Raw genomic sequence first — 56,887 nt, 5'->3', positions numbered from 1 at the left:
AAAAAACAGGGAGTCCTAGACATCCTCGATAGTGCTGGGCTAGGTTTGCCTAAGTACTACGACTGGCGCTCTCGTTCAGGCTGTACGTTCTGCTTCTTCCAACGCAAGATTGAATGGGTTCGCCTGCGTGAAGAGCACCCTGAAGCCTTTGAGGAAGCAAAGGCTTACGAGAAAAGAGCAGAAACCAGTGCCAATGGTGAAACCTTCTTCTGGATGGGCCCTAATGAACCATTAGAAACACTCGAAGATCCTGAGCGTATCAAGCAAATCAAAGAAAACCACGAGAAAGTAAAGGCTCGGTTCGAAAAGAAAAAGCAACGTGAAAGAAAGCGCCGCTTAGGTATGCATGCTATGGTCGATGAAAGTATGCTCATCGACACGCTAGACATGGACGCGATGTATGACCTTGAAGAGGGCGGTGGTGCCTGTATCACTTGCTACAAATAAGTGAAAGCTGCAACAAAAAAGCGCTTTGTAAAACACAAAGCGCCTTCGACATTATGGTAGTAGGTTAAGCTTAGACTCGTAAGCTTAACAAACGCGCCTTCAAGGAGCTTTCCAATGCGTCAAAACGTTCAGACAAGGCAGCTTCAATATCCTCAATAGCCGAACCAGTAGAGATACGTTTAAACGAACCACCAATCAGAAGCGAATCCATCACAATATTGTTTTGTGGAATATCAGCAAAATAACGCGAGGGGTCCATTGAGCTAATCACATTATTCGCCGCACCAGAAATCAGTACTCGGTTTAACGGGCTATTTAAAATGTGATTAGGATCTTGACGGATATCCTCGGTTTTTTGCCCCAGTCCTTTTACTGAGCCCAGCGGGATAATATGGTGGTCATTCAAACCATCTGACGCATTCGCTGGCCACAACACAACGTCACCCTGCTCGTTCTTTCTGAATGCATTGAGTGGTTTAGTTTCTGTTGCATGTAAGTCATAACTAGGCGACACACTCAAAACGTATTGCAAAATCAAATTATGAATACCTTCTTTCGGATACTCATTTAAACGCTGCATCAATAGTTCTTTAGACGCAAACTTGTCATCTTGGAAAATCTGCGCTTCTCGATCCAAGATTACCTGTCCCTCTCCGTTAGCAACCCAGTTGTACAGCTGATTAATATCATCAATCACCACTGCACTTTGATCGTAAAGGTAACGACCAGAGAACGCACTCGTCCAATACCAGAACTCGACTTTTTTATGCACCGCAGCATCATTCCAAAAGCGATCTTCCGCGAAGATGAAAGCGATAGGCTGAATCATTAGCTTGTAGTGCAACTTGTTGGAGTTATAAACACCGCAGCGAATCAATAGGAACGAATATGCGCGCTGTACGGCCAAAGTCGCGGTTTCAATATACTTGCGGATAATTTCAGTATCTAGACTCAGCAACGTTTTTGAACTGGTATCTTTTTTCTTCACTTCAAAATCGTTGCCCGCTTCAAGCTCAATTTCACGACGAGCTAATGCAGTGCAGATAGCGAGAATCGCCTTAGAAAGGTAACCAGAAGGTAAGCCATCAGACAAACTGTCAAGCTCATTGAGATACAGACCACCTGATGCACCACTCGCGTGCTGAAGCGAAGAACAAAGGGTAACCGGTTTAATAAACATGGAACGAATGATAGAGCTGAGTGAGTATGTCGACGTATCCCCAGCAACGCTCTTTGCAACTTTAGCTGATACCAAATCAAAGTCATCAAGCTTCATACCACCATCGTTCAAATGACAGAAAATAGGAATAGCTCGGCGAATATCGTTGGTCACCAGACTATTGAGTTTATAGTCATCAAAAATATCACGAATTAAGTAGTTAGAAACGTTATTCTTCCACTCACTTTTGCAAGTGATGAAGATTTTTTCGATTTCTTCTGAGTAGACAATGCCATTTTCTTCACACTCTTCGATGGAATCAATACCATCAAAAAGCTGTGCCGTATCGTAATGTTCTTTAATGAATGCAAAATCGTCTTCGTATTTGTCACGAATTGCTTGCATGTTGATTTCAGCAATCCCCTCTAAAATGCGGTTCACTACGATCGACTTAGTACCGATCATAAACAGAGGAATCATGCCATATTCAACACAGTCGTTGACAAATTGAGTGATGACCTGTGGTTTAGTCTTACCCGTCTCGATGGCTTTGATTTGGTTGTATGGAGAAAACCACTTAGACACGCCTTTACTGTTGCGCTCATTGAACGTTTCACAGTTAAAAATATCGACGATATCATTAGGCTCGAAGTGATCAAGACCGTCTTTATCAAACACTACCTTAGTGGCATTGAAAACATCCGTAACGTTTTCATTCGCCTTACCAACAACCGGCACGCGAATAAACCAACGCACTTTCATAGGATTAGCTTTTCTCGAAATGAATTCAGACAGTTCGGCTTGGTCGGAGAACTGAGAGAAGTCAAACACATCATTAAATGCATTATACAGTGTAGTTGTTCTCTGCTGGCCATCGAGCAAATACTCGCAAGGGTCTGCACTAGCTAAAGTGTGTTGAACCGTTTCCCCAATTTTACGCAAAGCAAAATCGTTTGACTGCCCTTCTAAAATCAAGGAACTACCAACCGGGAACTTAAGCAGAATAGATGCAAGTAAGCTTTGTTGTTTTGCTGTTCCCCATTTGTAATCCCGCTGGAAGTCAGGCAATAACAAAGTTTGATCGTTAATTTTCTTAAACGTGTCACTGAGAGAGCGTTCCATAACCAACCTTAAAATTTATTTTTAGTCAATATTTTATGCGGTTATTTTCTATCATATAAACCATTCACTTTCCATTGTTAATACAAAAAACTAGCCAATACAAACACTTCTAACATTAATCTAATTACTCGCTCACACAAAATTAAGGATAAATATCAAAAATGAACTGAGAGTAGTAGAAACTCGAAGCTCTTTAAGGTGCTGCATTACCAATGCATTCTCCTTTTTCACAAGCAAGTGAACTATCCGGAAATTCTGGATAGTTCATCACAAGGCATTATTTCGATGGCTTTTGGATTCAAGTTCCAGTGCTAGTATCAAACCCACCAACCGAAAAACAACCCAAAAGCGCTCTTGCTCACAGCCAACCACGTGCTGCATCATGGGCTTTCACATGTGAAAGTTCATCAGCCCTCAAGCGCTTCAAACTGATCAAATCCCACAATAATCTAGAAATTTACCGTCACAATCCCATCAAAAGAAATAATCGACGCTCAGGTCCCACAATGATTGGAGTACAACTCCCTACATCCCCGCCAAAACAATAAAGCAACGAAAATAATCCGTAGCAACATCCCACAAAGATAGATATCTGGAAAGCACAAGGATAGGTCCCAGGAGAGGAATCGCTGCCATGCTTGCCAATCAGCGGTGGGACACGAGGAAAATTACGCACCCCAAAAGGGCAATTACAGATGCGTAAGTAACAGTACGTTTGCGCTACCTTGAGCAAAACAAACAAGGAGCCACTATGACTGTATTAAATGAACATTCCGCCGCCTATCAATGGCATCAACGAGCCCAGCAGCGACACCCCGAAAATGAACCAGAATGCTTTGAACTCGCGCTTTCCCAATCACTAAAAGCCCTTGCCGATATCGAGAACTTTGCAATGCAGGAGCCCTATTTGCTTGAGTTTTTAGCCAGTTGCTACGCGAACCAATTTTGGCGAATCCATCGAGCCCATAAGGACACCTCACCTGGCCGCTACGGCTGCCGTGTTCGGGTTCGCAATCATCGCTTTGAAGCGGCTTGGTACTACAACTGGTATATCAGTACCAATCAAATGACACAGCGACACAACAAAGAACAGCGTGTTCGCTCAAAGCATTTATCCAAAGGTAAAGGCTTTCGTTACCCACCGGGGCGCTTTTCAAAAGCCAACGCTGAATGGGAATCCGATCTTATTGAGTACACAGAGGATGCCTTCGCACTGATCCGCGAAGTGCGGCATGAAATCCTCACAATCAAACAAAAAGCGCAAATCTGTACAAAACGACTTCACAAACTTAGTGAACACTTTCAAAAAATGGAGAAGCAAAATGGCTAAGAAAACCATACCAAACGTCGGTATTACCGACTATTGCGGAGAGCTAGATCTATCAGATTTTGATATTGCACTGCCAGAACAATCTCCGTTGCCAGAATTAATCAAAGATTTACCTCTGTTTGTCGCCGATGAATCGAAGATACTAATGTTTGCGGCCAAAGACCTTGAAGCACGATTGGAAAATCTGTGCAAAGCTCTGACAGTTGAGTACAAAGTGAAATATCCAATGCGCTACAGATTCAAAGTCAAAAAATCAAAAGGCTTACCAGAGATCACATGGTATCGCCTCATTCTTCATCGCTTTCCAGACGAAGAGCTTGAAGAAAAAGAAGTATCCGAAGGGGTATTGAGACGTTTTTCAAACGCAATGTCCTGGGAGATCCCGCTGTATCTTCATTTGCTAGACCAGATCAACCGACTGGAACAGCGTGTGAAGCCAATAAGAGAGCTGTCTAGCCAGGTGAAAAAAACGATGCGAGCGATAAAAAAACTGCACATTTAGCTCTATCCAATCAGGAAGCTTCATGCCGTAAAATGAAGCTTCTAGCCACAGTTTGCATTTTCAAAATCGATGATACGCTGGTAGTAAAGTGAGGAGAAAATGCAGTGATGAGATTGAAAGTTCAGGTTGAAAAAATCAATGCTGAAAGCATCGAGGTCGCTTGGTTCACAGGGTTGAACAATCACGGTATCGTTACGGTTCAAATTGCTCAAAGTGAGTTCCGGTGCGCTGTAGCAGAGTTAACGGCGGCTAGGTTCTTAATTCTCGACAAACAGGTACTCGGGCGCTTACCAAACAGCGGTAAAGGTCTCGCACTCAGCCTAACCAAAGAAACCATTTTAGCGGCCAAGAATGAAGCTCTCAAAGCAGCCGCACTGTTTCTGTCCAACCGTCTATCCGGTATCAAACTTTATTCTGACGAGATTGTTGATATCACTCATCCAGAAACAAAAGACATTATTACGCCTTATGCTTCACCCTATCCTACGTTTGAGGTTGCAAAACTTGGCACCATCGCCATCAGTAACCATGCAATGCAACGCTACCAACAAAGACACAGGCAAGGTGATATTCGCAATCCGTGGCATAGCTTACAGAAGCAACTCTCCCATCCAAATCTAGAAAGACTAGCTTTGTCATCAAGAACACGTTTTCAAAAGCTACTCCGTTACGGAAGCGAGCAACATGAGATTTGGGCCAACCCTACAGGCAATATTTACTTTCAAATTGCATCCTTAGCAGAACACAAGTTGGTTGTGACGGTTTTTTCTCAGGTAACGCATGCTTTCGATGAAATTCATGCTTAGGAAAGCTAAGCTAAATAGAGATAGAAGATACTTGCAGGAGGTAAATATGGAACTTTGGATTTGGCTGGGTGGTTTATTACTGACAATAGCCGCAGTCGGTGGGATATTTTGGTATTCAGGACGACAGCGATAGCTTTATTACTGGTCGATGTTATCGAGCTCCTGCCTGATCTGCTCAATAAGCGCCTGCTTTTTAGTTTCACTGAGCTTTTCAATCAAACATGCCAGTTCTGCTGAGCTGTCGGAATCTGAAAAGAAAAACGCAACAGGCACACCAAGCTCCTGAGCAAGCTTTTGTAGCGTACCGATATCGGGCATATGACGCCCTTTTTCATAATGATTCATACGGCCACTCGCTGAACTTGGGTCCATACCCAAACGGATACCAAGCTCCCTCTGGCTGATACCAACGCGATTTCTTGCCTGTTTAAGGCGCTGTGGAAATGGATTTGTTTTAGACAAGTGAGAATCATCATCAACCTTTGATGCTTAGATTTTCTAAGTTTTAATTATACCTGTATACTTAGGAAAACTAAGTACAAAATGGAGACTAAGATGAAAACACTAAAAAAGTTCGCACTCTTTTGCGTTTTTTGTCTTGGTGCGTTAGTGACTGCATATCAAAGCTGGGGAGTGGTGTTGATGGCCTTCCCAAGCGTTATTTGGCTACATAAGCCACTGGATGTTATCCACAAAAATAAGTACATCGCGTTGTTATTTTGGTTTGTACTCTTCTATATAAACTGGCTATTCGCCACTGCCGCCGCCCTCACCTATTTCTTCATTCATGTCTGGCATTTGCACCAACAGAACATTCCGCTCAATGACTCGTCTTGCGTTAAGCGAGCGCCTCGACGCATCAACCCAAGCACTGGTTTGTTGATGAAGAACAGGCACTTTGACATGACAGGTGAAGCTTATGGCTGGAAGATTGATTGATATGAGTAGGTGATGATCACTTTCGCTCCTACTGGGAAGGATCGTAATAACAAAATGATCCACGATCCATAGCAAAGACCCCGATCTACAACTGGTGAGTTTAAAGATCAAAAGATATCTCCTGCTTATCCACAATGTGTCAACTTGGTGATCACCCGATAAATACCTGCAAAATCAACTTGTTTTGAAAAGGAAATTTCTCATGAAACCGAAGGCTAGGTTCACTCCATTATCGTTACTCATTTTGCTCACTGGATGCGCCTCTACATCAACGCCTATCCAATATGACAACAGCCACAGCCGTGCTCATAACATTGCTCATGCTGGTGGGCTCTACCAAACAGAAGACAAAGTCATTCCAATGAGAGACTTTGAGGCATTTAAGCTCGCGAAAGCTGCCGCAGGAAATACATTGTTGCTCACCTCTTCAGTAGGCGCGGGACTTGAGTTAAGTGAAGGACTAAGCCTTGGTTTGCTAACGTCATTGCTGGAACAGCCTGATACCACTTCACGAAACAGCATTATTGCTTGGATGCCTATACAAGAAGCGACATCCGCTCGAGACGCACAGCAAAAGTTGCTCTACCACTTCAACGCAGCCATCGAAACCGTGCTTCAAGAACAATTTATTCACTATGAGCGTACGAATGGCAATTCAGAACAAAAGATAGAGTTTTACTTCCATAGTGCAGACTACCAATGTCCAAAATACCAAGCTGGTATGACAAACCAGGACCTATGCTATATCACCGCAGAAGTTTTCGAACCGAGAAGAACGATGTCACCATCTTTCATCAACGATGGACAGGAAAGTTTTGCATTTGAATCCAACCATCACGTCTACTATCAGAGATTTAGAATTTCGCCAGGCAAGAATAGTGACATCCCTTCTGATGCACTTTACGCTGCTATCAGTAGTAAGTTACCCGATTGGATCTTCATCTATATAGCAAAAGGGAACATTCACTTTGGTAAACAGACGATCACCGCACCTTACCTGCTAGAGAGAGGAAAACCACTCTTGTTTATCGTTGCTGAGGAGAAAGAAGGTGAAAGCAGATCCGGTTTCCCACCATTCCCACTTTTCCCATCCTGATCTATGATGGAAGTCATCTTGGGAAGTAAGAATTTGACCATAAATTGCAATTTGGTCCCCAATCGGTCCCCAAGACGTCGCACGAGGCCAGCTATTATGGGAAACTTCACTTTCTGTATCGGGAAGTAAATAATCGAACGCGCGGTGCTGAGCTTAACTCACACCGCGTTTCTTTTTGTACGGCAAGCCATCCATGAGCTTTAGCCGTCGCATTCAATAAGGAAGAAGTATGATCCACATTATTACAGGCAGCACGTTAGGTGGCGCAGAATACGTAGGGGATCACCTGAGTGATCTACTCAACGAGAATGGATTTGAAACAACGATCCACAACCAGCCTTCCCTCAGTGATATCGAAAATCAAGGTACGTGGTTGGTGATCACCTCTACACATGGAGCTGGTGAGTATCCTGATAATATCCAACCTTTTATCGCAGCATTACAAAATACACCGCCAAAAATGACTGATGTAAAATTTGCGGTGATTGCGATTGGTGACTCTAGCTACGATACGTTCTGTGCCGCTGGTCAACACGCTTATGATTTATTAGAGGATATTGGTGCAACCCCTCTCGCAGATTGCTTTAAAATCGATGTACTGAGCCATGATGTGCCAGAAGACGCCGCAGAGATGTGGTTAAAAGAGAATATCGAACGTTTTTAAACTCACGACTTTCCCTTCAACAGAGTCGAAATTCGGCTCTGTTTTCTCCCATGTGAATAACTCCCACCAAATTATTTTGTTTAACCGCTCAAAAACCAACCAAACAGACTGTGGATAACTACAATAAGATCCAGTGATTTTCCTTTAGTTATCCCAATAACAACTTTGATCAATTTTACCCCCTGTGCATAACCACCACTTTTGATCCCAGGTAATCCTCGATCTGATCCAATCATGATCACAAGATATGATCCAAAGAAGATCCATGATCTTGTTGATCATTTTTAGGTTATCCACAGAAACGGTCGATCCTAATAGTAGATCTAATAAAAGATCATATATATAGATCTTATATATATTTATCTTGAAGCTTAAAACGGATAAAACGAGAAAACGTTTTTCTCTCTGGCATAAAGCAGGTAAAATACGGCTCCTTTATCTGTCCATTAAATCCCTTTGAATACCTGAGGTCAGTTCATGCTTTATCACGAAAACTTTGACGTCATTGTTGTCGGTGGCGGACACGCAGGAACGGAAGCCGCGCTCGCATCTGCACGCACAGGACAAAAAACGCTTCTCCTTACCCATAACATCGATACATTAGGCCAGATGTCTTGTAATCCGGCGATCGGTGGTATTGGTAAAGGTCACTTAGTAAAAGAAGTAGATGCTATGGGCGGTTTGATGGCAGAAGCCATCGACCATGCAGGTATTCAGTTTCGTACACTAAATGCCTCCAAAGGTCCTGCAGTACGAGCAACTCGAGCTCAAGCCGATCGCGCTCTGTACAAAGCGTACGTTCGTAATGCATTAGAAAATGCGCCTAACTTAACGTTGTTCCAGCAATCAGTTGATGATCTGATTGTTGAACAAGATCGCGCAGTTGGTGTGGTAACTCAAATGGGACTTCGCTTCCATGCGAAAGCCGTTGTGCTAACCGTGGGTACCTTCCTTGGTGGTAAGATCCACATAGGTATGGAAAGCTCGTCTGGTGGTCGTGCCGGGGATCCACCATCGATCGCATTAGCGGATCGACTGCGTGAACTGCCGTTCCGTGTGGATCGTTTAAAAACAGGTACTCCACCGCGCATTGATGCTCGTACTGTTGATTTTTCAGTGCTAGAAGCTCAGCACGGTGATAACCCAACGCCTGTATTCTCGTTCATGGGCAAACGTGAACAGCATCCGCGTCAGATTCCATGTTTCATCACCCACACCAATGAACAAACTCACGATGTGATCCGTAGTAACTTGGATCGCAGTCCAATGTACGCAGGTGTGATTGAAGGTATTGGTCCGCGTTACTGTCCGTCTATTGAAGACAAAGTGATGCGTTTCGCTGACAAAAACAGCCACCAAATCTTTATTGAGCCAGAAGGCCTAACCACGCACGAGTTATACCCTAATGGTATCTCGACCAGCTTGCCATTTGATGTGCAAGTACAAATCGTGCGCTCAATGAAAGGGTTTGAAAATGCACACATCGTTCGCCCAGGTTATGCGATTGAATACGATTTCTTCGATCCACGTGATTTGAAGCAAACGTACGAGACGAAGTTCATCCATGGTTTGTTCTTTGCTGGCCAGATTAATGGTACGACTGGCTACGAAGAAGCCGCAGCGCAAGGCTTGATGGCGGGCCTAAACGCAAGCTTGTTTAGCCAAGACAAAGAAGGCTGGAGCCCACGTCGTGACCAAGCTTACATGGGCGTGTTGATTGATGACTTATCGACCATGGGTACCAAAGAGCCGTACCGCATGTTCACTTCTCGTGCGGAATACCGCCTGCTACTTCGTGAAGATAACGCCGATTTACGTTTAACGGAAAAAGCGCGCGAGCTAGGCTTGATTGATGATGTTCGTTGGGCTCGCTTTAACGAGAAAATCAACAATATGGAAACGGAGCGTCAGCGTTTGAAAGCAACGTGGATGAATCCGAAGTCAAAGGGTGTTGATGAGTTGAACAAGCTGCTGAAAACCCCAATGGCCCGTGAAGCGAGTGGTGAGGATCTTCTGCGTCGTCCAGAGATCACTTATTCGCAACTGACGCAACTTGAAGCGTTTGCTCCTGCTCTTGAAGATCAGCAAGCGGCTGAGCAAGTTGAAATTCAAGTGAAATACGATGGTTACATCAAGCGTCAGCAGGAAGAGATCGAAAAATCACTGCGTCACGAAAATACCAAGTTACCTGCTGATTTGGATTACCGCGATGTAAAAGGTTTATCAAACGAAGTCGTTGCTAAACTGAGCGAGGCCAAACCAGAGAGCATCGGTATTGCATCACGCATTTCTGGTATTACGCCTGCTGCAATTTCTATTCTACTTGTTCACTTGAAAAAGCATGGTTTGCTGAAGAAAGGTGAGGAAGAATAATGAGCGCATTGCGAACAAAGCTGGATTCACTGATCGCGAAAACCGATTTGGAAGTGTCAGAACAGCAACGAGAGCAGTTAGTTGGTTATGTCGAACTGCTCGACAAATGGAACAAAGCATACAATTTAACATCGGTACGTGATCCGCTTGATATGTTAGTGAAACATATTCTTGATAGTATCGTTGTAAGCGCACACCTGCCCGGTGAGCGCTTCATTGATGTTGGTACTGGTCCGGGGTTACCGGGCATCCCTTTGGCAATCATGAACCCTGAGAAAACCTTCTTTTTGCTCGACAGTCTTGGCAAACGCATCCGTTTTATCAAGCAAGTTGTGCACACATTAGGGCTGAAAAACGTGACACCAATTCAAAGTCGCGTCGAAGAATTCCAGCCTGAAGAAAAATTTGATGGCGTTTTGAGTCGAGCTTTTGCTTCAATGACAGACATGGTGGAATGGTGCCACCATTTGCCGAAACAAGAGCACGGGGTGTTTCTAGCGCTGAAAGGACAGCACCCTAAAGATGAAATGGATCAGCTTCCTGAATGGTGCAGTGTGACAGAGATCATATCTTTGGCTGTTCCTGAGTTGGAAGGTGATCGTCATCTAGTAATCTTATCGCGCAAGGAAAATTAGCGAGGTAATCGTGGGTAAAATTGTAGCAATCGCCAACCAGAAAGGTGGGGTCGGCAAAACAACAACGTGCATTAACTTAGCGGCTTCGATGGCGGCAACAAAGCGCAAGGTTTTGGTGATCGATCTCGACCCGCAAGGTAATGCTACGATGGCCAGTGGCGTGGATAAGTATATGGTCGACGCCACCGCATACGATCTTTTGGTCGAAGATACACCGTTCGATCAAGTCGTTTGTACCCAAACAACAGGGAAGTATGATTTGATCGCGGCGAACGGAGACGTAACCGCGGCAGAAATCAAATTGATGGAAGTTTTCGCTCGTGAAGTGCGTCTAAAAAATGCATTGTCGTCAGTTCGCGATAACTATGATTTCATCTTTATTGATTGTCCTCCTTCTCTAAACCTTCTTACAATCAATGCGATGGCGGCAGCTGACTCTGTGCTGGTGCCGATGCAATGTGAATACTTTGCGTTAGAAGGTTTAACTGCTCTTATGGATACAATCAGCAAGTTAGCGGCTGTTGTGAATGAAAACCTCAAAATCGAAGGTTTATTGCGTACCATGTACGACCCACGCAACCGCTTATCGAATGAAGTATCCGATCAACTTAAAAAACACTTTGGGAATAAAGTTTACCGTACTGTCATTCCGCGTAATGTTCGTTTGGCTGAAGCACCAAGTCACGGTAAGCCAGCAATGTACTACGATAAGTACTCCGCAGGTGCCAAAGCGTATCTTGCTCTAGCGGGCGAAATGCTCCGCCGCGAAGAAATCCCAGTTTAACTCTAACCTAAGGAATTCAATCCCATGTCTAAGCGTGGTCTCGGAAAAGGACTGGATGCGTTATTGTCGACCAGTTCGTTTGCTCGTGAAAAACAGCATATTGCATCGCATAGCCAAGAATTATCGGCAGACGGTGAGTTAACCGATTTAGCGATTGGTCAATTGCAGCCGGGCGTATACCAACCGCGTAAAGATATGGCGCCTGAAGCGCTAGAAGAACTAGCGGCTTCGATTCAATCACAAGGCATTATTCAACCAATCGTGGTTCGCCAGGTCGAAAATGGTCAGTTTGAGATCATCGCAGGTGAGCGCCGCTGGCGTGCTGCAAGGCAGGCGGGTTTAAAACGCGTGCCGTGTTTGGTGAAAAAAGTTGAAGATCGTGCCGCCATCGCCATGGCGTTGATTGAAAACATTCAACGTGAAGACTTGAATGTGATTGAGGAAGCCCAAGCGCTTGAGCGTCTACAAGATGAATTCACGCTGACACATCAGCAAGTGGCCGATGTGATTGGTAAATCAAGAACGACGGTCAGTAACCTATTACGTCTGAATCAGTTGGAAGTTGATGTAAAAGGTCTGGTTGCAGATAAAAAATTGGAAATGGGTCATGCTCGAGCTCTGTTAGCGTTAGAAGGCGAACAGCAAGTCGAAGTAGCTCAACAAGTGGCTAAGAAGCAAATGACTGTTCGCCAAACCGAACAGTTAGTAAAAAAGTGCTTAGCCCCACAAAATGAGCAAAAAGGGCAACAAGAGGATACCGAAGCCGAGCAAATGTCGCATAAATTGAGTCAGCTGCTTGATGCAAAAGTTTCTCTTACCCGTTCTGCAAACGGAAAAGCGAAATTGACGATAAGTCTTGATGAGCCTCACAAATTGGACCAACTAATTGCCAAGCTTGAGGCCTAGATGAGATAATTGATTTAGGTCAATTAATCTAATTAATCGAATTTTGTGCGAAAGTTGTCGTTTTGTAAACAAAACTGTAAGTTTTTGATGCAATCGAATTGCTTTACGTTGAACTGAACGTATAATTTTCGCCAATTTCCCAGCACAGAGAGTTAAGTGCGAAGTGGATATTACTAGAGGTACGAATACATGGTAGCTGCGTTAGCTAGACCAGGACGAGAGCTCGCAAGGCAATTGTTAATGATCCAGTCTGGCGCGGTTATTTTTGTGGCAGCAGGAATGGCGGTAGCCATAAATCCTGACTGGGGATTTTCAGCGCTGATTGGCGGAGGCATTTTTGTTGTTGCCAATGCAGTATTCGCGCTGTGTGCTTTCATGTTTAGTGGAGCTCGCGCTGCCAAGCGCATCGCTGCTTCCTTCTATACGGGTGAAGTACTGAAAATTCTCATCACGGTTGCACTGTTCTATGTTGCCTACATGTATATGCAGGTGGAACTTGTTCCCCTCAAACTAACCTATTTGCTGGTACTAGGTATTAATATCTGTGCACCAGTGCTATTCATTAACAACAAAAAATAGGATGAGTTATGGCTGCGCCAGGTGAAGCGCTAACATCGTCCGGTTACATTGCCCACCACCTTTCTAACCTATCGCTATACAAGTTGGGTTTAGTAGGGTCGGAGACAAGTTTCTGGAACGTACATATCGATAGCCTGTTTTTTTCTTGGTTTACTGGTTTAATTTTCCTCGGAATTTTTTACAAAGTAGCAAAGAGAACAACAGCGGGTGTACCGGGTAAGCTTCAGTGTGCTGTAGAAATGATCGTTGAATTTGTCGCCGATAACGTCAAAGACACGTTCCATGGACGCAACCCACTGATCGCGCCTTTAGCACTGACTATCTTTTGTTGGGTATTTTTGATGAACGTGATGGACTTAGTTCCTATCGACTTCTTACCATACCCAGCAGAGCATTGGCTAGGTATCCCTTACCTTAAGGTTGTACCGTCTGCTGATGTGAATATCACCATGGCTATGGCTCTAGGCGTTTTTGCATTGATGATTTACTACAGCATCAAAGTAAAAGGTCTAGGTGGATTCGCAAAAGAACTTGCACTACATCCATTCAATCACCCACTGATGATTCCGTTTAACCTACTAATTGAAGTGGTATCGCTATTAGCGAAACCTCTATCACTTGGTATGCGTCTATTCGGTAACATGTTCGCGGGTGAGGTTGTATTCATTCTTTGTGCGGCAATGCTACCATGGTACTTACAATGGATGGGTTCACTACCGTGGGCAATCTTCCATATCTTGGTTATTACGATTCAAGCCTTCGTATTCATGATGTTGACAATTGTTTACCTGTCAATGGCACACGAAGATCCTGATCATTAATTTTTTTAAAGCTTTTTATTTGGGCACTAAGCCAACAACTATAAATTGGAGATAGTAATGGAAACTTTACTGAGCTTTTCTGCAATCGCCGTAGGTATTATCGTCGGTCTTGCTTCTCTTGGTACAGCGATTGGTTTCGCACTGCTAGGTGGTAAATTCCTAGAAGGTGCTGCACGTCAACCAGAAATGGCTCCTATGCTACAAGTTAAGATGTTCATCATCGCGGGTCTACTTGATGCGGTTCCAATGATCGGTATCGTAATCGCGCTACTATTCACTTTCGCAAACCCATTCGTTGGTCAACTAGGTTAATCACCTTTAACTCGGGACGGGCGATTATCGCTTGTCACTGATTAACACTAAGTCCAAATAGAGGGGTAGCTGTTGTGAACATAAACGCAACTCTGCTAGGTCAAGCAATCTCGTTCGCACTATTTGTGTGGTTCTGCATGAAGTATGTATGGCCACCATTGATGCAAGCGATCGAAGAGCGTCAGAAGAAAATTGCTGATGGTCTTCAAGCAGCAGAACGTGCTGCGAAAGACTTGGATCTAGCACAAGCCAACGCTTCTGATCAATTGAAAGAAGCGAAGCGCACAGCAACTGAGATCATCGAACAAGCGAACAAACGTAAGTCTCAAATTCTTGATGAAGCTCGCGAGGAAGCTCAGGCAGAACGCCAGAAAATCCTAGCGCAAGCAGAAGCAGAACTTGAAGCTGAACGCAATCGTGCACGCGATGAGCTGCGCAAACAAGTTGCTACTCTGGCTGTAGCTGGTGCTGAGAAAATCCTTGAGCGTTCTATCGATAAAGATGCGCAAAAAGATATTCTCGACAACATTACTGCAAAACTTTAAGTCTGGGGGCGCATATGTCTGATTTGACTACTATCGCACGCCCCTATGCTAAAGCAGCCTTCGACTTTGCTTTAGAGAAAGACCAGTTGGACCAATGGGGCCAAATGTTATCTTTTGCTGCTGAAGTGGCCAAAAATGAACAAATGAACGAACTACTAACGGGTTCGGTTTCTGCTGACAAAATGGCAGAAATTTTTGTTGCAGTTTGCGGCGAACAAGTTGATGCGCACGGTCAAAACCTTTTGAAGGTAATGGCTGAGAATGGTCGTTTAGCGGCCCTTCCTGATGTTTGCACGGAGTTTTTTACTCTGAAAAAAGAACATGAGAAAGAAATTGATGTTGAAGTAATTTCAGCAACAGAGCTTTCTGATGAACAACTTGCAAACATTGGCAGCAAACTTGAAAAGCGTCTTGAACGCAAAGTGAAGCTGAATTGCAGTGTAGATGAGACCCTACTTGGTGGGGTTATTATTCGAGCCGGAGACCTAGTCATCGATGACTCAGCGCGTGGTCGTTTGAACCGCCTGAGCGATGCATTGCAGTCTTAATGGGGATTGGAGCATGCAACTTAATTCCACGGAAATTAGCGATCTGATCAAACAACGTATCGAATCTTTCGAAGTTGTTAGTGAAGCTCGCAACGAGGGTACTATCGTATCGGTAAGCGATGGTATCATCCGCATCCACGGCCTAGCGGACGTGATGCAAGGTGAAATGATTGAATTACCGGGTGGCCGTTATGCACTGGCACTTAACCTTGAGCGTGACTCGGTTGGTGCGGTTGTAATGGGCCCATATGCTGACCTTAAGGAAGGCATGAAAGTTACAGGTACTGGCCGCATTCTTGAAGTGCCAGTTGGTCCAGAACTACTAGGCCGCGTAGTAAACACGCTGGGTGAGCCTATCGATGGTAAAGGCCCAATCGAAGCGAAAATGACTTCGCCTGTAGAAGTGATCGCACCAGGTGTAATCGACCGTAAATCGGTAGACCAACCTGTGCAAACTGGTTATAAGTCAGTTGACTCAATGATCCCAATCGGTCGTGGTCAGCGTGAGCTTATCATCGGTGACCGTCAGATTGGTAAAACAGCACTGGCGATCGACGCGATCATCAACCAGAAAGACTCTGGTATTTTCTCTATCTACGTAGCAATCGGTCAGAAAGCATCGACTATCGCTAACGTTGTTCGCAAACTAGAAGAGCACGGCGCACTACAAAATACTATCGTTGTAGTTGCATCAGCTTCTGAATCTGCAGCGCTTCAATACCTAGCGCCTTACGCAGGTTGTGCGATGGGTGAATACTTCCGCGATCGCGGTGAAGACGCACTGATTGTTTACGATGATCTATCTAAGCAAGCGGTAGCTTACCGTCAGATCTCTCTACTACTTAAACGTCCACCAGGCCGTGAGGCATTCCCAGGTGACGTATTCTACTTACACTCGCGTCTACTAGAGCGTGCAGCTCGTGTAAACGAAGAGTACGTAGAGCGTTTCACTAACGGTGAAGTGAAAGGTAAGACTGGTTCTTTGACTGCTCTTCCTATCATCGAAACTCAAGCAGGTGACGTTTCAGCATTCGTACCGACTAACGTAATCTCGATTACCGATGGTCAGATCTTCCTACAAACTGAGCTATTCAACGCTGGTGTTCGTCCTGCTGTTGACCCAGGTATCTCAGTATCTCGTGTAGGTGGTTCAGCTCAGACGAAAATCATCAAGAAACTATCAGGTGGTATCCGTACAGCACTAGCTGCATACCGTGAACTAGCGGCATTTGCTCAGTTCTCTTCTGACCTTGATGACGCAACGAAGAAACAGCTAGACCATGGTCAAAAAGTTACAGAACTAATGAAGCAGAAGCAGTACGCTCCAATGTCTGTATTTGACCAAGCTCTAACTATCTTCGCGGCAGAGCGCGGTTACCTTGATGATGTAGAACTTAACAAAGTTCTAGATTTCGAGGCGGCTCTACTATCGTACGCTCGCGGTCAATACGCTGAACTAGCAGCTGAGATCGACAAGTCTGGCGCTTACAACGATGAAATCGAAGCTCAGTTGAAGAAACTGACTGACGACTTCAAAGCAACCCAAACTTGGTAATTAGGTCGGTGGCAGTTTCTGCCACCAACTAACGGAGAGTAACGATGGCCGGCGCAAAAGAGATACGTAATAAAATCGGTAGTGTTAAAAGCACTCAGAAAATTACGAAAGCGATGGAAATGGTAGCAGCTTCAAAAATGCGTCGTTCTCAAGATGCAATGGAAGCTTCTCGTCCATACGCTGAAACAATGCGTAAAGTGATCGGTCATGTGGCTAACGCAAACCTAGAGTACCGTCATCCGTACCTAGAAGAGCGTGAAGCTAAACGTGTTGGTTACATCATCGTTTCGACAGACCGTGGTCTGTGTGGTGGTTTGAACATTAACGTGTTCAAAAAAGCCGTTACAGACATGCAAGCATGGAGAGAGAAAGGTGCTGAGATTGAGCTAGCCGTTGTTGGCTCAAAAGCAACAGCTTTCTTTAAACATGGTGGCGCAAAAGTTGCGGCACAGGTTTCTGGTCTTGGAGATAATCCAAGCCTACAAGACCTAATCGGCTCTGTTGGCGTAATGCTGAAGAAATACGATGAAGGTGAACTGGACCGTCTATATGTAGTATTCAACAAGTTTGTTAATACTATGGTTCAGCAACCAACGATCGATCAATTGCTACCTTTGCCTAAATCGGACAGCGAAGAGATGCAGCGTGAGCATTCATGGGACTACATCTATGAGCCTGAACCAAAACCTCTACTGGATACGCTATTAGTGCGTTACGTAGAGTCTCAGGTATACCAAGGTGTGGTTGAGAACCTTGCTTGTGAGCAAGCGGCTCGAATGATTGCGATGAAGGCTGCAACGGATAACGCAACCAGTTTGATTGACGATTTGGAACTTGTGTACAACAAAGCCCGTCAGGCTGCGATTACACAAGAACTATCAGAAATCGTTGGTGGTGCAGCTGCGGTTTAAGCTTAGGTAAAACGAAATAGTTTAGAGGATTAACGATGGCTACAGGTAAGATCGTACAGATCATCGGTGCGGTAGTCGACGTAGAGTTCCCACAGAGCGATGTACCTAGTGTATATGACGCTCTAAACGTAACGGACTCAAAAGAGCGTCTAGTTCTTGAAGTTCAACAACAGCTAGGCGGTGGCGTAGTTCGTTGTATCGTAATGGGTAGCTCTGATGGTTTACGTCGTGGAGTTGAAGTGGTTAACACTGGCGCTCCAATTTCAGTACCAGTAGGTACTAAAACTCTAGGTCGTATCATGAACGTCCTAGGTGACGCGATTGACGAGCGTGGTGAAGTGGGTGCGGAAGAGGTTTACTCTATCCACCGTAGTGCACCAAGCTACGAAGAGCAATCAAACGAAATTGCACTTCTAGAAACGGGCGTTAAAGTAATCGACCTAATTTGTCCATTCGCTAAGGGTGGTAAAATCGGTCTATTCGGTGGTGCAGGTGTAGGTAAGACCGTTAACATGATGGAACTTATCAACAACATCGCACTACAGCACTCAGGTCTATCAGTATTTGCTGGTGTTGGTGAACGTACTCGTGAAGGTAACGATTTCTACTACGAGATGCAGGAAGCGGGCGTTGTAAACGTTGAGAAGCCTGAAGAATCAAAAGTAGCGATGGTTTACGGTCAGATGAACGAGCCACCAGGTAACCGTCTACGTGTTGCACTGACTGGTCTAACAATGGCAGAGCGTTTCCGTGACGAAGGTCGTGACGTACTACTGTTCATTGATAACATCTACCGTTACACACTTGCAGGTACCGAGGTATCAGCACTACTAGGTCGTATGCCTTCTGCGGTAGGTTACCAGCCAACTCTTGCAGAAGAGATGGGTGTACTTCAGGAGCGTATCACGTCAACGAAATCAGGTTCTATCACGTCTGTACAGGCGGTATACGTACCTGCGGATGACTTGACTGACCCGTCTCCAGCAACAACGTTCGCGCACTTGGATGCAACGGTTGTACTTAACCGTAACATCGCTGCAATGGGTCTATACCCTGCGATCGACCCGCTAGATTCAACATCTCGTATGCTTGATCCACTAGTCGTTGGTCAAGATCACTACGAAGTTGCTCGTGGTGTTCAGCAGACGCTTCAGCGCTACAAAGAGCTGAAAGATATCATTGCTATCCTAGGTATGGACGAGCTATCTGAAGAAGATAAGCAAGTTGTATCTCGTGCACGTAAGATTGAGCGTTTCCTAACTCAGCCTTACCACGTAGCAGAAGTATTTACAGGTGACCCTGGTATTTACGTACCTCTAAAAGAGACTCTACGTGGCTTTAAAGGCCTACTAGCTGGTGAATACGACGACATTCCTGAGCAGGCATTTATGTACTGCGGTAGCATCGACGATGCTATTGAGAATGCGAAGAAGCTATAAGGCTAACTAGGAGGCGATATGGCAGCAATAACCTTTCACCTAGACGTAGTAAGCGCTGAGAAGAAAATCTTCTCTGGTCGTGTTGAAACGTTTCAGGTGACCGGTAGCGAAGGTGAACTTGGTATTTTCCATGGTCACACACCGCTGCTGACCGCTATCAAGCCTGGTATGGTGCGTATTGTGAAACAGCACGGCCACGAAGAAATTATTTATGTTTCTGGTGGTATGGTAGAGATTCAGCCTGGTACAGCGACTGTACTAGCTGATACAGCTATCCGTGGTGAAGAGCTAGACGCAGCGAAGGCAGAAGAAGCCAAACGCCGCGCTGAGGAGCAAATCCAGAATCAGCATGGTGACATGGACTTCGCACAAGCGGCCAGTGAACTGGCTAAAGCCATTGCTCAGCTACGAGTTATCGAGCTGACAAAAAAGCGTCGCTAAGCTCAATTAGCAACGTTGCATGAAAAAAGGCGGCCAATTGGTCGCCTTTTTGATTAATTTTAGTTGGAAATTTACATCCCACCATTAACTAATCCTTCCAAGGTGTTTAAAATAACGCCCAATTAAAATAGAACGTCAATAGGTTATTAATGAAATTCAGTGCTGTGATCCTTGCTGCGGGTAAAGGTACCCGTATGTATTCAAACATGCCTAAAGTGCTACACACTTTGGCAGGGAAGCCAATGGCAAAACATGTGATTGATACATGTACAGGTCTTGGCGCACAAAACATCCACTTAGTATATGGTCACGGTGGTGATCAAATGCAGCAAACGCTAGCAGAAGAGCCTGTAAACTGGGTACTGCAAGCGGAGCAACTAGGTACAGGTCATGCGGTTGATCAAGCGTCTCCGAAGTTTGAAGACGATGAAAAAGTACTGGTGCTTTACGGTGATGTTCCACTGATTTCAGCTGAAACGATTGAAAACCTATTAGATGCACAGCCAACAGGCGGCATTGCACTACTAACAGTGATTCTAGATAACCCGACAGGCTACGGTCGTATTATCCGTAAGAATGGTCCTGTTGTGGCGATCGTTGAGCAAAAAGATGCAACAGAAGAACAAAAACAAATTAAAGAGATCAATACTGGCGTGATGGTTGCGACTGGTGGGGATCTTAAGCGTTGGTTGTCTGGCTTAAACAACAACAACGCACAAGGCGAATACTACCTAACTGACGTTATTGCAGCTGCACACGATGAAGGTCGTGCCGTTGAGGCTGTACACCCAGTCAATGCCATTGAAGTGGAAGGGGTCAATGACCGCGCACAGCTTGCTCGTCTAGAGCGTGCTTTCCAGTCAATGCAAGCTCAGAAGCTACTAGAGCAAGGTGTCATGCTACGCGATCCAGCACGCTTTGATTTGCGTGGTGAGTTACAGTGCGGTATGGACTGTGAAATCGACGTGAATGTTATCATCGAAGGTAATGTTTCACTGGGTGATAACGTGGTTATCGGTGCGGGTTGTGTACTGAAAGATTGTGAAATCGACGACAACACCATCGTTCGCCCTTACAGTGTGATTGAAGGTGCAACGGTTGGTGAAGAATGTACGGTTGGTCCATTTACTCGCCTTCGTCCTGGTGCTGAAATGCGTAACGATTCCCATGTGGGTAACTTCGTTGAAGTGAAAAATGCGCGCATCGGAGAAGGTTCAAAAGCGAACCACCTAACTTACTTAGGTGATGCAGAGATCGGTCAACGTACTAACATCGGCGCAGGTACTATCACTTGTAACTACGATGGTGCGAACAAGTTTAAAACCATCATCGGTAATGATGTTTTTGTTGGTTCTGATAGCCAGCTGGTGGCGCCTGTCACTATCGCTGATGGCGCAACCATCGGTGCTGGCACGACACTAACAAAAGATGTTGAAGAAGGTGAGTTAGTAATTACTCGCGTCAAAGAACGCAAAATTACTGGCTGGCAGCGTCCTGTAAAACAGAAATAAGCATTACCTACACTCTGTCTCTATATTGTCAAAGCCGCTCAACAAGAGCGGCTTTGTTGTTTCTAGCTAAGGCTTCATCGCTAGTAGCTAGGAATGGCAATACGTTTTTCGAGCCAACGAACGGCTTGAGATACAAATAGGATGAGTAACAAGTACTCCAAAACGAGGAAGGTATAAATCTCTAAGGGTAAGTACTCATTCACCACCAGCTCATTAGCACGGCGAGTGAGATCGCTTAAACCAATCACGCTGACTAAAGAACTCATCTTGAGAATGTAGACAAATTGATTGCCCAGTGGAGGGAGGATTTGTCGAAATGCTTGGGGAAGAATTACCAAGCGCATCTTTTGCCAATAGCTTAAGCCCAAAGATTCAGCCGCTTCATGTTGGCCACGGCTGATAGCTTGTATCCCACCGCGAAACACTTCCGCCATAAACGCACTCTCAGCGATAGTCAGTGCAATAACACCCGCCCAAAAGTGATTGAGTGAGACATCCAATAGTGTAGGCATGCCGTAATACACCCAAAGTAGTAAGACTAAAACTGGCACTGAACGGATCACCTCGACATAAATACGGTTTATCCACTTCAGAGAGGCTGAGTCCGACAGAGCGGGTAACGCAACGATCAGACCCAAGCTCATCGCAAATAACATACTGAGGAGTGATACCTGAATGGTGTCGTTAAACCCAGCGATTAAAAACTTTAGATTGGTGAGCCCTTGATCCGTCGAAGGGTCAAGTACATACCAGCCCCATTGATAATCTGAACAACCAGTGAGTAATAGCAGTGAAAACAGCCATAGAGTTCGAAACGTCACATTTACTCCCTGAATTAACTAAAAAACTTCCTTTGTTGCTGCTATGTTATCAGTAGAGCTCTAATAAAGGTTAATTATTAAACCGTATAAGGTCATTATTTTTAAGGGAATAAAAATGAGAAAGATTTTACTAGTGCTAGGAATGTGTTTGCTTGCTGCGACTCAAGTCGCTCACGCTGAAAGCCGTCTTCAATCCATTTTAGACAATGGCGTACTCCGAGTTGGAACGACGGGAGATTGGAATCCGATGACGATGAAAGACCCTGCGACAAACAGTTATCGTGGCTTCGATATTGATGTAACAACAGAGCTTGCTAAAGATCTTGGTGTAAAAGTGGAGTATGTGCCCACGGATTGGAAGACGCTAGTTAATGGCATTACCGCCAACAAATACGATATTACTGGCAGCGCATCTCTGAACATGTCGCGCGCGAAAGTAGCTGGATACAGCCAGCCGTATTTCTACCTTGCCTTTGTACCTGTGGTGCAAAAGAAAGATCTCGCCAAATTCTCTGATTGGGCGGATTTTAATAAACCAGAAGTAAAAGTCGCGGCGACGTTAGGTACGGTACAAGAAAAAATGGTGAAAGAATTCTTCCCGTCTGCTCAACATATTGTTATTGAAGCGCCAGCGCGCGACTTCCAAGAACTACTAGCTCGCAGGGCCGATGTATCGGTGACGTCCAATGTGGAAGCAGCGACGTTAGTGGACAAGTTTAAACAGTTGGCGATAGTGCCAGTGACCGCACCGCGTAAACCAACCCCAATTGCTATGTTGTTGCCGCAAGACGATCAAGTATGGATTAATTACATCAATCACTGGGTAGAGTTGAAAAAGACTCAAGGCTTTTTTAAGCAGACTGCCAAGAAGTGGGGGTTGAAAAGCTTATAAACAGAAAGAGCCGCATTGCGCGGCTCTTTTTATTATCTGAACGATTAAAGTTCGTCTTCACTCACGACTCGGGCGTTGTCAGGAGTCGTAAAGTGCTTGGATAATTCGCGATTCGACAGAATGTATCCCATCCACAGCCCACCCATACAGATGATGATTGCGATGCCAGTAACCATCTGAGCTTGGCTTGCCATTGCGGCTACCAATGCACTTGAGAAGCTACTTACACAGATTTGCAGGCTGTTTTGCAGACCTGCTGCTGTTGCAGGGCTCTGTTGTGCGCTGGCCAATGCACGGTTTACCACGATTGGGTACAGCGCGCCGTTAGCAACGGCAATCAAACAGAATGGCGCAAGAATAGGCCAAATCGATGACAGATCCCACTGTGAAGCAATGAAAATCATTAATGCCGCGACACTAAATAGGCCAATCAGTTGGCGCAGAACCTTTTCATCACCAAATTTTCGAACGCCTACTTTACCTAAGTAGCCACCAGCCATAAACGCGATGGTTTGTGGGATAAAGCTCAAACCAATATCTTTTGCTTCGTAGCCCAGTTGCGCCATGATTTCTGGCATCCCAGTTAGGTAAGCAAAGAATGCAGCTGAAGCCGTCGCAAACATAAACACGTTGCCAAGGTATTTTTTAGAACTCAGCAGCGCTTTGATGTCGGCAGACATACTGGTTTGTTTGATTTCTGCTTTCTCGTCTTTTTGTGCCATGGTCGCAAAGACCAAAAAGACACCAACCAGTGTTAGCGTAATAAAGATACTGTGCCAGCCGAAGTTATCTGCCAACACTACCCCTAATTGAGGTGCTAGTGCTGGTGATAGCGCGACGAGTGGCATGATTGTCGCAAAAATTTGTTGGCTACTGCTTGAGTAGCGTTTAATGACCATAGCCTGCCAGATCACGGCTGGTGCACACACACCGATAGCTTGGATAAAGCGCAGTGTGAGTAGTTGCCATACTTGATCACAGAAAGCCAAACCGAATGACGCGATAGTAAATAGCACCAACCCGGCTGCGAGTGTATTACGATGGCCAAATTTATCGGATGCCAATCCCCACATTAGCTGGCCAATCGCCATACCAACGAGGAATACCGTTAAAGAGAGCGCAATTTGCTCAGGGCCTGTTGCAAAGTCGATTTCCATCGCTTTGAATGCTGGCAGATACATATCGGTAGCAACGAAGCCAAGCATCGATAATGCTGCCAGATAAATGAGCTGTAGTTTTGAGATTTTCATGATTCAACCAGTCAAATTATTTAATCATTTTTTAATCAACATCAGTTGGCGCCAACCCTGATTTATTTACCTTATTATTCTATTTTTCGATTTTGAGAAAATAAAACGCTAAAATTGTTGGTTATCAATCAAATTTTTTGAAAGGTTAAATCATGTTCTCTAAAGCGTCTTTGGAAATGCTGGATACGGTTGCCCGTTTAGGCAGTTTCACCGCTGCGGCTGAGGTATTGCATAAAGTCCCCTCAGCCATCAGCTATGGAGTAAGGCAGGTCGAGCAAGATTTAGATGTGGTGCTGTTTCGACGTTTACCAAGGAAAGTCGAGCTAACTCCAGCGGGTGAACTTTTTATGGCCGAGGCGCGCTCTTTGCTGCGTCAAATGGAAGAGGTGAAAGCACAAACGCGGCGAGCGGCTCAAGGATGGAAAAGCACGTTAAAGCTGACCTTAGATAACGTGGTGAAGTTAGAAAAACTCAAACCTTTGGTGGAAGATTTCTATCGCGAGTTTGAATTTGCTGAATTGCAGATCAATATGGAGGTCTTCAATGGTTCTTGGGAAGCCATAGCACAAGGTCGAGCCGACATTGTCGTTGGCGCGACATCTGCGGTTCCTGTTGGGGGAGATTTTGAAGTCAAAGATATGGGCGTATTAGATTGGGCATTTGTAATGTCACCCGCTCATCCTTGCGTTCGACAACAAGTGCTTACTGAAGCGTTTGTGAGTCAATTTCCGGCGATCTGTCTTGATGATACTTCGAACGTGCTGCCAAAACGCCATACTGGCCATTATCCGCAACAGCGCCGATTATTATTGCCCAATTGGTATAGTGCGATTGAATGTTTAAAAAATGGGGTGGGCGTGGGTTACATGCCACGTCATATTGCAACACCCTTAATCAATGATGGTGTGCTGGTGGAGAAGGTCATGCCGGATGATAAACCGCTCAGTCACTGCTGCTTAGTATGGCGCAAAGATGATAATCATAAATTGATCCAGTGGATGGTGGACTATCTTGGGTCGCCTAATCAGCTACATAAAGATTGGTTACAGTCATAAAAAACACCTCGCATTAGCGAGGTGTTTTCATTGATATGTTTAAAATGTGGCGTTTTATGACAAGAAAAACTTATACGATGGGTTGTCTGTCTCGTCTTTGCATTGATAGCCAAGTTCACGTAAATGTGCAGAAAACTGAGCTAAATCGCTTTCATCTAACTCGAAACCACATAAAACACGTCCGTAGTCAGCGCCGTGGTTACGGTAGTTGAACAAGCTGATATTCCAATGAGTACCGAGTGTGCTTAAGAACTTGAGTAGCGCTCCCGGATATTCTGGGAATTCAAAGCTGTAGAGGCGCTCTTTAAGCGGCTTAGACGGCTTACCACCAATCATGTAGCGCACGTGCAGCTTCGCCATTTCATCATCAGACAAATCAACCACTGGGTAGCCACCATCACGTAAGTCGTGAATGATATGTTCTAGCTCTTCCTGACCGCCTTGCAAACGCACACCGACAAAGATATTTGCCAATGCGTCATCGTTGTAGCGGTAGTTAAACTCCGTTACGGCGCGGCCGCCAATGAGGTTACAGAACTCAAAGAAGGCACCTTGACGCTCAGGAATGGTGACGGCAAGCAAACCTTCACGTTTCTCACCAAGCTCGCAACGCTCAGAAACATAACGTAAGCCATGGAAGTTAGTGTTGGCACCAGACAGCACAGTACCTAAATTCTTACCTTGCAGTTTGTTTTGCTCAGCAAACTTCTTCAAACCCGCCAGAGCAAGCGCGCCAGAAGGCTCTGCAATCGCACGGGTGTCTTCAAAGATGTCTTTTACTGCTGCGCAGATTTCATCGCTAGAGACGGCAATATGGCCATCAATGTACTTTTGGCATAGACGGAAAGTCTCTTCGCCAATGCGTTTTACAGCGACGCCATCGGCAAACATGCTGACTTGGTCTAGTACTACTGGCTCACCAGCATCCAAAGCAGCTTTGAGGCATGACGAATCTTCTGGCTCAACTGCAATCACTTTGATTTCTGGCATGAGCTGCTTCACAAGTACCGCAACACCCGCAGCCAAACCGCCACCACCGACAGGGACGAAAATGTAATCAAGGTGACCATTTTGCTGCAGCATTTCCATGCCGATGGTGCCTTGACCTGCAATCACCAGTGGGTGATCGAAAGGAGGGACAAATGTGTACCCATGCAGATCAGAAAGGCGTTCCGCTTCCGCTTTTGCCTCATCAAAGTTGCTGCCGTGCAGCACTACATTGCCACCGAAGCCACGTACCGCATCGACTTTGATGTCTGGTGTGGTTTTAGGCATCACGATGGTGGTTTTGATGCCTAGCTTAGTACCAGAGAGCGCCATGCCTTGAGCGTGGTTACCTGCCGATGCTGCAATGACACCAGCGGCTTTTTGTGCTTCAGATAAACTCGCCACCATGTTGTATGCACCGCGCAATTTGAACGAGTGTACGGGTTGGCGATCTTCACGCTTGATCTGCACGTTATTCCCGATACGTGCAGATAAACGAGGCATTTCTTGCAGTGGCGTCACTGTTGCTACTTCATAAACAGGTGCGCGAAGGATTTGGCGCAGATAATCTGCGCCAGTTTGGTTCACTTGTTTTTCGGGTTGAGCTTCCATCATTGCTAGCCCTCTAGCTTCGACTTGTCTCGTACTGCACCCTTGTCAGCACTGGTTGCCATACTCGCGTACGCTTTGAGTGCAAATGAAACTTCACGTTGGCGGTCAACTGGTTTCCAGCCTAGTTCGTCTTGTTTTGCACGGCGCTCAGCAAGTTCTTGTTCAGACACTTGGAGTGAAATTGAACGGTTTGGAATATCAATTGCGATTATATCGCCTTCTTTTACCAGGCCAATTGCACCGCCGTTTGCTGCTTCAGGAGAGGCGTGGCCGATAGAAAGACCTGATGTGCCGCCAGAGAAACGGCCGTCAGTCAGAAGTGCACACTCTTTGCCAAGGCCCATCGATTTTAGATAAGTGGTTGGGTAAAGCATTTCTTGCATGCCCGGACCACCTTTAGGGCCTTCGTAACGGATAACAACCACGTCGCCAGCTTTTACTTTGCCGCCTAAGATGCCTTCTACGGCGTCTTCTTGGCTTTCGAAAACTACGGCTGGGCCAGTGAATTTATGAATGCTCTCATCCACACCAGCAGTCTTAACGATACAACCATCTAATGCGATGTTGCCTGATAGAACGGCTAGGCCACCTTCTTGGCTAAAGGCATGATCGATAGTACGAATACAGCCTTCCGCACGGTCGTCATCAAGGCGATCCCAGCGGCAATCTTGTGAGAACGCTTGAGTAGTACGAATTCCCGCAGGACCTGCGCGGTAGAACTTAAGTACTTCTTCGTCTTCAGTTTGGATGATGTCGTATTTCGCCAGCTGCTCTTTCATCGAAAGGCCAAGCACGGTGCGCGCATCATTGTGTAGAAGACCTGCACGATCTAACTCACCAAGAATTGCCATGACGCCACCAGCGCGGTGTACGTCTTCCATGTGATATTTCTGGGTAGATGGTGCCACTTTACATAGGTGTGGTACTTGGCGTGATAGGCGATCGATATCTTCCATATCGAAATCCACTTCACCTTCTTGCGCTGCAGCCAACAGGTGCAAAATGGTGTTGGTTGAGCCACCCATTGCAATATCCAGTGCCATCGCATTTTCGAACGCATCAAACGTAGCGATGTTGCGTGGCAGTGCTGATTCGTCATCTTGCTCGTAGTAACGACGAGTCAGTTCAACGATACGACGACCTGCATTAAGGAACAGTTGTTCACGGTCAGCGTGCGTTGCCAGCATAGAACCGTTACCTGGTTGAGAAAGACCTAGTGCTTCCGTTAGACAGTTCATTGAGTTTGCAGTGAACATGCCTGAACACGATCCACACGTTGGACATGCGCTGCGTTCGATCTGCTCGCTTTGCTCATCAGACACTTTTGGATCCGCGCCTTGGATCATCGCATCTACAAGGTCTAGTTTGATGATCTGATCAGAAAGCTTGGTTTTACCCGCTTCCATTGGACCACCAGAAACAAAGATAACCGGGATGTTGAGACGCATAGATGCCATCAACATTCCCGGAGTGATTTTGTCACAGTTAGAGATACATACCATGGCATCGGCACAGTGCGCGTTGACCATGTACTCCACAGAGTCTGCGATCAGTTCGCGTGAAGGCAGTGAGTACAGCATGCCGCCGTGACCCATTGCGATACCATCATCAACCGCGATGGTGTTGAATTCTTTTGCGATGCCGCCGGCTTTTTCGATTTCACGCGCTACAAGCTGGCCCATGTCTTTCAGGTGTACGTGACCCGGAACAAATTGAGTAAACGAGTTTACAACGGCGATGATTGGTTTACCGAAGTCTTCTTCTTTCACACCCGTTGCACGCCACAGTGCTCGTGCACCCGCCATGTTACGACCATGTGTGGTGGTAGCTGATCTATATTTTGGCATTTCCTAATCCTTCTTACTTCTGTTCTGGGTACACATAGTCTAACCAGCCCCACTTATCTTCCGTGGTGCCGTCAAATAGGCCAAAGTAGGCTGCTTGTAGTTCTTTAGTGATTGGGCCGCGTTTACCTGTACCTACTTCAATTTTGTCGATGGTTGCCACTGGTACAATCTCAGCCGCAGTACCTGTCATGAAGACTTCATCGGCAAGGTAAAGGGCTTCACGAGCAATGTTCGCCTCACGTACTTTGTAGCCTTTATCGCGTGCAATTGTCATGATCGAGTCACGAGTGATGCCCGGTAGAATCGCGCTAGTTGCTGGTGGTGTAGTGATTACGCCATCTTTGATAACGAAGATGTTTTCACCAGCCCCTTCCGATAGGTAACCATCTACGCTTAGCGCAATACCTTCGTCGTAACCGTGACGACGCGCTTCACCACCAACCAGTAGTGAAGATAGGTAGTTACCGCCTGCTTTAGCCGCAGTTGGGATGGTGTTTGGCGCAGCGCGATTCCAGCTTGAAATCATCGCATCGACACCTTTTTCTAGCGCTTCTTCGCCTAAGTAAGAGCCCCAAGGAAATGCTGCAATGATTAGATCCATCTCAGTGCCAACTGGTGGACATACGCCTAAGCCAACATTCCCGACAAAACCCAATGGACGAATGTAAGCGCTGTCGAGTTTGTTTTGGCGCAGTGTTTCGCGGGTCGCTTCCATGATTTCTTCTACAGAGAAAGGGATCGGAAAGCGGTAAATCTTGGCAGAATCTTTTAGACGTTGTGCATGCTCACGGTGACGGAAGACAATTGGGCCTTTTGGTGTGTTGTAACAGCGCACGCCTTCAAACACGGATGTACCATAGTGCATTGCGTGAGTCAGAACGTGAACGTTCGCCTCTGCCCATGGAACCATCTCACCATTAAACCAAATGAAATCTGCAGTTTTCGTTGCCATTTGTTGCCTTCCTTATGCACTTACGTGTTGTTGTAAGTTGTGATTTGGCAGTTCATCGTTGCGGATTTTTAGCACCTCAACCTTACGAACGTCCCACAACTTCTCTATTTGATTGATCAAAAACGAGATTGGTCGATCGCTGTCGACGATGATCTCGACGCTGGCTACTTTGCTTTCGTGGTTTTGCGTAGCAGCGACTTGTTTGATCACGAAACCTCGGTGACGAATCACACGTAGAACGCGCTCCAACAGTACCGGTTTGTCATCGGCTTTGATGTCGAGTAAATATCTGTCCATGCGATTGTCTCCTATGTATTTTCCAACATATCACTGTTTGATGCGCCAGGTGGCACCAATGGCCACACGTTTTCTTCTTCATCAATCAAAACGTGAAGCATGTAAGAAGTTTCACTCGCTAGCATCTCTTTGAGAGCAGGTTCGACTTCTTCTTTCTTGGTGATGGTTTTGCCCGGGATATCGAATGCTTTTGCTAACATCACGAAATCTGGGTTGTCATCAAGAATGGTTTCACTGTGGCGACCGTCAAAGAACAATGACTGCCATTGGCGAACCATGCCAAGACGTTGGTTATTAAGAAGGACAATCTTCACTGGAATCTGCCGACGCTTCAGCGTGCCCAATTCCTGAACGTTCATCATAAATGAACCGTCACCTGTAATAAGGATAGACTGATCATCAGGACGTGCGACTGCAGCGCCCATCGCTGCTGGCAAGCCAAAGCCCATGGTGCCAAGGCCTGCAGAAGTGATAAAATTTTGTGGTTCGCGTGGCTGGATATGTTGCGCTGCCCACATCTGATGCTGACCGACGTCGGTCGAGACAATTGAGCTATCTGGCATCATGTCAGACAGTTGTTTAAGCAATAGCGGTGCGTAGATTAACTCGCCTGGGTGGTCGTAACGCCACTTAAAGCCGCTGCGCAGACTTTCACTGTGATGAACCCACGGTGAGATATCTTGAGTCAGCTCTAGCTGAGGAAGAATGGTGTTGATGTCGCCACGTAATGGTGCGTTGGCGTGGCGCAGTTTATGAATCTCCGCAGCATCAATGTCGATGTGAATCACTTTCGCATTTGGTGCAAACGTATCGAGCTTACCCGTCACACGGTCATCAAAACGCGCGCCAACCACGATCAATAGATCGGCTTCTTGAACCACTAGGTTGGCGGCTTTGGTGCCATGCATACCCAACATACCAAGATAGTGGGGATCATGGCGTTCAATGGTACCGAGGCCTTTTAATGTGCTAACTGCAGGCATTGGGTTTAAGCGAAGAAATTCGCGTACTGCATCGGTTGCTTTCGCAAGTTGCACGCCACCACCAACATACAACACTGGGCGAGTAGATGCTGCCAGCACATCTTGCGCACGTTTGATATCTTCAGCGCTGACATCTTCGATTGCTGGTGCTATGTATGGAGGAAGAAGGTCTGTAGGTGCTTGAGCGAGTTGAACGTCTTTGGCGATATCGACAATGACAGGACCCGGACGACCGGTTTTTGCGACCTCAAAGGCTTCGGCAAGTGTCGGAGCTAGATCTTCAATTTCGGTCACGAGATAGCTGTGCTTAGTACAGGCTAGGGACATTCCGATCACATCCATTTCTTGGAATGCATCGGTACCGATATGAGAGCTAGCAACCTGGCCTGTGATGGCAACTAGAGGTACGGAGTCAAGGAAAGCGTCGGCAAGGCCGGTAACAAGGTTAGTGGCTCCTGGGCCAGAAGTTGCCATGCACACAGCAACGTCTTGAGTGGAACGAGCCATCCCGATAGCTGCCATAGCGGCCCCTTGCTCGTGACGGCATAGGATGTGTTCCACCCCACCGTCATACAAAGCATCATAGATTGGCATGATGGCCCCGCCGGGGTAGCCAAAAACGGTTTCGATGCCTTGCTGTCTTAAAGCGGCTACGACAAGTTGTGCACCAGTCATCGTAAACCTCCTTTGCTACGTTGTGGCTCGTAGCGATTGCCATATTTATTGCACTTCATGTGCACTCCCATTCTTCCCGTTAAACTGTCCGAGGGTTAGACAGATGACAACTTGTAGTTGTAAAAAAACCCCCGGACTTTTCAGTGCGGGGGTTTTTTGTAATTTGTGGTTACCTTTCGCCCACAATACCCCGCGCGGTGCCAATAATGACCACGATAATCAGGGCTAGCAGTGCGTTGATATGAGCGAAAAGGTTCATCTGTCTGTCGTTCTTTTTTCGTTAAAAAATGTTGTGTAATGTTCTACGAAATTGTTTGCGTCATTAGTGGTATCACACAATTCCGCTGCATGACAAGCAAAAAGTCATTCTTTTTTCACATTAACTCTCAATTGGGACGCGGTATATAACATAACCAACTAGATAAAACATTTGTTTACAGAGTGTTCAAAAAATTGAGGAACGTATGGGGCTGGCAATCATTCATAGTCGAGCAAGCGTCGGGGTGCAAGCGCCATCGGTTAGTGTAGAAGTTCATATCAGCAACGGCATGCCAGGGTTTACCTTAGTAGGCTTGCCAGAGACAACGGTAAAAGAGTCCAAAGATCGCGTACGCAGTGCGATCATTAATTCTAACTTTCAATTTCCTGCTAAGCGGATCACCGTGAACTTGGCTCCGGCAGATCTACCCAAGGAGGGAGGACGTTTTGATCTTCCTATTGCATTAGGAATTTTGGCCGCTTCGGAGCAAATCGCGACAGATAAGCTCAAAAACTACGAATTTGTTGGTGAGTTAGCACTATCTGGTGGTCTGAGACCTGTAAAAGGTGTGCTGCCTGCTGCGCTGGAAGCTAGTAAGATTCAACGCCATTTGGTCGTCCCACATGTGAATGGCGATCAGGCGGCGCTGGTGGGGAAGGAACAACATAAATCGGCCCAATCATTACTGGAAGTATGTGCCGAGCTTTGTGGTCAACATCGACTGAATCTTTTTCAAACGCCTAAGCGAAAAACGATCGAAAAACATGGTCGAGACTTACAAGATATTATTGGCCAACAACAAGGTAAGCGAGCACTGGAGATTGCTGCCGCTGGAAACCACAACTTACTTTTCCTTGGCCCGCCAGGTACTGGAAAAACGATGTTGGCTTCGCGTTTGTGTGACTTATTACCGGAAATGAGTGACGAAGAAGCAATGGAAACCGCTTCGGTGGCATCGTTGACTCAGAGTGAAATTAATGAGCATAACTGGAAGTCGCGTCCGTTTCGTTCTCCGCATCATTCAAGTTCAATGGCGGCATTAGTCGGCGGTGGTTCGGTACCCAGACCAGGGGAGATCTCTTTAGCCCACAACGGGTTATTGTTTCTCGATGAAATGCCCGAATTTGATCGTAAAGTTCTGGACTCGTTACGCGAACCGCTCGAATCTGGAGAGATCATTATCTCTCGAGCGCAAGGTAAAACACGCTTTCCGGCTCGTTTCCAATTAGTCGGAGCCTTGAACCCAAGCCCGACAGGATATTACGAAGGCAATCAAGCGCGCACCAATCCACAAGCTATTTTGCGCTACCTTGGTCGATTATCTGGACCACTGTTAGATCGCTTTGATATGTCTTTAGAAATCCCAGCTTTGCCCAAAGGGACATTAGCAGAAGGTGGTGATCGCGGTGAGCCGACTGCTATCGTAAAAGCGCGTGTGAGCCATGCGCGTAACAATATGCTAAACCGCAGTGGTAAGGTCAATGCACTGCTAGGTAGTCGAGAAATTGAGGCGTTTTGTCCCTTGCATAAGAGTGATGCTGAGTTTCTTGAAACCGCTTTGCATCGTTTAGGGCTCTCGATTCGTGCATATCATCGTATTATCAAAGTGGCGCGAACAATCGCCGATCTGGATGGGGCGGAGCAAATTGAACGAACGCACTTGGCCGAGGCGCTTGGGTATCGAGCGATGGACCGTTTGCTGAAACAGCTTACGGCGCAAGCGGTATAGACAGCAAAGTGTCATCGCAACAAGTGTTGTAAGCACCTTGTTGCGATGAAGGACGTTAGAAGGTGTAGTTGAGACCAAGCGACAATAGGTACTCTTTCTCCTCATAAAACGTGATATTCGAGTCAGTTTGGCTATAGCCGGCTAAAGAAATGAACGACCAGTCTTGCCAGTCAAATACGTTTTGATATTCGTAGGCCGCAAATAGGCTGATGGTGTCGTCATTTCGTGTTTTAGCAAAAGTTTGGCTAGCTGCTTGATAGTCTTTCCATGCATAACCCGCGGTGAGGGCCAATCGATGACGGTTGATAAATTTAAACCAGCTAATGTCAAATCCGTACGAATCAAATGACTCCGCCTTACCGTCGGCATCTTGATTGATGTAGGTGAAAGCGGGTTGCAACATAGATGTTTGGTTGAGTGGAATGCGATAGTCGCCTTTGACATAGTAAAGGTTAGCATCGCGAGCAAGTGAGCGGTCTGTCACTTCCTCCTGCTCGATGTCTTTATCAGCATAAGCAAGATCAAGGTTGAAGTTCTTATCAATCAACCCTTTGATCTGAAAGCGATACGCATTGCCGTCAACATCCGTCTCTTTACGTGCGGTTCCTACTTGATAAGGGTTGCGCCAAGTTTCGCCTTTGAGTACCGTCGGCAGATAGGAAACATCGAGCACGGTGCCAGATTGTAGCTCGTGTTGATAGCCCAACTGAAAAGCGAGTGTACCTACCGCGACATCTGAGCGTGTGGTACCGGCGTAAACTTGGTGGTTGAGTCGGCTACCAAAGGTGTATGTCACACTCCCTAGCGGTGCAGCGATAACGGAACTGTCACTATCGGCACGCTTATCGAGAGAATCGATGGTGTTACTATTTTCTGTATTGAAATTGGATTCTGATGATATGAATCCGGCATTCAGCGAAATTTCACCGCCAAAACCTGCGGTTTCAGCGAGTTGAGCCTGAGCAGAACTGACGACAAAGGCCAAAGGCAAGAGAAGTAGCCTTGGTTTCATTCGTTATCTCCTTGTTGTCGAATGAGTGGTGCACATATTGGTTGCGGTAACAAATCTGACCATTCCCACGCATGTTCCAATGTGGCAAAGGCGCAGTATAATTACACGCTGTTTTATTCTTCACACATTATCACTGTTGTTTGACTATCATGTTGGCATATTTGTTATTTTTTTTTAACGCTTCTTTTGTGATTCTCAATTCTGCGGTTTGTTCACTCGCAATTTGTGTTATCGCTGTATTTAAAATATTGCTTCCTGGCGTAAAGCTAAAAGCACTAGCGACCGCTTGTGCCAATAAGGTGATGTGGTTATGGGCTACCGTTAATGCGTGCATTCTGGCGGTATCTAACCGTGTTGAGTGGGATGTTCAGGGCGGTGAAGCGCTTAAAAAAGACGGGTGGTATCTGCTGATCAGTAACCATCTCAGTTGGACAGATATTGTTGTGCTTTGCTGCGTGTTTAAAGACCGTATTCCCATGCCGAAGTTTTTCCTCAAGCAACAACTGCTGTATGTGCCTTTCATCGGGATGGCGTGTTGGGCGCTCGATATGCCATTTATGCGTCGCTATTCGCGAGAGTATCTGATCCGCAACCCTCATAAGCGAGGTCAAGATTTAGAAACGACACGTCGCTCGTGCGCTAAGTTCAAACACACTCCAACCACAGTGGTTAACTATGTCGAAGGAACCCGGTTTACCGAAGAAAAGCAGCGTAAGAGTAAAGCAAACTATCAATATTTGCTGCAACCAAAATCGGGCGGGATTGCGTACACGTTAGCGGCGATGGGGGAACAGTTCGAGAGCATTATCGACGTTACGTTGGCGTACCCAGAAAATACGCATAAACCGTTCAAGGATTTATTGATGGGTCGCATGAGCAAGGTGGTTGTGCGTGTAAATGTGTTACCCGTTGATGAAAGAGTGCTCGGTGATTACTTCAACGATAAGCCCTATAAGCGACAATTTCAGCAATGGTTGGGGGATGTGTGGCAAGAAAAAGATCGGTTGCTACAAGAGATTTACAAATAAACAAAAGGGGAGCGACGTGCTCCCCTTTTGATTGATATCGATGTGCTTATTTTAGTGTCAGCAAGTAGTTCACCAGAGAGAAGTACTCATCCATCGTTTTGATGCTTTGTGCTTGAACTAGGTATTTGTTGTTAACGATAACCGCAGGAACGCCGGTTAGACCGCTGTTTTCAAATTGCTTGTCCATACGGCGAACCATTGAATCAACCGCGAAGCCTTTGAATGCAGAATCGAATTTTTTCGCGTCTACACCTTCATCAAGGAAGATTTGACGAAGTTCTTCATCATTACGTGGTGCTTTCTTTAGATTGTGGATGCGGTTAAACATCACTGGCACCATTTTGTCTTCCACTTTTAGTGCAACCATCGTTGCGTAGGCTTTGCTCATTGATGGGCCCATGTTGCCACCCATGAAAGAAACGTGGTTTTTTAATAGCTTAGTACCTTCTGGCAACTGCTTTTTCAGTTGCTGGATAACTGGTTCAAAGCTATTACAGTGCGGGCAGTAGAAAGAGAAAAACTCCGTCACAAGAGGTTTTTTTGATGCCTCAAGATCCAATACTTTGTAATGTTCACCTTCTTTGAATTGCGCTGCATGTGCCGACAGGCTTAACATCAGCATAGAAAACAGTGCGAACAGTTTTTTCATCGAAATATCTCCATTTTTGAATTTTTGGCCTGACTTACCATTGAGGCATTAAAGACAGCGGTGCTTCTTCTAAAGCGGCGATCTGCTCTTTAAATGCAAGGACCTGACCTTCCCAGTATTTTGGCTCATTAAACCATGGAAAAGCGAGAGGAAATGCAGGGTCATGCCAACGTTTTGCTAGCCATGCCATATAGTGCACCATTCGTAGACCGCGAAGTGGCTCGATTAGTTTCAATTCTGCAGGATTAAAGTCGCAAAACTCTTGGTAAGCCTCTAAAACAATATCCAACTGCATCAGTTTGTCTTGGCGTTCACCGTTCAGTAGCATCCATAAGTCTTGTACTGCAGGGCCGTTACGAGCGTCATCCAAATCAACAAACATAGGGCCATCTCGCCACAAAATATTGCCTGGGTGGCAATCGCCATGCAAACGAATCATATTGAAGCCTTCTTGCCAGTGGCTTTCAATTGATTTGATCAGCATATCCAAGTCATTGAAGAAGCTGTTCTCCAAGTGCATTGGAATCATATTGGCGTTTTGCAGAATCTCTCTTGGTTGATACAGGTATTCTTGTAAGCCGATCGTAGGGCGATGTTGGAAGGCTTGGCGGCTGCCGACTTTATGGATTCGGCCAAGGAAACGCCCTACACCTTCGAGCTGATCTAAATTGTCAACCTCGTATTGGCGACCACCCACACTATCAAACAGCGCAAAAGCATAGCCTTGATAGTGATGCAGGGTTTCACCGTTGATGCGCACAGGTGGTGCGACGGGGATCTCATTGCCAATCAGCTCTAAAGTAAAGTCGTGCTCCTCTTGGATCTGTTCATTGCTCCAACGTTCAGGACGGTAAAACTTGACGACATAACGACGACGCTCTTCGTCAGTGAATTGATAAACACGGTTTTCGTAGCTATTGAGGGGAAGAAAGCCTGATTCTGCGCGAACGCCGATGCTTTCTAACGCGTACCACATAAAGTCTGGGGTAAGGGCGTCAAAGTTAAACATACTTTGGGACATATAAACAAAAAGGCTCATTACTGAGCCTTTTTCCATTAGTCATCGAAGTTATAGCTTCTTGATAAATCGGCTTTCCACTTCAATGGTGAATTCGTTGCTCTTATCGGTGAGTATAAACTGAATTGTCGTAATCGCAGAGTTTAGCTTGTCAGGATCGGCACCAAGACTCATTGGCAGGTTCAATACCTCACCTGGCTGGACCTGAATTGTCTGCTTACCATACCAGCTTACATCGGATAGCCCTTCAACATCCAACGAGTACTCTTGCACTTGCTGAGTTTTGTTGATCACCTTGAGGGTGTAGGTGTTTTCTACTTCGCCCGAGCTATTAACGCGGAACAGTTGGTTACGGTCGCGAATAACACTCATACCGGCTGGGTCTACCGCTGCAATTTGGGCAAAGAAAAGACCGACCATGACCAGTAGCACAGCTCCATAGCCCAGCAGCTTCGGACGCATGACTTTGGTACTCTTACCCGATAAGCGGTGCTCGGTGGTGTAACTAATTAGGCCCTTCTCGTAGCCCATGCGATTCATGGTGTTGTCACACGCATCAATACAGGCGCCACAGTTGATACATTCATACTGCAAGCCGTCACGAATATCGATACCTGTTGGGCACACCTGCACACACAAATCACAATCAATACAATCACCCAAACCAAGTTGCTTTGGATCGGCTTTACGCGGACGTGGGCCACGTTTTTCCCCACGTTTTGCATCGTAGCCAACGATGAAGGTGTCTTTATCAAACATGGCAGACTGGAAGCGCGCGTAAGGACACATGTGAATACACATGATGGAACGCATCCAACCAGCATTACCATAAGTACAAATGGCAAAGAACATTACCCAAAAGACGGGCCAGAAGTTGGCGTTAAAGGTGAAAAAGTCGATAACCAATTGCTTCATTGGTACGAAGTAGCCAACAAAAGTAAAACCAGTGGCGAGTGCAATGGCAAACCAAGCTATATGTTTGACGGTTTTACGCATCGCTAAATTCGCCGTCAGCTTATTGGAGTCTTGTTTACGGCGTTTATTGGCACTACCTTCGAGCTTCTCTTCAAACCAGATATACATGAAGGTCCAGACGGTTTGTGGGCAGAGATAGCCACACCAAACCCGACCTAAGAAGGTGGTAATAAAGAACAACCCAAACGCCGCGATCACAAACAGCAAGGCGAGTAGGGTAAGATCTTGTGGGTACAGGGTGGTACCGAAAAAGTTGAACTGCTGGTTGCCAATATCAAGTAAGATCGCTTGACGTTCACCGTAAGGAATCCACGGTATCAAAGCGAAGAGAAGTAGTAAGAACCAACCACCGTAACGACGTAGTTTCTGGTAAGTCCCTTTGCTTTCGCGTACATAGATGCGATTACTTGGGTTAAACCGATCCCCGTTTCCTTTATGGGTTTTGGGATTATAGGTTTTAGGAGTCACATCTTTGATATCGATCTTGTCCTGACTCATGCACTCATCCTTCTTAGGCTTTTATAATGTACGGCGTCATTTCTATTGATGTCGCTCGATGACATTGCTGCTCGTTCCGTCATAAAGATGACCGAACATAATTATTTTAGTAAATACTGATGAACGGCGATTATACAATCAATAACAATTCCGTTTCTTTAACGCAGTCAATGTTTAACAACAAAAATCAGTACAGTTAACCTGATAATTGGCTGAACAGTTATAACCAATTGTGGGACTAAAAACTTTGGTTATAAAAAAGCGACTCACAGAGAGAGTCGCTTAAAGAATACTGGCTGTTGAGCTGGTTATTTGATGATGCCACGAGCGCGTAGGATCGCCGTTTTAAAATCGTCCTCTTGGTCTTTTTTGAGTCCAGGGATCATTTCATCTTTGCTGCTATTACGCATTTTAAGGTGGTAGATCAGTACATCGTCGGTCAGATCTTCTAGCTTTCCTTTGTAGCCTGCTTCTTTTGCCAGCTTAACGATGAACTGCAAGAGGTTCAGCTCTTGATCTTTATGCCATTCAGGCTCTAGTAGCTCAAGCAGCTCTTCAATGCGATGACACTTCATGTCTTTCTCCACAGAATTTATAGGTGTAATTAGCAGTAAAGGTACCAAATTGCTTTGCGAAGACCAAATAGGAAAAACTATCTCTTTCACTGTAGTTTGTTCTAAGTCTTTGAAGCTTTATGAGTCGCGTGCAAAGAAAAAAGCGCAGCTGGCGCCGCGCTTTTGATTAAGCTGCTTTGATAACTTTGGCCGGAACACTCGACATCATTGCTGTCTTCTCAACCAATGTCATTGCTGGCGCAACTTGCTTTGCCTTTGGTGCAGTAGTAAAGCCACTGCGGCGGCGCATTGCACTAGTATTAGTGTGTGCGAACCTGACTGTTGTTGGGCGCATTAATTTACCTAACTGTCAGGCATATCCATTGCCGATGTAATGGCCTGAATCATTATGAGCTAGGCTCCAACAAGATTGAAGAATCACTCTTCTGGCTCTCGCCAATCCAGTTAATGAGTCAGGAATACCGATATGCATGCATATCAAGTGTAAGATTAGCATCCTTGTAATAATTGGTCGATAGTTGAGCAATTGAATTGTTTAGATTTTGTCATTTTGTCGCGATGTTCGAGGCAATTTTTGTTTGATCCCACGATCAGCAGTAGTAGTATGAGATCTCGATGAAGGAGGTGCCTATGTCATTTTTGAAGAAGACACTTGCCAGTTTTGGGATTGGGAGCGCGAAGGTAGACTCAATCTTAAACCAAGACGTGCTATACCCAGGTCAAAGTGTGGATGTGTCGATCCATGTATATGGTGGTGCGACTGAACAAGCGATCGACAACATTGATTTAAAACTCTGTTGCCGCTACATCGCAGAAGCCCCTGATGACCGTGGTGCGCGAGAAGGACACAGCATGCGCCGAGTACCTCAAACTCATGTGCTTGCTAAGTGGAGTCTCCCTTACGCATTTACCATCCATTCCGGCGAAGAGCGTACCTTCGATGTTAAGCTCGATGTGCCTTGGAACACGCCTGTCACCATTGGTGATGCCAAAGTATGGTTAGAAACCGGCTTAGACGTTGCTGCTGCTTTGGATCCGACTGATAAAGACATCCTCACCGTTCGACCTGATCCACTGATGGATGCGGTACTATCTGCATTTGAAGCGCAAGGTTTACGAATTCGCCAGGTGGAATGCGAGGAAGTGAAAGGATTCGATCTACCATTTGTGCAAGAGTTTGAGCTGGTGCCAACCGACGGACCTTACCACGGCGTGTGGCGCGAATTAGAATTTGTTGCCCACCGCAGTGAGCAAGAGCTCAAGTTATGGTTTGAAGTTGACCGCACACGCAAGGGGCAAGGTGGCATGCTCGCGAGCTTACTGGGTAGTGGCAAACTCAAGCGAGAGCTGACCATCCCTGCCACGACTAAGCCAGATCAAGTTGGCGAACTGGTACTCAATTATCTCGATCAAACTACTACCGTTCATGAGTCTTAATTTAAGCTTACACGTGTAAGCCTAATGTGCCATACTAGAGCAAATTTCAAACTCTAGTATAGGCGCATTGATGTCCGAACTGCAGAAACCTCAATACAGTCAACGTGAAGAACTGGCCAATACCATCACCCACGGTATAGGGATGATTTTTGGTATTGTTGGCTTGATACTGCTGTTAGTTAAAGCCATAGACCATCAAGCTGACACTTTAACGCTTACCAGTATGGCGATTTATGGTGCGAGTATTATCGTGCTATTTTTGGCCTCGACGCTCTATCATGCGATCCCTTATCCCAAAGCGAAACGTTGGCTAAAAACCTTCGACCACTGTGCTATTTATCTTTTGATAGCAGGCAGCTATACCCCTTTCTTGTTAGTCAGCTTAAGAACACCTCTAGCATTTGGGTTGATGATCGTTATTTGGAGCATTGCGTTGATCGGCATCATCATGAAAGTTGCGTTCGTCTATCGATTTAAAAAGCTTTCTTTGATGACGTACTTGGTGATGGGATGGTTATCGTTGATTGTGATTTATCAATTAGCTATTAACTTGGATGTCGGCGGACTTACACTGCTTGCCGCTGGTGGAATTGTGTATTCACTGGGGGTGATTTTCTACGTTGCGAAGCGCATTCCCTTTAACCATGCGATCTGGCACGGCTTTGTTTTGGCTGGCTGCGTGTGCCATTTCTTTGCGATTTATTACTTTGTTGAGCCTATCTAGCCGATAGGCTCAACAAAGAATATTAAACACGTATTAGCGAGTTTTTACCTCTAGCACTTTGGCAGAAAACTGGTATTGCTGTGATTGCGGTACAGCCAATTTAATGCTCTTACCTTGTTCTGCTTGCTGTGGTCGCAGGTAGGTATCCGCCATGCGCTTGATGGATTGCCAAACAGTCACGTTTTCTTTTGCCAGTTGCTGACCAGACATATCAAACACTTGCACCTCAACTTCCACTTGAATGACAGATTGAGAGCTTTGGTTGGTGATTGATGTAGGTAAAACAAGCTCACCGCTTTGATAGCTTGCTGAACCAATCAATACATCCACACCTGAATCTGATAGCTGCATGGTTGGCTTTTTGGCGTTTACCACCACGGTCGTGCCAACGGTTTTCGTTACCACTGGAATTGTCGCAATCGCAGGAGCTGCGATTGTTTCAACTACGCTTGCTGTTGTTTGTGTCTCCGTCGCTTGCTGCGCCGGTTTTTTCATGACGTATTCCCAGGTAAAGTCATCGTTCAACTTCACTTCTCGACCATCGGCTAAAGTGATGACCTCGGCGGCGTATGTGGATGAGGCGGCAAGTAGGGTCGCCAGAGTAATCCATGTTTTCATTGTTATACCTTTTAATTAGAGTCTGCTTAGCGGCGCCAAAACGCAGGAAAGAACAGTACAAGAATAGTCAGAATTTCCAAGCGGCCCATTAACATCCCAAAGCTTAAGAGCCATTTGGCAGTATCGGGCAGAGGCGCGAAGTTGCCTGTCGGGCCAATCACACTGCCCATACCAGGGCCAACATTGGCAACGGCGGTGATTGAGCCAGAAATACTGGTCACAGGGTCGAGGCCAAGTGCACTTAAACAACCCGCGATAAAGATAATGGTGATAAAAAACATCAAGCCAAATGCCACCACTGAGCGAACAATATCATCATTCACCGGTCGCTGGTTATAACGCTGTACAAACACCCCTGAAGGGTGAATCAACTTCATCATTTGTTTGTTTAGCAGCGTCATCGCAATTTGGAAGCGGAAGATTTTGATCCCGCCAGACGTTGATCCTGAGCATGCTCCCGCCATCATTAAGAATGCGAAAAGAGTAGTGGGTAATGCGCCCCATGCGGTGAAGTCTTCTAAGCCAAAGCCAGTTGTGGTGACGACAGAGACAATATTAAACATCGACACTCGCAGGGCATCCAAAATGGTGTACCCATCTCGAATCACTAACCAAGCTGAAATCACTAAGCTTGAGAATACGAACAGGTACGCAAATCCTCTAACTTGAGCGTCGTTAACCAACACATCAATACGGCGTTTACGTAACGCGGCGATAAAGAGCAAAAATGGCAAACCACCTAAGAACATAAAGGTAGTGGCCACCCAATGTGCGCCATTAGAGAAGTGGTTCATTGACCCATCAGATGTAGAGTATCCACCTGTCGATAGCGTAGTAAAGGCATGGTTGATTGCTTCGAACAGGTTCATGCCGGTGACCAAGTAGCCCAAAATACATAAGCCCGTTAGCATCAAATAAACCGCTACGATGTTTTTGGCGACCGTTTTCGCTCTTGGACTACTTTTATCCGACCAATCTGATGATTCGGTTTGGAATAGCTTCATACCACCGACATTCAGCATAGGTAACACTGCTACCGCCATCACGATAAAACCAATGCCACCAAGCCACTGTAAAATAGAGCGCCATAGCAAGATGCTCGGCGCCATGTTGTCTAGGCCACTGAGCACCGTTGAGCCCGTCGTGGTGATACCCGACATCGTTTCGAAGTAGGCGTCGGTGAAGCTGATGTGGTTGATAAACACAAATGGCAAGGCGGCAAACGCACTCGCGATGGTCCAAACCAAACTGGTGATGAGGAACATATCGCGTACGCTGAGTTTGAACTTGGCGGTTCGACCTATCGTTAGGCAGATGAAGGCGGCAAGGTGCGTGATCACAACGGCTTGGGCGAAATCGAGGAATCCCCCCGTACCGGTAAAGAAAGCGACCAAAGTCGGCACGTACATAAACAGGGCCAGTTTGGATAAAACCAGCCCGATAACAAACAGTACGGGACGTAAGTTGACCATAGGAAAATCCTAGAGGAAAAATGGACTCGGTTGGAATAGCGCTTCGACGTCTGATACGTATTTTTTGTTGACCAGGAACATCACCACATGATCATCCTGCTCGATGACCGTACGGTCGTGGGCAATAAGAACTTCTTCGCCACGAACGATAGCACCAATGGTGGTCCCAGGTGGAAGCTTTATATCTCCAATCGCACGTCCAACCACTTTAGATGTACTTTCATCACCGTGAGCGACGGCTTCAATCGCTTCCGCAGCGCCGCGGCGAAGTGAGGATACGTTTACGATATCAGCGCGACGAACGTGCGTTAGCAAGGCTGAAATAGTGGCTTGCTGAGGTGAGATTGCTACATCAATTACGCCGCCTTGTACCAGGTCTACATAAGCGCCACGTTGGATCAGCACCATCACTTTTTTAGCGCCCATGCGTTTTGCCAACATTGCAGACATGATGTTGGTTTCATCTTCGTTGGTCAGCGCGATGAAGACGTCGACTTGGTCGATGTTCTCTTCCGAGAGAAGCTCTTGGTCTGCCGCATCACCGCAGAACACGATGGTGTTTTCTAGTTGCTCAGAGAGCTTTTCTGCACGCTGGTAGTTACGCTCAATCAGCTTCACGCTGTAAGTTTGCTCTAGGCGTTTTGCCAAGCTTGCGCCGATGTTACCCCCGCCAACAATCATGATGCGGCGGTACGGTTTTTCTAGGCGCTGAAGCTCACTCATCACTGAGCGAATATGATTACTTGCTGCAACGAAGAACACTTCATCGTCGGCTTCAATAATCGTGGTGCCTTGTGGGCGAATCGGGCGACCCTGGCGGAAAATAGCTGCCACACGGGTATCAATGTGCGGCATGTGCTCACGCAAAGCAGATAGCGCATTACCCACCAACGGGCCACCATAGTAGGCTTTCACCGCCACTAGGCTGACTTTCTGTTCAGCAAAGCTCACCACTTGCAGCGCACCTGGGTATTGGATCAGACGTTCGATGTAGCTCGTAACGAGTTCTTCTGGTGCGATAAGGTGATCAACAGGAATAGCGCCAGATTTAAACAGGGCTTCTTTTTCTGCCAAGTATTCTGGAGAGCGAATACGCGCAACGCGGTTTGGGGTATTGAATAGAGTGAACGCGACCTGACAGGCGGCCATGTTGGTTTCATCAGTGTTGGTTACTGCGACGAGCATATCGGCGTCTTGCGCGCCAGCTTCGTGTAGCACGTCTGGATGGCTCGCATGGCCATTGACCACACGTAGGTCGTATTTGTCCTGCAATTCACGCAGTCGGTCGGCATTATTGTCGACGATGGTGATGTCGTTGTTTTCACCCACTAGGTTTTCTGCCAGTGTGCCGCCAACCTGACCTGCACCAAGAATAATGATCTTCATACTCTTTTCTCGTATCTGAAAAAGGCGATTGAAATCACTTCAATCGCCCTATTTAGCATGCTGTTACGCGTGTGTCTTAGTTAGCACTGCGTAGTAGAAACCATCCATATCTTCTTCGCCTGGTAGAATTTGACGACCAGGCTGGTCGGGATCAGAATCCAGCAGTTGCGCATCCGCGGTACGTGCTAAAAACGCTTTTACTTGCTCCACGTTTTCTTGCGGTGTGATTGAACAAGTCGCGTAAACCATGGTGCCGCCGGGCTTCAGTTGCGTCCACATGGCATCAAAAATTTCACTTTGCAGCTCTGCTAATGCGGCGATGTCGTCTGCACGACGTAGCCATTTGATGTCTGGGTGACGACGAATCACGCCAGTCGCAGAACATGGGGCATCCAGCAAAATGCGATCAAATTGCTCGCCTTGCCACCATTCTTGTGGATTACGCGCATCACCGCAAACCACTTTTGCCTGAAGGTTGAGACGCTTCAGGTTTTCATGCACACGTTTCAAGCGTGTGTCGTCGCAGTCAATCGCGACCACTTCACTGCCCGACGTGCGCTCTAGAATGTGCGCAGTCTTGCCACCTGGCGCAGCACAGCAATCTAAAATCCGTTCGCCGTCTTGTGGTTTTAGGTAGTTGATCGAAAGCTGCGCCGCCGCATCTTGTACCGAAACCCAACCTTTATCAAAACCAGGTAGCTTCATCACGTCACATGGTGCGGCCAATTTTATGGCGTCCATTGCTTCTGTGTGTGGCGTGCTATCAATGTTTTCATTTTTGAGCAGCGCAAGGTATTCATCACGAGTGTGGTGTTGATGGTTCACACGCAGCCACATTGGTGCTTTTTGGTTGTTCGCTTCAACAATACTTTCCCATTGCTTTGGGTAGGCCTCTTGCAGCAGTTTTAGTAACCAGCTTGGGTGACCGTACTTGCCAGCGTTGTTGCTGACGGCCATTTGGTCGAGTTCTTCTTGGTTGCGCTGGTAGTTACGCAATACCGCGTTAATCAAACCACGCAGACGAGGACCTTTCAGCTCTTTAGTGCCTTCAACCGTTTCACCGACTGCTGCGTGCGCAGGAATACGCATGAAGCTCAGTTGGTAAATACCAACCAGAATTAGGTGATGGAATACACGTTGTTTGCCTTTTAGCGGCTTATCCATCAATTGGTTTGCGATCATTTCTAGGCGAGGTAGGTAACGTAGCGCACCGTAACAGATCTCTTGTAGCAGAGCATGGTCACGAGGTCGTACCGTTTGTTGAGCCGCTGGAAGAGCGCTTGAAAGTGAGTGGCCCTTGTCGACGACAAGATACAGGACGTTAGCAGCCGCAGCGCGAACATTCATGATGAGTACCTTAAAGTAAAGGAGGGCATCTCTGCCCTCTAAAAGTTCGTATTATTGGGGATGATAACCCCTAGTATGGCTTAAACCAGCAGAGTGCCAACTTCAAACCAAGCCGCACGCGAATTCAGAATATCCTGAACTGACATGGCTTTTTTGCCAGGAACTTGCAGTTGCTCTAGCACCAGTACGCCGTTGCCTGTCGCAACATAAATACCGGTTTTATCTGCTTGTACGATGGTGCCGGCTGGCTTGTCACTGGTTTGCTCTGCCACACGGCTTTGCCATACTTTGATGCTGTTTTCTGCCGCCTCAAAGTGGCTCATTGGCCATGGGTTAAATGCACGAACGCAGCGCTCAATGTGCGCCGCATCGTCGTTCCAGTTGATGCGTGCTTCTTCTTTGCTGAGTTTTTTCGCATAGTTCGCTAGCTCATCGTCTTGCTTCACTGGCACTGCTTTACCCGCAGCAATGTCTGCTAGGCAGTCAATCAGAGCTTCTGGACCAAGCTCAGCCAATTTTTCATACATTGAAGCGCTGGTATCTGTCGCTTCGATTGGCAGAGTTGCAATCTTCAGCATATCACCAGTGTCGAGACCGATGTCCATCTGCATGATGGTCACGCCAGTTTCTGCATCGCCCGCCCAAATAGAGCGTTGGATTGGAGCCGCACCACGCCAACGAGGTAGGATAGAACCATGTACGTTGATACAACCAAGTTTAGGGGTATCAAGAACCGCTTGTGGCAGCAGCATACCGTACGCCACGACAACCATGAGGTCGGCGTTCAGATCGGCAAGTTCTTGTTTCGCTTCGTCGGACTTAAAGCTTTCAGGTTGGTAAACCGGGATATTGTGTTCTAGCGCCAGTTGTTTTACCGGTGGCGCAGCCAATTTTTTGCCACGACCCGCTGGACGATCTGGGTTTGTGTAAACCGCGATGACTTCATGCTCCGAAGACAACAACGCCGCCAAGTGACGGGCGGCGAAATCCGGAGTACCTGCAAAGACAATTCGTAAAGACTGACTCAAGGTAGACTTCCTTCTAATTGGTATGGTTCGAGATTAAGCGTTTTGCTGCTTCTCGTTAAAGCGTTTGATTTTCGCTAGCTTGTCCTGAATGCGTTTGCGTTTCAGTGGTGATAGGTAATCCACGAATAGCTTACCTTGTAGGTGATCAAGCTCGTGTTGAACACAAATCGCTAGCAGGTCGTCGGCTTCAAAGGTGAACTCTTTGCCATCACGATCCAGTGCTTTAACGGTAACTTCTGCAGCGCGAGGCACAAGTGCGCGCGCACCTGGTACCGACAGACAGCCTTCTTCGATGCCATCTTCGCCACGCTTTTCCAGAATCTCAGGGTTGATTAGCACCATCGGCTCATCGCGAGTTTCTGAAATATCAATCACTACGATACGTTTGTGGATATCAACCTGCGTTGCAGCAAGGCCAATACCTTCTTCGTCGTACATGGTTTCAATCATGTCATCGACGATTTTTTGAATCTCAGGTGTCACCGCTTCAACAGGCTTTGCGACTGTGCGCAGGCGATCATCCGGGAATGTTAATACTTGTAATACAGACATATTCACTCGAAATATTGAACTGTGCCGAAACAGCACAAACCTTGTTGGCTCAATTCTAGACATTTTATAGCCTAAATGACAGCATCCTTGCACCAATTTCCATTCTGGTTCCTGCTTAATAGACCAAGGACGAGGGTCATGAATCGAATTTTCCGCAACGTTGCCAGTATTACGTTGCCGTTACTTTTCTCTTTCAACGCTGTAGCAAATGTGGATGCGAACCCACTGACTGTTAAAGATGATGCGCCACATACATATGTAGTTGTGAAGGGCGATACGCTATGGGATATTTCGGCCATGTACTTGGATAGCCCGTGGTTGTGGCCTCGTTTATGGCAAGTAAACCCGGAAATCGATAACCCTCATTTAATTTATCCCGGAGACAAGCTGTCTTTGGTGTGGATTAACGGTCAGCCCGTGTTGAGCCTAAAACCGGTTAAGAAGCTGAGCCCGAAAGCTCGCATCACAGAAAAGAAAGCCGTACCAACGGTCGCGGAAGGTTTGGTGATGCCTTACCTTAAATCGGATCGGTTGCTAGATAAAGATTCGTTGAACAGAGCAGCAAAAGTGATGGGTAGCAGCAAGGGCAGTAAGTATCTGACTGCAGAAGATGTGCTGTATATCAATGGCAATCAGACCGCGACAGGTTGGGCTATTTACCGACCAGTAGCTACCTTTTCGCGTGACGATGTGTCCGAAGAGATTACCGCGCTGCGTTTGATTGCCAAAGGCGAGCTCGTTGAAGCTTCGACTGATTACTCAGGTTTGAAGCTTACATCGCAAATGCAAGAAATCCTACGTAACGATATCGCGTTGCCAAATCAATCGGTTGAGAATACTGACTTCACGACTACGTTCTATCCGCTGCCGTCGCCACAAGGCAGTTCTGCAAAGTTGCTAGGTAATATCGAAGGTATTCGCTTTAGTTCAACTAACCAAGTCGTGGTGATTGATAAAGGCACGTCAGATAGTCTCAAGCAAGGCAGTGTGTTTGATTTAAAAGAAGACGCGCACCCAGTTTACAAAGACGGCGATGAGTTCAAGAAAGAGTTTGGCGTGCTTGATAAGAAAATCACTTTGCCTCAAAGCAAAGTTGGTGAGTTGCTGGTCATTCGTCCTTATGAGTACTTTAGCTTGGCACTGATCACTCACAGTACGAAACCCATTAACCAAGATATTTCGGTGGTGTCACCGTTGGCGGACGAATTAACCATCGATGAATCGACGAAATAACGATGATCTCGCTGCCTGGTTAAAACTGAGTTGTTTGCCAGGCATTGGCGGCGTCAAAATGAATAAGCTACTGGCAAGAGACACGCCACGTAACATCGTAAACTTCTCTCCTGAACAGCTACAACAACTTGGGTTAACAACTAAGCAAATTCAAGCTTGGGCTTCAACAGATAAAGAAGTCGATGCTTGTTTAAGCTGGCTTGAGGCTTCTACAAATCATCATATCCTGACACTGACTGACCCGTGTTATCCACCTCAGCTCAAACAAATCGTTGCACCGCCACCTCTACTTTTTGTTCAAGGAAACCCTACTTGTCTTTCTCAGCCACAAATCGCGATGGTTGGAAGTCGAAATGCGAGTATTGATGGATTACAGCATGCACGTCAGTTTGCTGCAGAGTTTGTTCAGCACGATTTTATTGTCACCAGTGGTCTCGCTTTAGGCATTGATGGTCATGCGCATGATGGTGCGTTGCAAGCCGGTGGTAAGACGATTGCGGTGCTAGGATCTGGTTTAGCAAATATTTATCCAGCACGTCATCGTAGTTTAGCGCAACGTGTTATTGAACACGGGGCTTTGGTGTCTGAGTTTCGGCCTAATGCCAAGCCGCGCCCAGAAAACTTCCCGCGTCGTAATCGTATTATTAGTGGATTATCGCTTGGTGTACTGGTCGTCGAGGCGGCGAAAAAGAGCGGCTCGTTAATTACAGCTCGTTACGCGCTTGAGCAAGGTCGAGAAGTATTTGCGCTGCCAGCGTCAATCAATGCCCCCAATGCCTGCGGTGGAAACCAGTTGATACGTCATGGCGCTTGCCTCGTAGAAAAGACGAAAGATGTCTTAGATGAAATACAGTCCTTGCTTGATTGGTCTATTAATCAGAGTACCGATTTATTTTCTACGTTAAATGATGAAGAAGAATTGCCATTTCCTCAGCTGTTAGCTAACGTAGGAAGTGAAGCTACACCGGTTGATATTCTTGCAAACAGGACCAATATACCTGTCCAAGAAGTCATGATGCAGCTCTTAGAGTTAGAACTCTCTGGGCATGTCGTTGCGGTTTCAGGTGGCTATATTCGAAAGGGGAGGGGCTAGCTATGATGATGGATATACTGATGTATCTATTCGAAACCTACATCCATAGCGATGCAGAGTTACAGGTCGAACAAGACGAGTTGGAAGAAGAGTTGCTTCGTGCAGGCTTCCAACAAAAAGATATCTACAAAGCCCTTGTCTGGTTAGAAGAGCTTGCCGCATTGCAGCAAAGTGACACCTCTTCTGCAATCTCGACTTGCATGGCTTCGTCATCAACTCGTATCTACACAGCGAAAGAGACGCAGCGTTTAGATTTGGAATGCCGAGGATTTCTATTGTTTCTCGAGCAAATCAATGTGTTAACCACAGAAACTCGCGAAATGGTGATTGACCGAGTGATGGGATTAGAAACGAGTGAGTTTGAGCTTGAAGACCTCAAATGGATCATTCTGATGGTGCTGTTTAATGTGCCTGGCAACGAAAACGCTTACACGCTAATGGAAGAGCTGTTGTACACCAAGGAACAAGGGATTCTTCACTAACCATCTGGGCAAGTTCGAGTTTAGCTAGAATAAACGCGAGTTTGTCTTTTTGTGTGTTTTTCACGAAACGGTAAGTATGAGTAGTAAAATCGACAACACCCTTTTCTCTGCCCATGAACACGCTTTGGAGCACGAGCCGTGTCCAAAATGTGGTGGTGAGCTGACTCTCAAGCACGGAAAACATGGCCCATTTCTCGGCTGTAACCATTACCCAAGCTGTGATTACATTAAACCGCTACACAGCAATGATGGGCACATCGTGAAAGAGTTGGGTGTGCCTTGTCCTGAGTGTGGCAATGAGTTGGTACTCCGCCAAGGGCGCTACGGCATGTTTGTCGGTTGTAGTAACTACCCGGCTTGTCATCATATTGAGTCGATTAATCAACCAGAGCCAGAGGCGCAGTCACAAGAGCAACACGCTTGCCCTGAATGTGGCAAAGGACATTTGGTTGAGCGTAAAACCCGATTTGGCAAAACATTCTACGCGTGTGATAACTACCCTAAATGCAAATTTGCTGTGAACCTTGCTCCGGTCAAGGGGCGATGCGAAGAATGTGGTTTTACTTTGTTGGTGGAGAAGAAACTCGCCAGTGGTGTGAAATTGCAATGTGCCAACCGTAAGTGCCAGCACACCCAACAAGGGTAAATACATCAAAGGAATTAAAAAGGGTCGCATCGTGCGACCCTTTTTTTATTTTTTTGCTGCCAAACGTTAGTGTTGAGGCTGTTTAGCGAACGCTTGCACGGCTGGGAAAGCTATTGGGTCTAAGATGTCTGCCAGAGCGCACAACCTACGGTGCAATTCTCCTGGGTAGTCGCCACACACGTTGATGTGTCCCATCTTGCGACCTGCACGTTTCTCTTTGCCATACCAATGAAGGTGGCAACCATCCATTAATAACAATGCTTCTGGTAGTGTGTCTTCACCAAGAATATTGATCATTGAAGTTTCACGAACCAATTTCGTACTACCTAATGGTAAGCCGCACACTGCGCGCAGATGGTTTTCAAACTGACACGTTTCTGCACCTTGCTGTGTCCAGTGACCAGAGTTGTGCACGCGTGGAGCAATCTCATTCACTAAAAGTGCCCCATCGACATCAAAGAACTCAAGCGCTAATACGCCAACGTAATCTAGGCTATCTGCGACTGCCGTGAACATTTGCTTTGCTTGTTCCTGTAACCCTGGCGCATCAATCGCAGTAGAAAGACTCAATACACCGTTGGTGTGAACATTCTCTGCCAGAGGGTACACTTCCACACTGCCATCTTTGCTTCGAGCACCAACCAGTGATACTTCGCGGTTAAAAGGAACAAACTCTTCAGCAACAATCGCTTGAGTTGGTGTTGCCGCGATGCACTCCGACATCTCAGTCCAAATGTCGTCGACTTGAGAAGCTTCTTTTAAGCGCCATTGACCTTTACCATCGTAACCACCCAATGCACTTTTCAGAACCATTGGCATACCAACGTGTTCAATTGCGCGGTCAAAGTCTTCACGAGTTTCAATGACGTAGTATTTCGCGTTGCGCACGCCAGCATCATCAAGCAGTGCTTTTTCAATACGGCGATCACCACCTGCTTTGATGGCTTGCGTACTTGGTAGGAACTTGCCGCTCGCTTCGCAAACCTTGAGCACGTCATGTGGAATATGCTCGAACTCGGCAGTAATCACATCAACTTGCGTAATCGCATTTTCCAAGCCATGGCCAAGTACCTGTTGAGTTAAAGGGTGAACGACATCACCGCTGCTGATATCGTAAGCTGAAATTTGAATATTCAGTGGCGCACCAGCCAGAGACATCATACGAGCCAACTGACCCGCACCAAGAACCAGTACATGCATCTGATTAATCCTCTGCAGGGTTTGGATTTGCGAGAACTGTTTCCGTTTGCTCATTACGGAATGCTTCTACCTTCGCCATGATGTTTTCATCATGAGTGCCTAGGATTTGCGCTGCTAGGATACCGGCGTTTGCTGCGCCCGCTTCGCCAATCGCCAATGTACCAACCGCAATTCCCTTTGGCATCTGTACAATAGAAAGCAGTGAATCCATACCTTTCAGTGCACGAGACTGAACGGGAACCCCAAGCACTGGCAAACTAGTAAACGCCGCCGCCATACCTGGTAGGTGGGCTGCACCACCTGCGCCTGCGATGATAACTTTGATGCCGCGTTCTTTTGCGCCACTAGCGTAGTCAGCCAGTAATTGAGGAGTTCGGTGTGCTGACACGACTTTTGTTTCGTAAGGCACGCCAAATTGGTCTAGCATGTCCGCTGCTAGTTTCATGGTTGGCCAATCGGATTTAGAACCCATGATGATACCGACTTTCATCTCAAACTCCTTTAAGCTGCAAAAATTAGGTGAGCTATAAATTTGTGCGCATTATACGGGGATTTTTATCTCAAGCAAACGTTTGCGTCTTGTTGTTGGCGCTATTGATACATTTTATAAAAAATTGCTTTAGTGTCTGAGAATGAATATTTGTACACTTAGTGAAAACAACACAGTCAAACAAATAGGAAGTAATCGGTGGATAACTTTGAACAAGTGCTCAACGCACTCAAGCAAGGCGAAGTGATTGCCTATCCAACTGAAGGGGTTTTTGGTGTCGGATGTGATCCAGATAACCCAGAAGCAATTCAAAAGCTATTAGAGCTCAAGCAGCGTCCGGTAGAAAAAGGGCTGATTCTCATCGCGGCAAGTTATGATCAGCTCTTGCCTTATATTGATGAATCTCAGTTGACTGAAGAACAATTACAGACTGTTCATGCCACTTGGCCAGGCCCATACACCTGGATCATGCCAGCGAGCGATAAAGTATCCAACTGGGTTTCAGGGCAGTTTGATTCAATTGCGGTTCGTGTGACTGATCATCCTTTGGTGCAAAAAATGTGTAATGCATTCGGAAAGCCGTTAACCTCTACCAGCGCGAATCTCTCCGGCTTACCACCGTGTATGACCACGGAAGAAGTCGAAGAGCAGTTGGGTGATAAGCTGGTCGCCATTCTTCGTGGCGAGACCAGCGGTCGTGATAAACCCAGCGAGATTCGTGACGCTAAAACTTCACAAATATTAAGACAGGGTTAACCCTGCTAGCCAGCCATCATTAGGTTTCACGTAATAGGTAATAACGTATGTCAGCGATCGATAAGCACGCCGTAAAGCAGTTCTTGATGTCACTTCAGGACTCCATTTGTCAGCAGTTAGAACAAGAAGATGGAAAGGCCGTCTTTGTCGAAGATGCATGGCAACGTGAAAAAGGAGAGCGTCTGGGTGGCGGTGGTCGCTCACGTGTTTTGCGTGATGGCCTTGTTTTCGAGCAGGGAGGCGTGAACTTCTCGCATGTGGAAGGGAAAGAAATGCCAGCATCTGCGACAGCGCATCGCCCAGAGCTAGCGGGTCGTCGTTTTGAAGCGATGGGTGTTTCTTTGGTTATTCACCCTAAAAACCCTTACGTACCGACTTCACACGCCAATGTCCGCTTCTTTATTGCAGAAAAAGATGGCGAAGACCCAATTTGGTGGTTTGGTGGTGGTTTTGACCTAACGCCGTTCTATCCATTTGAAGAAGATTGCCAATCATGGCACGACACTGCAAAACTGCTTTGTGCGCCATTTGGTGACGATGTTTACCAAGAGCATAAAGCATGGTGTGACAAATACTTCTTCCTACCACATCGTAATGAAACTCGCGGTGTTGGCGGTTTGTTCTTTGATGATCTAAACCAGTGGGAATTTGATAAGTGTTTTGCTTACATCAAAGCAGTCGGTGAAGGCTATTGCCAGGCTTACTTGCCGATCGTTTCTCGTCGTAAAGAGATCGAGTATGGTGAGCGTGAGCGTGAATTCCAACTATATCGTCGCGGCCGTTACGTAGAGTTCAACTTAGTGTATGACCGTGGTACCTTATTTGGTTTACAAAGTGGTGGGCGTACTGAGTCGATTCTGATGTCAATGCCGCCGCTCGCTCGCTGGGAGTACTGCTACGAGCCAGAAGCGGGATCGCCAGAAGCTGAACTTTACGAGCGATACCTAACGCCACGAGAGTGGTAAGCACGGAATCTCCTTTTCTATATAGATAGATAGTGATAGGGTCATCTGTAATCAGGTGGCCCTGTTTTCTCTATATCTAAGTAAGGAACAAAGGTAAGGAAATGACCCAGCAAATCGATCGCTATGCCGTGTTTGGTAATCCTATCGGACACAGTAAGTCGCCATTCATTCACACTTTGTTTGCTCGTCAAACTAATCAGTCTTTGGTGTATACCGCAGAAAGTGCACCTGTTGATGGTTTTATTGACGCGGCGAAGGTGTTTTTTGCTGAAGGTGGCAAGGGGTGCAACATCACTATGCCATTTAAAGAAGATGCTTATCAATTTGCTAGTCGATTGACAGAACGGGCTCAGTTAGCAGGCGCGGTAAATACCCTCAAGAAGTTAGACGATGGTGAAATCATCGGTGACAACACTGATGGTGCAGGTTTAGTGCAAGATCTGCTTCAGCATCAGGTTGTATTGGAAGGCGCGCGAATCCTAATTATTGGCGCTGGTGGTGCAGCTCGTGGTGTTATTAAGCCACTACTCGATCAAAAGCCGACCTCTTTAACCATTACCAACCGTACCTTTAGTAAAGCACAGGAGCTTGCAGAGCTGTTTGTCTCTCACGGTCCTATCCGCGCCAAAGAGATGGCAAGTATTGATGAAGAGTATGATGTCATCATTAACTCCACATCCGCTTCTCTTAGTGGTGAACTACCGACTATTTCATCCTCCATCTTTGCCGCTAACAGTACAAGCTATGACATGATTTATGGCAAAGGGGTGACGAGCTTTAACTTATGGGCAAAAGAGAATGGTGCCGCTCATGCGTATGACGGTCTTGGAATGTTAGTTGGGCAGGCTGCGGAAAGCTTTATGCTCTGGCGTGGCTTACGTCCTGGTGCCAAACAAATTCTCAGAGAACTAAGAAAGAACCTTGAAGGTCAATAAGCGATGAATCAATCCATCTTATTCCCAGATATTCAATCATGGGATGAAGTATCACAATCGGTAAACTTTTCGGCGCAACAATCAGGCGCACTAATAGAGTGCTTTGTGACGAAACAAAAGTTAGAAAAGCTCAGTGGTTCACTGATTGAAACTGAGCAAGCGGCAATTAAAGTGTTTACTGATTACCGATTCGACCTAGAAGAAATGGCTGAAGAGCTAATAGAAGATGAAGCCTTCAACGAAGAAGGCCATATCATCATCGGTTAACAGGGTTTTAGTTCAAGTCTTTTACTTCATTTAAGTAGTCGTTTTTGTTCTGCACATAGTTGTTGGCAGACTTTTGCAAGAAAGCTCGTTCTTTTTCTGATAGAGGGCGAGCTTGTTTTACTGGGCTTCCAACATATAAGTAGCCACTTTCTAATACTTTCCCAGGTGGCACTAAACTGCCTGCTCCGATCATCACCTCTGACTCAATTACAACAGCATCTAAAACAATAGCTCCCATACCAACCAAAACACGATCGTGGATCTCACAACCGTGCAGCATCACTTTGTGGCCAATCGTAACGTCATTACCAATAATCAATGGGTAGCCGTTTGGGTTTTCGGCGTTCTTATGGGTGACATGCAAAACACTGCCATCTTGAATATTCGTTCGATCACCAATGTGAATGTGGTTTACATCACCTCGCGCTGCTACCAGTGGCCAAATGCTAGAATCATCGCCAATTCGGATATCACCGACTAAAACAGAGGTTGGGTCAACGTAAACACGCTCACCAAGTTCAGGCTTTATACCTTTGTAGCTTCTCATTGAGCTCATCTTTTTTCCTTATTCAGGGCGATTACAGGGTGTATGGAGGTAGAATAGTAGTGAAAACTCGCCTTTTAGAATAAAAAACACCCAAACGATAAAAAAATCAAAAAAAACGAGAAAAAGGGCTTGCCAATGTGATCGCAATCTCTATAATGCCACCTCGCTGA

At 46.2% G+C, this 56,887-nt stretch carries 59 protein-coding genes (1 of these 59 cut by a window edge); 35 read left to right on the top strand and 24 right to left on the bottom strand.

The features are described 5' to 3' along the window. Nucleotides 1-447, top strand: partial view of a phosphoadenosine phosphosulfate reductase family protein gene (locus R7Z49_RS16420; protein WP_031850114.1) — the end only. Its footprint begins 453 nt before the window's first position; the window shows 447 of its 900 coding nt (coding positions 454-900); the start codon falls outside the window, past its left edge; it ends in the stop codon at nt 445-447. A gap of 70 nt (nt 448-517) precedes the next feature. On the opposite strand, the gene R7Z49_RS16415 is transcribed toward R7Z49_RS16420, so the two are convergent. Then, nucleotides 518-2,728: a DUF262 domain-containing protein gene (locus R7Z49_RS16415; protein WP_069520607.1), complete on the bottom strand. Its 2,211-nt coding sequence runs from the start codon at nt 2,726-2,728 to the stop codon at nt 518-520. A 751-nt stretch (nt 2,729-3,479) separates the two neighbouring features. Between R7Z49_RS16415 and mobI the strand changes: the two genes are divergently transcribed. From mobI to R7Z49_RS16400, 3 genes are all read left to right on the top strand, one after another. Beyond that, nucleotides 3,480-4,058 (top strand): conjugative transfer protein MobI(A/C), encoded by a 579-nt coding sequence (gene mobI, locus R7Z49_RS16410; protein WP_053308111.1) that lies wholly within the window; start codon nt 3,480-3,482, stop codon nt 4,056-4,058. Continuing rightward, on the top strand, nt 4,051-4,560 hold the full coding sequence (locus R7Z49_RS16405; RefSeq protein ID WP_053308110.1) for a hypothetical protein: 510 nt from the start codon (nt 4,051-4,053) through the stop codon (nt 4,558-4,560). Before mobI ends, R7Z49_RS16405 begins: the two co-directional genes overlap by 8 nt. Before the next feature lie 107 nt (nt 4,561-4,667). Then, nucleotides 4,668-5,366 (top strand): hypothetical protein, encoded by a 699-nt coding sequence (locus tag R7Z49_RS16400; RefSeq protein ID WP_053308109.1) that lies wholly within the window; start codon nt 4,668-4,670, stop codon nt 5,364-5,366. 138 nt (nt 5,367-5,504) lie between these two features. Here the strand turns inward: R7Z49_RS16400 and R7Z49_RS16395 are convergent, their stop codons facing one another. Then, nucleotides 5,505-5,828 carry a helix-turn-helix domain-containing protein gene (locus R7Z49_RS16395; RefSeq protein WP_078558403.1) on the bottom strand — a complete coding sequence of 108 codons (324 nt, stop codon included), beginning with the start codon at nt 5,826-5,828 and terminating at the stop codon, nt 5,505-5,507. A gap of 93 nt (nt 5,829-5,921) precedes the next feature. On the opposite strand from R7Z49_RS16395, the gene R7Z49_RS16390 reads away from it, so the two are divergent. From R7Z49_RS16390 to glmU, 17 genes are all read left to right on the top strand, one after another. Further along, entirely contained in the window at nt 5,922-6,305 is a 384-nt protein-coding gene (locus tag R7Z49_RS16390; RefSeq protein ID WP_053308108.1) for a hypothetical protein, read from the top strand. A gap of 202 nt (nt 6,306-6,507) precedes the next feature. Beyond that, nucleotides 6,508-7,401 carry a hypothetical protein gene (locus R7Z49_RS16385; protein ID WP_258659768.1) on the top strand — a complete coding sequence of 298 codons (894 nt, stop codon included), beginning with the start codon at nt 6,508-6,510 and terminating at the stop codon, nt 7,399-7,401. A gap of 229 nt (nt 7,402-7,630) precedes the next feature. Continuing rightward, on the top strand, nt 7,631-8,065 hold the full coding sequence (gene mioC, locus R7Z49_RS16380; RefSeq protein ID WP_005378900.1) for an FMN-binding protein MioC: 435 nt from the start codon (nt 7,631-7,633) through the stop codon (nt 8,063-8,065). A gap of 477 nt (nt 8,066-8,542) precedes the next feature. Continuing rightward, nucleotides 8,543-10,438, top strand: coding sequence for a tRNA uridine-5-carboxymethylaminomethyl(34) synthesis enzyme MnmG (mnmG, locus tag R7Z49_RS16375; protein ID WP_161440622.1), 1,896 nt, complete (start codon nt 8,543-8,545; stop codon nt 10,436-10,438). Then, nucleotides 10,438-11,073: a 16S rRNA (guanine(527)-N(7))-methyltransferase RsmG gene (gene rsmG, locus R7Z49_RS16370; RefSeq protein ID WP_005378902.1), complete on the top strand. Its 636-nt coding sequence runs from the start codon at nt 10,438-10,440 to the stop codon at nt 11,071-11,073. Before mnmG ends, rsmG begins: the two co-directional genes overlap by 1 nt. Before the next feature lie 10 nt (nt 11,074-11,083). Continuing rightward, nucleotides 11,084-11,857, top strand: a complete 774-nt coding sequence (locus R7Z49_RS16365; protein ID WP_005383838.1) for a ParA family protein — start codon at nt 11,084-11,086, stop codon at nt 11,855-11,857. 24 nt (nt 11,858-11,881) lie between these two features. Continuing rightward, nucleotides 11,882-12,763 (top strand): ParB/RepB/Spo0J family partition protein, encoded by an 882-nt coding sequence (locus tag R7Z49_RS16360; protein WP_005383840.1) that lies wholly within the window; start codon nt 11,882-11,884, stop codon nt 12,761-12,763. Nucleotides 12,764-12,952: 189 nt separating this feature from the next. After that, a complete protein-coding gene (locus R7Z49_RS16355; protein ID WP_005378921.1) occupies nt 12,953-13,342 on the top strand; it encodes a F0F1 ATP synthase subunit I in 390 nt (129 codons plus the stop codon). Nucleotides 13,343-13,350: 8 nt separating this feature from the next. Continuing rightward, nucleotides 13,351-14,163, top strand: coding sequence for a F0F1 ATP synthase subunit A (gene atpB / locus R7Z49_RS16350; protein ID WP_005378922.1), 813 nt, complete (start codon nt 13,351-13,353; stop codon nt 14,161-14,163). 57 nt (nt 14,164-14,220) lie between these two features. Continuing rightward, a complete protein-coding gene (atpE, locus tag R7Z49_RS16345; protein ID WP_002540812.1) occupies nt 14,221-14,475 on the top strand; it encodes a F0F1 ATP synthase subunit C in 255 nt (84 codons plus the stop codon). Between the two features lie 74 nt (nt 14,476-14,549). After that, nucleotides 14,550-15,020: a F0F1 ATP synthase subunit B gene (gene atpF / locus R7Z49_RS16340; protein WP_005378929.1), complete on the top strand. Its 471-nt coding sequence runs from the start codon at nt 14,550-14,552 to the stop codon at nt 15,018-15,020. 14 nt (nt 15,021-15,034) lie between these two features. Next, complete coding sequence (atpH, locus tag R7Z49_RS16335; RefSeq protein ID WP_017635596.1) at nt 15,035-15,568, top strand: F0F1 ATP synthase subunit delta; 534 nt, start codon at nt 15,035-15,037, stop codon at nt 15,566-15,568. A 13-nt stretch (nt 15,569-15,581) separates the two neighbouring features. Continuing rightward, the gene (gene atpA, locus R7Z49_RS16330; protein ID WP_005378931.1) at nt 15,582-17,123 is read left to right on the top strand and encodes a F0F1 ATP synthase subunit alpha; all 1,542 of its coding nucleotides are present in this window, start codon (nt 15,582-15,584) and stop codon (nt 17,121-17,123) included. 44 nt (nt 17,124-17,167) lie between these two features. Then, nucleotides 17,168-18,034 (top strand): F0F1 ATP synthase subunit gamma, encoded by an 867-nt coding sequence (gene atpG, locus R7Z49_RS16325; RefSeq protein ID WP_005378932.1) that lies wholly within the window; start codon nt 17,168-17,170, stop codon nt 18,032-18,034. A gap of 35 nt (nt 18,035-18,069) precedes the next feature. Next, nucleotides 18,070-19,473, top strand: coding sequence for a F0F1 ATP synthase subunit beta (gene atpD / locus R7Z49_RS16320; RefSeq protein ID WP_005378933.1), 1,404 nt, complete (start codon nt 18,070-18,072; stop codon nt 19,471-19,473). Between the two features lie 18 nt (nt 19,474-19,491). Next, nucleotides 19,492-19,914 (top strand): F0F1 ATP synthase subunit epsilon, encoded by a 423-nt coding sequence (locus R7Z49_RS16315; RefSeq protein WP_005378937.1) that lies wholly within the window; start codon nt 19,492-19,494, stop codon nt 19,912-19,914. A gap of 149 nt (nt 19,915-20,063) precedes the next feature. Beyond that, on the top strand, nt 20,064-21,425 hold the full coding sequence (glmU, locus tag R7Z49_RS16310; protein WP_005378938.1) for a bifunctional UDP-N-acetylglucosamine diphosphorylase/glucosamine-1-phosphate N-acetyltransferase GlmU: 1,362 nt from the start codon (nt 20,064-20,066) through the stop codon (nt 21,423-21,425). An 80-nt stretch (nt 21,426-21,505) separates the two neighbouring features. Here the strand turns inward: glmU and R7Z49_RS16305 are convergent, their stop codons facing one another. After that, a complete protein-coding gene (locus tag R7Z49_RS16305) occupies nt 21,506-22,246 on the bottom strand; it encodes an amino acid ABC transporter permease (protein ID WP_005383852.1) in 741 nt (246 codons plus the stop codon). Between the two features lie 115 nt (nt 22,247-22,361). Here R7Z49_RS16305 and R7Z49_RS16300 point away from each other — a divergent pair, with 115 nt between their 5' ends. Beyond that, nucleotides 22,362-23,138: a transporter substrate-binding domain-containing protein gene (locus R7Z49_RS16300; RefSeq protein WP_005378944.1), complete on the top strand. Its 777-nt coding sequence runs from the start codon at nt 22,362-22,364 to the stop codon at nt 23,136-23,138. A 44-nt stretch (nt 23,139-23,182) separates the two neighbouring features. On the opposite strand, the gene punC is transcribed toward R7Z49_RS16300, so the two are convergent. Next, nucleotides 23,183-24,388 carry a purine nucleoside transporter PunC gene (punC, locus tag R7Z49_RS16295; protein ID WP_054579443.1) on the bottom strand — a complete coding sequence of 402 codons (1,206 nt, stop codon included), beginning with the start codon at nt 24,386-24,388 and terminating at the stop codon, nt 23,183-23,185. Nucleotides 24,389-24,540: 152 nt separating this feature from the next. Here punC and punR point away from each other — a divergent pair, with 152 nt between their 5' ends. Beyond that, complete coding sequence (gene punR, locus R7Z49_RS16290; RefSeq protein ID WP_005378948.1) at nt 24,541-25,443, top strand: DNA-binding transcriptional activator PunR; 903 nt, start codon at nt 24,541-24,543, stop codon at nt 25,441-25,443. Nucleotides 25,444-25,497: 54 nt separating this feature from the next. On the opposite strand, the gene ilvA is transcribed toward punR, so the two are convergent. From ilvA to ilvG, 5 genes are read right to left on the bottom strand one after another with little or no spacing between them, the layout of a single operon-like run. Continuing rightward, nucleotides 25,498-27,045 (bottom strand): threonine ammonia-lyase, biosynthetic, encoded by a 1,548-nt coding sequence (gene ilvA / locus R7Z49_RS16285; RefSeq protein WP_017635600.1) that lies wholly within the window; start codon nt 27,043-27,045, stop codon nt 25,498-25,500. 2 nt (nt 27,046-27,047) lie between these two features. Next, nucleotides 27,048-28,889 carry a dihydroxy-acid dehydratase gene (gene ilvD, locus R7Z49_RS16280; RefSeq protein WP_132937262.1) on the bottom strand — a complete coding sequence of 614 codons (1,842 nt, stop codon included), beginning with the start codon at nt 28,887-28,889 and terminating at the stop codon, nt 27,048-27,050. A 13-nt stretch (nt 28,890-28,902) separates the two neighbouring features. Beyond that, nucleotides 28,903-29,841 carry a branched-chain-amino-acid transaminase gene (gene ilvE, locus R7Z49_RS16275; protein ID WP_025768922.1) on the bottom strand — a complete coding sequence of 313 codons (939 nt, stop codon included), beginning with the start codon at nt 29,839-29,841 and terminating at the stop codon, nt 28,903-28,905. A gap of 12 nt (nt 29,842-29,853) precedes the next feature. Continuing rightward, nucleotides 29,854-30,138, bottom strand: coding sequence for an acetolactate synthase 2 small subunit (gene ilvM / locus R7Z49_RS16270; RefSeq protein WP_005378958.1), 285 nt, complete (start codon nt 30,136-30,138; stop codon nt 29,854-29,856). 11 nt (nt 30,139-30,149) lie between these two features. Continuing rightward, on the bottom strand, nt 30,150-31,796 hold the full coding sequence (gene ilvG, locus R7Z49_RS16265; RefSeq protein ID WP_005378960.1) for an acetolactate synthase 2 catalytic subunit: 1,647 nt from the start codon (nt 31,794-31,796) through the stop codon (nt 30,150-30,152). A gap of 464 nt (nt 31,797-32,260) precedes the next feature. On the opposite strand from ilvG, the gene R7Z49_RS16260 reads away from it, so the two are divergent. Beyond that, on the top strand, nt 32,261-33,784 hold the full coding sequence (locus R7Z49_RS16260) for a YifB family Mg chelatase-like AAA ATPase (RefSeq protein WP_005383862.1): 1,524 nt from the start codon (nt 32,261-32,263) through the stop codon (nt 33,782-33,784). Nucleotides 33,785-33,839: 55 nt separating this feature from the next. Here R7Z49_RS16260 and R7Z49_RS16255 read toward each other — a convergent pair whose 3' ends face one another. Further along, nucleotides 33,840-34,796, bottom strand: coding sequence for a DUF2860 domain-containing protein (locus tag R7Z49_RS16255; RefSeq protein ID WP_005379034.1), 957 nt, complete (start codon nt 34,794-34,796; stop codon nt 33,840-33,842). 149 nt (nt 34,797-34,945) lie between these two features. On the opposite strand from R7Z49_RS16255, the gene R7Z49_RS16250 reads away from it, so the two are divergent. Continuing rightward, complete coding sequence (locus tag R7Z49_RS16250; protein ID WP_064376860.1) at nt 34,946-35,824, top strand: acyltransferase; 879 nt, start codon at nt 34,946-34,948, stop codon at nt 35,822-35,824. Between the two features lie 46 nt (nt 35,825-35,870). On the opposite strand, the gene R7Z49_RS16245 is transcribed toward R7Z49_RS16250, so the two are convergent. The 5 genes from R7Z49_RS16245 to R7Z49_RS16225 form a co-directional block, all read right to left on the bottom strand. Next, nucleotides 35,871-36,473, bottom strand: a complete 603-nt coding sequence (locus R7Z49_RS16245) for a thiol:disulfide interchange protein DsbA/DsbL (protein ID WP_005379036.1) — start codon at nt 36,471-36,473, stop codon at nt 35,871-35,873. 34 nt (nt 36,474-36,507) lie between these two features. Continuing rightward, the gene (locus R7Z49_RS16240) at nt 36,508-37,494 is read right to left on the bottom strand and encodes a serine/threonine protein kinase (RefSeq protein ID WP_005379037.1); all 987 of its coding nucleotides are present in this window, start codon (nt 37,492-37,494) and stop codon (nt 36,508-36,510) included. A gap of 48 nt (nt 37,495-37,542) precedes the next feature. Further along, on the bottom strand, nt 37,543-38,964 hold the full coding sequence (gene ccoG, locus R7Z49_RS16235; RefSeq protein ID WP_064376861.1) for a cytochrome c oxidase accessory protein CcoG: 1,422 nt from the start codon (nt 38,962-38,964) through the stop codon (nt 37,543-37,545). A gap of 308 nt (nt 38,965-39,272) precedes the next feature. Then, nucleotides 39,273-39,539 carry a YihD family protein gene (locus R7Z49_RS16230; RefSeq protein ID WP_005379040.1) on the bottom strand — a complete coding sequence of 89 codons (267 nt, stop codon included), beginning with the start codon at nt 39,537-39,539 and terminating at the stop codon, nt 39,273-39,275. 166 nt (nt 39,540-39,705) lie between these two features. After that, on the bottom strand, nt 39,706-39,873 hold the full coding sequence (locus R7Z49_RS16225; protein WP_005379043.1) for a hypothetical protein: 168 nt from the start codon (nt 39,871-39,873) through the stop codon (nt 39,706-39,708). Nucleotides 39,874-40,169: 296 nt separating this feature from the next. Between R7Z49_RS16225 and R7Z49_RS16220 the strand changes: the two genes are divergently transcribed. Together R7Z49_RS16220 and trhA are read left to right on the top strand one after the other, a co-directional pair. Then, on the top strand, nt 40,170-40,976 hold the full coding sequence (locus R7Z49_RS16220) for a sporulation protein (protein ID WP_064376862.1): 807 nt from the start codon (nt 40,170-40,172) through the stop codon (nt 40,974-40,976). A 70-nt stretch (nt 40,977-41,046) separates the two neighbouring features. Then, a complete protein-coding gene (trhA, locus tag R7Z49_RS16215; protein ID WP_005386658.1) occupies nt 41,047-41,700 on the top strand; it encodes a PAQR family membrane homeostasis protein TrhA in 654 nt (217 codons plus the stop codon). A gap of 33 nt (nt 41,701-41,733) precedes the next feature. Here the strand turns inward: trhA and R7Z49_RS16210 are convergent, their stop codons facing one another. The 6 genes from R7Z49_RS16210 to def form a co-directional block, all read right to left on the bottom strand. Beyond that, nucleotides 41,734-42,318 (bottom strand): DUF3157 family protein, encoded by a 585-nt coding sequence (locus R7Z49_RS16210; RefSeq protein WP_054575337.1) that lies wholly within the window; start codon nt 42,316-42,318, stop codon nt 41,734-41,736. A gap of 26 nt (nt 42,319-42,344) precedes the next feature. Beyond that, nucleotides 42,345-43,790, bottom strand: a complete 1,446-nt coding sequence (locus R7Z49_RS16205) for a TrkH family potassium uptake protein (protein WP_005386656.1) — start codon at nt 43,788-43,790, stop codon at nt 42,345-42,347. A gap of 9 nt (nt 43,791-43,799) precedes the next feature. Beyond that, nucleotides 43,800-45,176 (bottom strand): Trk system potassium transporter TrkA, encoded by a 1,377-nt coding sequence (gene trkA / locus R7Z49_RS16200; RefSeq protein ID WP_005379062.1) that lies wholly within the window; start codon nt 45,174-45,176, stop codon nt 43,800-43,802. A gap of 63 nt (nt 45,177-45,239) precedes the next feature. Then, a complete protein-coding gene (gene rsmB / locus R7Z49_RS16195; protein ID WP_086047108.1) occupies nt 45,240-46,523 on the bottom strand; it encodes a 16S rRNA (cytosine(967)-C(5))-methyltransferase RsmB in 1,284 nt (427 codons plus the stop codon). Nucleotides 46,524-46,603: 80 nt separating this feature from the next. Beyond that, on the bottom strand, nt 46,604-47,551 hold the full coding sequence (fmt, locus tag R7Z49_RS16190; protein ID WP_005461453.1) for a methionyl-tRNA formyltransferase: 948 nt from the start codon (nt 47,549-47,551) through the stop codon (nt 46,604-46,606). 33 nt (nt 47,552-47,584) lie between these two features. Beyond that, nucleotides 47,585-48,103 (bottom strand): peptide deformylase, encoded by a 519-nt coding sequence (def, locus tag R7Z49_RS16185; protein ID WP_005379068.1) that lies wholly within the window; start codon nt 48,101-48,103, stop codon nt 47,585-47,587. A gap of 138 nt (nt 48,104-48,241) precedes the next feature. Here def and R7Z49_RS16180 point away from each other — a divergent pair, with 138 nt between their 5' ends. The 4 genes from R7Z49_RS16180 (at nt 48,242) to R7Z49_RS16165 (ending at nt 51,557) form a co-directional block, all read left to right on the top strand. Further along, nucleotides 48,242-49,336 (top strand): LysM peptidoglycan-binding domain-containing protein, encoded by a 1,095-nt coding sequence (locus R7Z49_RS16180; protein WP_318111829.1) that lies wholly within the window; start codon nt 48,242-48,244, stop codon nt 49,334-49,336. After that, a complete protein-coding gene (gene dprA / locus R7Z49_RS16175; protein WP_213867301.1) occupies nt 49,320-50,429 on the top strand; it encodes a DNA-processing protein DprA in 1,110 nt (369 codons plus the stop codon). The genes R7Z49_RS16180 and dprA overlap by 17 nt, the downstream gene beginning before the upstream one ends. A gap of 2 nt (nt 50,430-50,431) precedes the next feature. Further along, entirely contained in the window at nt 50,432-50,911 is a 480-nt protein-coding gene (locus R7Z49_RS16170; protein ID WP_033906575.1) for a DUF494 family protein, read from the top strand. A gap of 76 nt (nt 50,912-50,987) precedes the next feature. Then, entirely contained in the window at nt 50,988-51,557 is a 570-nt protein-coding gene (locus R7Z49_RS16165) for a type I DNA topoisomerase (protein ID WP_053350677.1), read from the top strand. A 66-nt stretch (nt 51,558-51,623) separates the two neighbouring features. Here R7Z49_RS16165 and R7Z49_RS16160 read toward each other — a convergent pair whose 3' ends face one another. Together R7Z49_RS16160 and purE are read right to left on the bottom strand one after the other, a co-directional pair. Beyond that, nucleotides 51,624-52,757 (bottom strand): 5-(carboxyamino)imidazole ribonucleotide synthase, encoded by a 1,134-nt coding sequence (locus R7Z49_RS16160; RefSeq protein WP_132937257.1) that lies wholly within the window; start codon nt 52,755-52,757, stop codon nt 51,624-51,626. Between the two features lie 4 nt (nt 52,758-52,761). After that, the gene (gene purE, locus R7Z49_RS16155) at nt 52,762-53,247 is read right to left on the bottom strand and encodes a 5-(carboxyamino)imidazole ribonucleotide mutase (RefSeq protein WP_005379082.1); all 486 of its coding nucleotides are present in this window, start codon (nt 53,245-53,247) and stop codon (nt 52,762-52,764) included. 198 nt (nt 53,248-53,445) lie between these two features. On the opposite strand from purE, the gene R7Z49_RS16150 reads away from it, so the two are divergent. From R7Z49_RS16150 to R7Z49_RS16135, 4 genes are all read left to right on the top strand, one after another. After that, complete coding sequence (locus R7Z49_RS16150) at nt 53,446-54,003, top strand: L-threonylcarbamoyladenylate synthase (protein ID WP_005379084.1); 558 nt, start codon at nt 53,446-53,448, stop codon at nt 54,001-54,003. 47 nt (nt 54,004-54,050) lie between these two features. Further along, nucleotides 54,051-54,968 (top strand): oxygen-dependent coproporphyrinogen oxidase, encoded by a 918-nt coding sequence (gene hemF, locus R7Z49_RS16145; protein ID WP_065274969.1) that lies wholly within the window; start codon nt 54,051-54,053, stop codon nt 54,966-54,968. Nucleotides 54,969-55,069: 101 nt separating this feature from the next. Next, nucleotides 55,070-55,903: a shikimate dehydrogenase gene (gene aroE / locus R7Z49_RS16140; protein WP_017635616.1), complete on the top strand. Its 834-nt coding sequence runs from the start codon at nt 55,070-55,072 to the stop codon at nt 55,901-55,903. Nucleotides 55,904-55,906: 3 nt separating this feature from the next. Then, complete coding sequence (locus R7Z49_RS16135) at nt 55,907-56,170, top strand: DUF1488 domain-containing protein (RefSeq protein WP_005379090.1); 264 nt, start codon at nt 55,907-55,909, stop codon at nt 56,168-56,170. A gap of 7 nt (nt 56,171-56,177) precedes the next feature. On the opposite strand, the gene R7Z49_RS16130 is transcribed toward R7Z49_RS16135, so the two are convergent. Next, nucleotides 56,178-56,726, bottom strand: coding sequence for a gamma carbonic anhydrase family protein (locus tag R7Z49_RS16130; protein WP_005379096.1), 549 nt, complete (start codon nt 56,724-56,726; stop codon nt 56,178-56,180). Nucleotides 56,727-56,887: the final 161 nt, after the last annotated feature.

Origin of the sequence: Vibrio sp. 1562 (assembly GCF_033340155.1) — a bacterium.
GTDB lineage: Bacteria > Pseudomonadota > Gammaproteobacteria > Enterobacterales > Vibrionaceae > Vibrio > Vibrio alginolyticus.
This window is presented reverse-complemented; position numbering and strand designations above follow the sequence as displayed.

Bases quoted from the DNA above. Each gene is read 5' to 3' on its own strand.
- R7Z49_RS16405 (WP_053308110.1), top strand. From the start codon at position 4,051: ATGGCTAAGAAAACCATACCAAACGTCGGTATTACCGACTATTGCGGA.
- mioC (WP_005378900.1), top strand. From the start codon at position 7,631: ATGATCCACATTATTACAGGCAGCACGTTAGGTGGCGCAGAATACGTA.
- trkA (WP_005379062.1), bottom strand. From the start codon at position 45,176: ATGAAGATCATTATTCTTGGTGCAGGTCAGGTTGGCGGCACACTGGCA.
- punC (WP_054579443.1), bottom strand. From the start codon at position 24,388: ATGAAAATCTCAAAACTACAGCTCATTTATCTGGCAGCATTATCGATG.
- trhA (WP_005386658.1), top strand. From the start codon at position 41,047: ATGTCCGAACTGCAGAAACCTCAATACAGTCAACGTGAAGAACTGGCC.
- aroE (WP_017635616.1), top strand. From the start codon at position 55,070: ATGACCCAGCAAATCGATCGCTATGCCGTGTTTGGTAATCCTATCGGA.
- hemF (WP_065274969.1), top strand. From the start codon at position 54,051: ATGTCAGCGATCGATAAGCACGCCGTAAAGCAGTTCTTGATGTCACTT.
- atpD (WP_005378933.1), top strand. From the start codon at position 18,070: ATGGCTACAGGTAAGATCGTACAGATCATCGGTGCGGTAGTCGACGTA.
- ccoG (WP_064376861.1), bottom strand. From the start codon at position 38,964: ATGAGTCAGGACAAGATCGATATCAAAGATGTGACTCCTAAAACCTAT.
- R7Z49_RS16220 (WP_064376862.1), top strand. From the start codon at position 40,170: ATGTCATTTTTGAAGAAGACACTTGCCAGTTTTGGGATTGGGAGCGCG.
- R7Z49_RS16165 (WP_053350677.1), top strand. From the start codon at position 50,988: ATGAGTAGTAAAATCGACAACACCCTTTTCTCTGCCCATGAACACGCT.
- glmU (WP_005378938.1), top strand. From the start codon at position 20,064: ATGAAATTCAGTGCTGTGATCCTTGCTGCGGGTAAAGGTACCCGTATG.
- R7Z49_RS16385 (WP_258659768.1), top strand. From the start codon at position 6,508: ATGAAACCGAAGGCTAGGTTCACTCCATTATCGTTACTCATTTTGCTC.
- mnmG (WP_161440622.1), top strand. From the start codon at position 8,543: ATGCTTTATCACGAAAACTTTGACGTCATTGTTGTCGGTGGCGGACAC.
- R7Z49_RS16400 (WP_053308109.1), top strand. From the start codon at position 4,668: ATGAGATTGAAAGTTCAGGTTGAAAAAATCAATGCTGAAAGCATCGAG.
- R7Z49_RS16390 (WP_053308108.1), top strand. From the start codon at position 5,922: ATGAAAACACTAAAAAAGTTCGCACTCTTTTGCGTTTTTTGTCTTGGT.
- R7Z49_RS16160 (WP_132937257.1), bottom strand. From the start codon at position 52,757: ATGCATGTACTGGTTCTTGGTGCGGGTCAGTTGGCTCGTATGATGTCT.
- atpE (WP_002540812.1), top strand. From the start codon at position 14,221: ATGGAAACTTTACTGAGCTTTTCTGCAATCGCCGTAGGTATTATCGTC.
- R7Z49_RS16260 (WP_005383862.1), top strand. From the start codon at position 32,261: ATGGGGCTGGCAATCATTCATAGTCGAGCAAGCGTCGGGGTGCAAGCG.
- mobI (WP_053308111.1), top strand. From the start codon at position 3,480: ATGACTGTATTAAATGAACATTCCGCCGCCTATCAATGGCATCAACGA.
- R7Z49_RS16135 (WP_005379090.1), top strand. From the start codon at position 55,907: ATGAATCAATCCATCTTATTCCCAGATATTCAATCATGGGATGAAGTA.
- R7Z49_RS16225 (WP_005379043.1), bottom strand. From the start codon at position 39,873: ATGCGCCCAACAACAGTCAGGTTCGCACACACTAATACTAGTGCAATG.
- R7Z49_RS16240 (WP_005379037.1), bottom strand. From the start codon at position 37,494: ATGTCCCAAAGTATGTTTAACTTTGACGCCCTTACCCCAGACTTTATG.
- purE (WP_005379082.1), bottom strand. From the start codon at position 53,247: ATGAAAGTCGGTATCATCATGGGTTCTAAATCCGATTGGCCAACCATG.
- punR (WP_005378948.1), top strand. From the start codon at position 24,541: ATGTTCTCTAAAGCGTCTTTGGAAATGCTGGATACGGTTGCCCGTTTA.
- atpA (WP_005378931.1), top strand. From the start codon at position 15,582: ATGCAACTTAATTCCACGGAAATTAGCGATCTGATCAAACAACGTATC.
- R7Z49_RS16245 (WP_005379036.1), bottom strand. From the start codon at position 36,473: ATGAAAAAACTGTTCGCACTGTTTTCTATGCTGATGTTAAGCCTGTCG.
- R7Z49_RS16415 (WP_069520607.1), bottom strand. From the start codon at position 2,728: ATGGAACGCTCTCTCAGTGACACGTTTAAGAAAATTAACGATCAAACT.
- ilvD (WP_132937262.1), bottom strand. From the start codon at position 28,889: ATGCCAAAATATAGATCAGCTACCACCACACATGGTCGTAACATGGCG.
- R7Z49_RS16205 (WP_005386656.1), bottom strand. From the start codon at position 43,790: ATGGTCAACTTACGTCCCGTACTGTTTGTTATCGGGCTGGTTTTATCC.
- R7Z49_RS16355 (WP_005378921.1), top strand. From the start codon at position 12,953: ATGGTAGCTGCGTTAGCTAGACCAGGACGAGAGCTCGCAAGGCAATTG.
- ilvE (WP_025768922.1), bottom strand. From the start codon at position 29,841: ATGGCAACGAAAACTGCAGATTTCATTTGGTTTAATGGTGAGATGGTT.
- def (WP_005379068.1), bottom strand. From the start codon at position 48,103: ATGTCTGTATTACAAGTATTAACATTCCCGGATGATCGCCTGCGCACA.
- R7Z49_RS16250 (WP_064376860.1), top strand. From the start codon at position 34,946: ATGTTGGCATATTTGTTATTTTTTTTTAACGCTTCTTTTGTGATTCTC.
- atpG (WP_005378932.1), top strand. From the start codon at position 17,168: ATGGCCGGCGCAAAAGAGATACGTAATAAAATCGGTAGTGTTAAAAGC.
- R7Z49_RS16300 (WP_005378944.1), top strand. From the start codon at position 22,362: ATGAGAAAGATTTTACTAGTGCTAGGAATGTGTTTGCTTGCTGCGACT.
- R7Z49_RS16230 (WP_005379040.1), bottom strand. From the start codon at position 39,539: ATGAAGTGTCATCGCATTGAAGAGCTGCTTGAGCTACTAGAGCCTGAA.
- ilvM (WP_005378958.1), bottom strand. From the start codon at position 30,138: ATGGACAGATATTTACTCGACATCAAAGCCGATGACAAACCGGTACTG.
- dprA (WP_213867301.1), top strand. From the start codon at position 49,320: ATGAATCGACGAAATAACGATGATCTCGCTGCCTGGTTAAAACTGAGT.
- atpB (WP_005378922.1), top strand. From the start codon at position 13,351: ATGGCTGCGCCAGGTGAAGCGCTAACATCGTCCGGTTACATTGCCCAC.
- rsmB (WP_086047108.1), bottom strand. From the start codon at position 46,523: ATGAATGTTCGCGCTGCGGCTGCTAACGTCCTGTATCTTGTCGTCGAC.
- R7Z49_RS16170 (WP_033906575.1), top strand. From the start codon at position 50,432: ATGATGATGGATATACTGATGTATCTATTCGAAACCTACATCCATAGC.
- ilvG (WP_005378960.1), bottom strand. From the start codon at position 31,796: ATGACTGGTGCACAACTTGTCGTAGCCGCTTTAAGACAGCAAGGCATC.
- R7Z49_RS16255 (WP_005379034.1), bottom strand. From the start codon at position 34,796: ATGAAACCAAGGCTACTTCTCTTGCCTTTGGCCTTTGTCGTCAGTTCT.
- atpH (WP_017635596.1), top strand. From the start codon at position 15,035: ATGTCTGATTTGACTACTATCGCACGCCCCTATGCTAAAGCAGCCTTC.
- rsmG (WP_005378902.1), top strand. From the start codon at position 10,438: ATGAGCGCATTGCGAACAAAGCTGGATTCACTGATCGCGAAAACCGAT.
- R7Z49_RS16180 (WP_318111829.1), top strand. From the start codon at position 48,242: ATGAATCGAATTTTCCGCAACGTTGCCAGTATTACGTTGCCGTTACTT.
- R7Z49_RS16130 (WP_005379096.1), bottom strand. From the start codon at position 56,726: ATGAGCTCAATGAGAAGCTACAAAGGTATAAAGCCTGAACTTGGTGAG.
- R7Z49_RS16210 (WP_054575337.1), bottom strand. From the start codon at position 42,318: ATGAAAACATGGATTACTCTGGCGACCCTACTTGCCGCCTCATCCACA.
- R7Z49_RS16360 (WP_005383840.1), top strand. From the start codon at position 11,882: ATGTCTAAGCGTGGTCTCGGAAAAGGACTGGATGCGTTATTGTCGACC.
- ilvA (WP_017635600.1), bottom strand. From the start codon at position 27,045: ATGATGGAAGCTCAACCCGAAAAACAAGTGAACCAAACTGGCGCAGAT.
- R7Z49_RS16315 (WP_005378937.1), top strand. From the start codon at position 19,492: ATGGCAGCAATAACCTTTCACCTAGACGTAGTAAGCGCTGAGAAGAAA.